Here is a 56609-nt window from a genome sequence, read left to right as displayed (position 1 = left end):
CGGGGCTGACGTGCTTGAACCGAACCAGTTGGACGGGTTCACCCGTGACTCGCGCCAGCTGTTGCAGGCAGACAGGGCCAGGGTAGCCACCAAGAGAACAGTAAACGATTTTTGCATGGTCCCAACGTCCAGAGCTGTAAGTCCAGCAATGGGTTATCGCAATTTCTGTTGATTGAAAAGCCGCGTAGGGGGGTGGACAGGCATAGATCAGAGGCATAGTTCACAATTGTGATTGCAACGAAAGGACCGCCGCGACATGGCAACGCCTGCCTTTGAAGAGATCGTCGAGGATTTCGAGTTTCTGGAGGACTGGGAAGACCGGTACCGCCACGTCATCGACCAGGGCAAAGCGATGGAGCCGCTGGAGGACGCACTAAAGGTGCCGGCCACCAAGGTCCATGGCTGCGCAAGCCAGGTCTGGTTGCACCCGATCATCGAAGATCGGGTTTTCCGGTTCGACGGGGACAGCGATGCGCTGATCGTACGCGGTCTGATCGCGGTATTGCGTTCCTTATATAACGGGTTGCCCGTCAGCGAAGTTCCCAAGGTGGACGCAGGCGGAGAGCTGGCGCGCTTGGGTCTGAATGATCACCTGTCTGCTCAGCGATCGAACGGGTTGCGGGCAATGATTGAACGCATCCGCGAAGTGGCCCAGGAAAACGCCTGACGCTATTCAGGCTTTCGGTGTGCGTTTTGCCCAATCGGTCAGGGTGGTTTCCAAATCGCCATAGCCGGTCAGGCGACGTTCGAATTCCAAACCCATCCGCTCGGCACATTCACGAGCGCGGGCCGTCAGGTCCGGATCGTCAATTTGCGCCTGATAGACCAGCTTGGTGTAGTTGCCGAAATACATGCTAAGCAACTCGGGGTGTCGGTCCAGCCCCAGCGGTTTCCACACAAAGGCATCGAACTGCCGGGCCAAAAAATCGGTCAGGTAAAAGGCGGTGGTTTCCTCATCACCATGTGCTTCAAACGCCTGATTTCCTTCGAAGAAGGAATAACAATGGGGGCCTTTGACCATCTCGACGCCCAGGTCTTCGCAGGCTTGCTGCAGCAGGCCACCCGTTCCGCAATCGGCATAGACCACAAAGATCTGGTCATAGTCGTCACGGTGTTTGGCGACGGCCTCTTGTACCGCCGGAATGATCTTGTCAGGCTGGATGTGAAAAATCGCGGGCAGGCAGGTCAGCGCCATGTGATCCCAGCCATTGCGTTGCTTCAGGTCCAGAATCTCACGCGCCAGCGCGCCACAGGCCAACAGCAGGATGCGCCCGTGCTCACCGGATTCGTAGCCCTTGGTCGTCAGGCTGGCATCGTCTGGCAAATTATCTTGCTGCATTGGTTGCTTCTCGGATTCTACGCGACTGTCAGTGTAACAAAAAAGGCCGCCCGAAACTCGGACGGCCCCAGAATAACCTGCGCGTCCGGTTAACCGGCCAGTTGGTTGTGCTTGCGCGAGACGAAATCCTTGGCGGTTTCAACCGCAACGGCTGCGTCACGGCAATAAGCATCCGCACCGATGGCTTTGCCGAATTCCTCGTTCAGCGGCGCGCCGCCAACCAGAACGATATAGTCTTCGCGCTTACCTTGTTCGACCAGCGTGTCGATCACAACCTTCATGTAAGGCATGGTCGTGGTCAGCAGGGCGGACATGCCCAGAATATCTGGCTCTTCGGTTTCAAGTGCTTCCAGATAGTTTTCAACCGGGTTGTTGATGCCGATATCGACCACCTCAAAGCCAGCGCCCTCCATCATCATCGACACAAGGTTCTTGCCGATGTCGTGGATGTCGCCTTTGACGGTGCCGATCACCATCTTACCCACGCGCGGTGCGCCGGTTTCGGCCAACAGCGGCTTGAGGATAAACATACCGCCCTTCATGGCGTTTGCAGCCAACAGAACCTCGGGCACGAAAAGAATACCGTCGCGGAAGTCGTGGCCCACGATAGTCATGCCACCGACCAGAGCCTTGGTCAGGATGTCGTAAGGCGTCCATCCGCGTTCAAGCAGGATGTTCACACCTTCTTCGATCTCTTCTTTCAGGCCGTCATAAAGATCGTCGAACATCTGCTCGACAAGTTCGTCGTCATTCAGTTCGGACAGGACGATGTCTTCTTCTTCAGACATGGGGCGTTTCCCTGAGCTGTGCGAGCCATAGGCCCGTGGTGGCATTTTTTCCGTTTTGGCCAAAACGTCGCAGTTTGACTGTGACGATTGCGACCTCAGTCGTTTCGGGACCGACCTATACGTCAAATTTTCGCGTCTCTCGACAGAATTTTCTGCAAGATGATCCTGCATCTGGTTCATTTTACTGGTGGATAACCACACGGTTGATACCTGCGCGGCCTCGAATGCTGTGCTTGCGGGTATTCGGGATTGCCGTTATACCCAATCAAAGGAACATAACGAGAACATACATGGTTGAAACGCATATTCGCGGCCGAGGAGCCGGCACAAATGCCGCTGGACGGTTCGAACAATTCGACACCATCCCTTGTGACGATGGCTGGAATATCGACGAGGACCTGCCGCCTTTGCGAACCGATGTTCGGGACGAGGTCGCGCGCAGCCTGATTACCTATAACCGTTCGCCGGATTTGCCGTTTGATCGCTCGATCAACCCGTATCGCGGGTGTGAGCATGGTTGTGTCTATTGCTTCGCCCGCCCGACCCATGCCTATCTTGGGCTATCGCCGGGGCTGGATTTCGAAACCCGCCTGATCGCGCGGTCAAACGCAGCGGATATCCTGCGCAAGGAGTTGTCGGCCAAAGGGTACAAGGTTGCGCCCATTGCCTTGGGTACCAACACGGACCCTTACCAACCGATTGAGAAAACCCGCGCGATTACAAGAGGCTGCCTGTCGGTTCTGCAAGAATTCAATCACCCCATCGCCATCGTCACCAAGGGGGCCTTGGTCGAACGGGACTTGGACATCCTGGCGCACATGGCTCAGCAAGGGTTGGTGCGGGTCGGGATATCCCTGACCACTCTGGATGCTAATCTGTCCCGTCGGATGGAGCCGCGCGCGCCCTCACCACAGCGCCGATTGGCCATGATACGCCGCTTGACCGAAGCTGGGGTGTCGGTGCGGGTCATGACGTCTCCCATAGTGCCTGGTCTGACGGATCATGAGTTGGAACACCTGCTTGAGGCGGGGCGTGAGGCGGGCGCGGATGCTGCCAGTTGGATCATGTTGCGCTTGCCGCGTGAAGTATCGACGTTGTGGCAGGAGTGGTTGCAGGATCACGAACCCGCGCGGGCGGAAAAGATCATGTCCAAGCTGCGCGAAATGCACGGGGGCAGGGACTATGACCCGCGCTGGGGCCACCGGATGCGGGGTGAGGGTGAATATGCTGGGTTGATTGCCAAACGGTTTGCCTTGGCGGTCAAGCGCCTAGGCCTTGTAACGCGGACACCGCCCCTGCGATGCGACCTGTTTGCCCGCCCGGCTCAGATCGGCGATCAGTTGAGCCTACTATGAAAGAAGCCCCGGACGCAGGTCCGGGGCTTAAGCATTTCATCGCTGCAATCAGCGGTTTTCGATATCCACGTAATCACGCATGGTTTCGCCCAAATACAGCTGGCGCGGACGACCGATCTTGTTCTGTGGATCGGCGATCATCTCTTTCCATTGGCTGACCCAGCCAACGGTGCGCGACAGGGCGAAGATCGGCGTGAACATCGAGGTTGGGAAACCCATCGCCTCGAGGATGATGCCCGAATAGAAGTCCACATTCGGGAACAGCTTTTTCTCGGCGAAATACGGATCTTCCAGCGCTTCTCGCTCAAGCTCTTTGGCGACCTGCAGTTTTGGATTGTCTTCGATGCCCAGCAGATCCAGCACTTCGTCAGCGGATTGCTTCATCACCTTGGCGCGCGGGTCAAAGTTCTTGTAGACGCGGTGGCCAAAGCCCATCAGGCGGAACGGATCATCCTTGTCCTTGGCGCGGGCAATGTATTCAGGGATGCGATCCACTGAACCAATCTCTTCCAGCATCTCCAGACACGCTTGGTTGGCGCCACCATGGGCCGGACCCCACAGACAGGCGATACCGGCCGCGATACAGGCAAACGGGTTCGCACCCGAGCTTGAAGCCAGACGCACGGTCGAGGTCGAAGCGTTCTGTTCATGATCCGCGTGCAGGGTAAAGATGCGGTCCATCGCGCGGCTGAGGATCGGGTTAACATCATACTCTTCGGCCGGAACGCTGAAGCACATGCGTAGGAAGTTCGACGCATAGTCCAGGTCGTTGCGCGGATACACGAAGGGCTGACCGGTGTGATACTTGTATGCCCAGGCTGCGATGGTCGGCATCTTGGCGATCAGACGGTGCGACGCAATCTCGCGCTGACGTGGGTCATGAATATCTGTCGAGTCATGATAGAAAGCCGACATTGCACCGACGACGCCAACCATGATTGCCATAGGATGCGCATCACGACGGAACCCGCGATAGAAATACTGCATCTGTTCGTGCATCATGGTGTGGCGAGTGATCGTGGTCTCGAACTTCTCCAGATCTTTTGCGACTGGCAGCTCTCCGTACAGCAACAGGTAGCACACTTCGAGAAAGTGCGATTTCTCGGCCAGTTGGTCGATCGGATAGCCGCGGTGCAACAGTTCACCCTTATCGCCGTCAATATAGGTGATGGTGCTGTCGCAGCTGGCTGTCGAGGTGAAGCCCGGATCATAGGTGAACACACCCGCATCACTGTACAGTTTGCGAATGTCGATCACATCCGGACCAACGGTTGGCGAGTGAACCGGCAACTCGTAATTTTCACCATGTACGGTAAGAGTGGCTGTTTTTTTGCTGTCGGTCATCGTTGTCCCTTCTTCGTTCATGAGCACGCCGGGTGAGCGGCCTGCGCGCGGTCAGCGGTCACACACCAAAGTGTTGACCGGTCGTAACGAAGCAGCGTTACCTGATTATTAAGCCAGGGTTATTTTGCTGCGTCGGAAAGCCGTGCCAAGGTTTCTTCACGCCCCAGCACAAGCATCATGTCAAACACCGAAGGAGTCACTGCCCGACCCGCCAAAGCCGCCCGCAAGGGCCCAGCCAGCTTGCCGAACTTGATGCCTTTCGCTTCTGCAAAGGCATTGAGGGTTTCCTCCAGTTCGTTCCGCCACCAGCTAGCATTTTGCACATGCGGCGTCAATTCACTTAGTATACCGTCGGATACTGTTTGCAGTGCTTTTGCCGCTTTCTCATCCGGCTCAATCGGGCGGGAAATCAGCGCAAAGTGTGCTTTTTCAAGCAATTCCGGGAAAGTTCGGGCGCGATCCTTCAGACAATACATTGCACGTTCAAGAACACTAGATTGTGTCTGAGTGAGAGCAGGAAGGCCCGCCGCATCCAGATAAGCTTCGATTTCACGCCGCAGCGCAGCATCATCAGACGTCGCGATATGCTGACCGCAGAGATTCTCAAGCTTTTTCAGATCAAAGCGGGCCGGGCTTTTGCCGATTCCGTCCAAATCAAACCACTCTTTGGCCTGCTCGTCGGTAAAAAACTCATCGTCGCCGTGGCTCCAGCCCAAACGCGCGAGATAGTTGCGCATGCCAGCGGCAGGATAGCCCATCGCCTGATATTCCTGTGCGCCCAAGGCACCGTGACGCTTCGACAGTTTCTTACCGTCTGGTCCGTGAATCAGCGGGATATGTGCCCATACCGGAACGTCCCAGCCCATCGCCTCGTAGATCATCATCTGGCGAGCGGCGTTGTTGAGGTGATCGTCGCCCCGGATCACATGCGTCACGCCCATGTCGTGATCATCCACCACCACAGCCAGCATATAAACCGGTGTTCCGTCCGAGCGCAGAAGGACCATGTCGTCCAGCTGATCGTTGCGAATGGTCACATCCCCCTGCACCTGATCGCGGATCACGGTGGCGCCGTCCTGTGGGGCCTTGATACGGATTACAAAAGGTGCATCTGGATGGGTGGCCGGATCAGCGTCACGCCAAGGGCTGCGAAACAGCGTGGACTTGCCGTCGGCCCGAGCCTGCTCACGAAAGGCTGCAATTTCATCCTGGGTTGAAAAACACTTATAGGCTTTACCTTCGGCCAGAAGCTGGTGAGCGACCTCGGCATGGCGTGTGGCACCCTCAAACTGGCTGATTACATCACCATCGTGATCTAGGCCAAGCCATTCCATGCCTTGCAGAATTGCGGCTGTCGCCTCAGGCGTCGAGCGTTCGCGATCTGTATCTTCGATCCGCAGCAGGAACTTACCGCCACGACCACGAGCATAGAGCCAGTTGAACAACGCAGTGCGGGCACCGCCGATATGCAAAAAACCGGTGGGCGAGGGGGCGAAACGGGTGACGACCTGATCGGACATTGTGTGGATTAACCTTTTGGTAACCGTGTCGGGCATAGTTTGGCGTCTGTCTAACGAGCCCGAAGGACGGGGGCAACCATGCGTGTTCTGACACGGGTCGACGCCGCTTTGCTGAACCAGACAGGGTATTTGTTCCAGTGGTCTCCGATTTGTCTGGCAGTTGGCATCGGCCTCTATTTCAGCCTTCGGTTTGAACCGGAATGGCAGGTCTATGCCTGTCTTCTGCTTGGCATCACGTTGCTGGTCTGGGTTGGCCGCACGCGCCGCACTGGCTGGGCTGCGTTGGCAACGGGGGGCGCGATGATCGCGTCCGGTTTTATACTGGCCGGCGCACGAGCCCATACGGTCGCAGAGCCGGTCCTGTCCTGGCGTTACTACGGCCCGATCGAGGGGCGGGTCGTAGCCATGGATCGCTCTGCGTCGGACGCGTTGCGGGTCACGCTGGATCGGGTGCGCATAGGGGATGTGCCCGCAGATCGCAGACCGCAGCGCGTCCGGCTTTCATTGCACGAAGGATCGGTTTCCCTGGCGCCTGGGCAAAGGATCATGACCACCGGGCATCTCTCACCACCGCAAGGGCCGGTTGAACCCGGTGGGTTTGATTTCCGCCGTCATGCCTGGTTTCAAGGGCTGGGCGCGGTTGGCTATACCCGGGTGCCGGTGATGACCATTGCCCCCGCAACTGACGCGACCGAAGGGGTCCGGGTAACTGCCTGGCGTATGGCCATCTCGGAAAGGGTACGTGCGATCCTGCCTGGTGAGATCGGCGGGTTCGCAGCCGCCGTCACAACCGGAGATCGCAGTGGCATGGGGCAAGAGACGTTAAAATCCCTGCGGGCCTCGAACCTAGCGCATTTGCTGGCGATTTCGGGCCTTCACATGGGGTTGCTGACGGGGTTCGTCTTTCTGGTGTTTCGGTTGGGCTTATCAGCCATTCCTTCAGTGGCCTTAAGGTTGCCCGTCCGCAAGTTGGCGGCAGTTTGTGCGTTGATCGCGGCCGTCATCTACCTGCTGTTGTCCGGGGGCAATGTTGCAACGGAACGCGCTTTCGTCATGGCCAGCGTAATGCTGGGGGCGATCCTGATCGACCGCCGTGCGATTTCTTTGCGCGCCGTGGCCGTGGCTGCCCTAATCGTGTTGATTCTACGGCCAGAAACACTGTTGAGCCCAGGCTTCCAGATGTCCTTTGCAGCCACTACGGCACTTGTCGCGGTGTTTGGGCGGTTGCGGGATTATGGCCCAATGCCCGGTCCAAAATGGCTGAAGCCGGTGACCGCCTTGCTGTTGTCCTCGGCGATTGCAGGGCTTGCAACCGCACCTATCGGGGCGGCGCATTTCAACACGATGTCACACTATGGGTTGCTAGCCAATATGCTCTCGGTCCCGGTAATGGGCACGATTGTGGTACCCGCCGCCTTTGTCGCGGCATTGCTGGCCCCTTTCGGGCTAGAGGCGGCCGCATTGAATGTCATGGGTCTGGGGTTGGAGTGGATTCTGATCGTTTCAGACAAGGTGTCAAACTTAGATGGCGCGCAAGGCTATGTCGTTAGTCCGCCACATTACGTGTTGCCCATGTTTGCGCTGGGGGCGTTGTGGCTGGCGTTGTGGCAGGGCCGCGCAAAATGGATTGGGGTTATCCCGGTTGCGTCCGCATTTTTGTCGTGGGGGCAGGGGCAAAGGCCCGAGGTTCTGATCGCGGATTCAGGCGGGTTGGTGGGTGTCATGACTGAACATGGCCGCGCGCTGAGCAAAGAAAAAGGCAGCGGTTTCATCGCTACGGTATGGTTGGAAAACGACGGTGACGGGGTAGATCAGAAGAAGGCGGCCAGCCGCTGGCCTGATGCAGAAAACGCTGTTCAGCGCTTTGATTGGCAGGGCAAGGAAGTGATTCACATCACCGGAAAACGTGCGGCCCAAGGGTTTGAAGAATGCCAATCAAACCAGATCGTGGTGTCTGCAGTTGAGTTGAACCTGAACGGGGATTGCGGTCTTTTCGATCCGAACCGCCTGAAAGAAACCGGAAGCCTGGCGTTTTCAAAAGGACGCATAACAACCAGCCGAGAGGCAATCGGCCATCGCCTGTGGTCCCCGGGCATCGCCGAGAACCGCAATTTAAAACGGGATCAGTAGCTGCGGATCAACCCGACCAGCCGTCCTTGCACCTTGACCTTGTCCTCGGGCAGAACGCGGGTTTCATAGGCGGGGTTCGCAGCCTCAAGCGCGATAGCATTGCCACGGCGGAAAAAGCGCTTCAGGGTCGCTTCCTGATCTTCGACCAGAGCCACGACGATATCGCCATTATCGGCAACCCGAGTTTCACGGATCACCACGACATCGCCGTCATTGATACCGGCATCGATCATCGAGTCGCCACGTACCTCAAGCGCGTAATGTTCGCCTTTGCCCGAAACCATGCTGCCCGGGACCGCCACACGATGCGATACGTGGCTGATCGCTTCAATCGGAACACCAGCGGCGATACGGCCCATGACCGGCAATTCCAAGGCATCTACAGTGACCGGTTCGAAATTCGCCGGGCGGGGACCTTCGGGCCTGTCGCCTTCAATCACGCGAGGTTTGAAAGCGGCTGTTGGTTCGCCGCCGAGACTCTCGGGCAGCTTCACGATCTCAATCGCGCGCGCCCGGTGGGCAAGGCGACGAATAAAGCCACGTTCTTCCAGCGCAGTGATCAGGCGATGAATCCCGGACTTCGACCGTAAATCCAGCGCGGCCTTCATTTCGTCGAAACTGGGCGGAACACCGTCCGCCTGAACGCGTTTGTGGATGAATTCCAACAAATCCAACTGTTTCTTGGTCAGCATTGCTCACACCTCGTCGGTCATGCGTTTTCTTTTGTTCTACGCATGTTCACGTTTTGTGTCAACGGATTTGACCGTTGCCTATATCGGCAAGTACAGAACCTCATCCCCCGCGGGGCGCGCCGGATCATTCGGCTCACGTACCAAAAGCGCGTTGGCCTGCGCCAGAACGCTGAGAAGCGAGCTGTCCTGATCGGCACAGGCGCAAATGCCATCCTCACCGAGGACAGCTCGCATATAATGTTCGCGTGGGCCGTTTTTGCCGATGGGCTCGGCCAGCTTGGCCCGGCGAAACGGGGTCAGGGCTTGTTCGATGCCCAACATGCGACGCAACATGGGGATCAGGAAGAGATAACCGCAAACCATTGCACTCACGGGATTTCCCGGCAGTCCAACCATCGCTGTGTCACCCAACTGACCCGCCATCAGGGGTTTCCCGGGGCGCATGCGGATTTTGTAGAACGACCGTTCCATCCCCAATTTCTGAGAAACGCCCCCGACCAGATCGTATTCTCCGACCGAGGCACCCCCGATTGTCACGACCAGATCAGCGCCGCTTGCCAGCCCAAACGCCGTTTCCAAGGACGCGACAGTATCGCGCGCGATCGGCAGAATTCGCACATGTGCACCGGCATCCTCTAGCATGGCTTTCAGGCCAAAAGTGTTCGAAGCGATGATTTGATCCGGGCCTGGGATCTCACCGGGCATAACCAGTTCATCTCCGGTTGAAATCAATGCGACCACGGGTCTGCGTCTGACCGGCACTGTTGCAATATTCATCGCTGCCAACAGCGCGACGTCTTCAGGGCGCAAAAGGCGCGGAGCGCTAATCTTGGTGCCGACGGTAAAGTCGACACCTGCAGGTCGGATATTTGTTTTCGGTCCGGGATCGTCGGTGATTGTAAGCAAATCCCCGCGCCGTTCCGTATCTTCTTGAATAACCACGAAATCAGCACCTTCCGGCACCGGAGCGCCGGTAAAGATACGAACGGCCTGACCGGGGCCCACGGTGCCTTCAAAACGACGCCCGGCAGCGGATTCGCCAACTACTTTGAACATGGCGTGTTGTTCGACTTCGGTCGACTTCAGCGCATAACCATCCATGGAAGAGGCCGAAAATGGCGGTTGATCGCGCGTGGCGCTGAGGTCTTCTGCCAGCACGCGGCCAGCAGATTCGGCAAGCGGAACTGTTTCGGCGTTTAGAGGGGAAACAAGATCAAACAGTAGCGACCTGGCTTCTTCGACCGTAATCATCTCGCCTCGTAACGGCCTGATTTGCCGCCATCTTTCAGCAGGACCCGGATACCGCCGATCTCCATCGCCTTATCGACTGCCTTGGTCATGTCATACACAGTCAGCGCCGCGGTTGAGACCGCAGTCAACGCCTCCATCTCAACCCCGGTCTGGCCTGCGGTCTTGACGGTGGCTTCAATCTGTACGCCCGGCAAATCAGGGTTCAGGGTCAACTCAACCGCAACCTTTGTGACTGGCAAGGGGTGGCATAGCGGGATTAGGTCGGGTGTTTTCTTCGCTCCCATGATGCCTGCCAGCCGCGCAATACCCAACACGTCGCCCTTCTTGGCGCGTCCTTCTGAAATTAAATCAAAGGTTTCCTTTGCCATCTTGATGTGGCCAGCCGCCACTGCGACGCGGTCAGTAACAGCCTTGTCCGAGACGTCGACCATATGGGCCTGTCCCTGTGCATCGAAATGGGTCAGAGGCATCACATCACTCCGGGGATCAGCGGGTTTGCCAGCAATTGCCGGGTGGCGGCGGTGACATCATCCTGACGCATCAGGCTTTCCCCAATCAGGAAACACCGCGCGCCATAACGGGCGATATCGGCCAGGTCTTCGGGTGTACTCAGCCCGCTTTCACAGACAATCGTCCGACCGCCAGGAACCAGTTTCGACAGGCGGCGTGTAGTATCAAGTGTGGTCTCGAAGGTCTTGAGATTACGATTGTTTATCCCGATCAATGGGCTTTTAAGTTGGGTCGCACGTTCCAGTTCAGCCTCGTCGTGAACTTCGATAAGAACGTCCATCCCCCAGTCAAAGGCCGTTTGTTCCAGCTCGGCCGCCTGACCATCTTCGACCGAGGCCATGATGATTAGAATGCAATCGGCACCCAAAGCGCGCGCTTCGACCACCTGATAAGGGTCGTACATGAAATCCTTACGCAGGGCTGGCAGCGACGTTGCTGCGCGTGCCGCGGTTAAGTATTCCTTAGCGCCTTGGAAGCTGGGCGTGTCGGTCAGTACAGACAGACAGGCTGCACCGCCTTCTTCATACGCCTTGGCCAATGCAGGCGGGTCGAAATCGGCTCGGATCAACCCCTTGGAGGGGCTGGCCTTTTTGACCTCGGCGATCAGGCCATACCCCTTGCGGGTCGCTTTCCGCAAGCTTTCGGCAAAGCCGCGCACTTCGGATGCGAAACGTGCCTCACTTTCCAGTGTTTCCAAGGACTTCTCAGCCTTGTCTGCAGCTATTTCTTCCAGCTTATAGGCTTTGATCTTGTCCAGTACCGTCTCGGTCATGCGGCCTCCTGAGTCATGCGGGCCAGTACCGCGATTTTTTCTTTGGCTTTTCCGCTGTCAATGCTTTCGACGGCTTTTTCAACACCATCCCGCAAATCTGTTGCGGCGTCTGCAACCACCAGCGCAGCGGCAGAGTTCAACAGAACCGCATCGCGATAGGCCGAGGGCTGCCCGTCCAGCAGCGCGCGGAAGGCGACAGCATTTTCTTCGGGTGTTCCGCCGATGATATCCTCGAACGGATGAACCGGTAGGCCCGCGTCTTCGGGGTGAAGTTCCACCTCCTTAACGCCACCATCCTCTAGTGCGGCGACCCAACTGATGCCAGTGATGGTCAGCTCATCGGTCCCATCTGATCCGTGTACCAGCCAGGCACGGTCAGACCCCAGCAGACCAAGCGTTTCGGCCATTGGGCGTATCAGGTCGCGGCTGAAGGCTCCAGTCAATTGGCGTTTGACGCCCGCAGGGTTCGTCAAAGGGCCGAGAATGTTGAAGATCGTCCGGGTCCCAAGCTCTTGCCGCGAGGGCATGACATGTGCAATGGCTGGGTGATGCATCGGGGCCATCATAAAGCCGATACCGACCTCTTTCAAAGCATTCTCAACAGTTTCCGGGCCAACCATGACGTTGATCCCCAACTGACCCAAGGCATCCGCTGCCCCGGATTTTGAGCTGAGGTTGCGGTTGCCATGCTTGGCCACGGTGACACCAGCACCAGCGACAACAAATGCCGTGGCGGTTGAGATATTGAGCGTGCCTTTGCCGTCGCCTCCGGTTCCGACGATATCCATTGCACCGTCGGGCGCGGTTACGGCATTGCACTTGGCGCGCATCACGGCGGCGGCGGCGGCGTATTCCTCGACCGTTTCGCCACGGGTGCGCATGGCCATCAGCAGGCCACCGATCTGGCTGGGCGTGGCTTCACCGTCAAACAAGATACCAAAGGCCTGTTCGGCTTCGGCACGGGTCAGAGGCCGGTCGGCGGCGGCTCCGATCAGCGGTTTCAGAGCGTCGCTCATGCGGGAACTTTCATCTCAGACAGGAAATTCTTGAGCAGGGCATGACCATGCTCGGAGGCGATGGATTCCGGGTGAAACTGAACGCCGTGAATCGGCAATTCTTTGTGCTGCAGACCCATAATGGTACCGTCTTCCAGCTCTGCCGTGACCTCAAGACAGTCGGGCAGGGTGTTGGGGTCGACCACCAAAGAATGATAGCGGGTTGCCTCAAATGGCGAGGGCAGCCCGGCAAACACACCTTTTCCGGTGTGGTGCATCGTTCCCATTTTGCCATGTACGATTTCGTGGCAGCGAATGACGTTGCCGCCAAAGGCCTGTCCGATAGTCTGATGGCCAAGACAGACTCCCATCAGCGGCGTTTTCGTTTCAGCCGCTGCTTCGGTCAAGGCCAAGCAGATACCGGCCTGATCCGGATCACAGGGGCCGGGGCTGAGCAGGATGCCGGATGGGTTCATGGCCATGGCTTCCTGAACGTCCAAGGCGTCATTCCGCCGAATGACCATCTCGGCGCCAAGTTCGCCTAAATAATGTACCAGGTTGTAGGTAAACGAGTCGTAGTTGTCGATCAGCAGCAGCATTTGGGCACTTGTCTCGGCTTGGGCATTTCGGGCTGGCGATGCAGCCCCGAGCCACGGTATAATGTCGGGACATACATGCTCAGGCTTGCGCGGCAGCGTCAAGGGGACATCCCGTTCTTGGCGCTGCGGCAAGCAAATGCCGCAGCAGACGGCGAACATGTGATCGATGCAGGGCCAAGACGAGAGGCAATTGTTATGGGCGGATTTGTCGGCGGAATGATCGTGGGAACGGTCGCTGTTCTTGTGCTGGGGGCGGTGCTGTCTTTGAACATGCCTTTGACCAGCAAACCGAACGTGGCGGTTTCTGCGCCTGAACCCTCTCTGGCTGATGTCCCGGTATCAGTGGCGGACGCCACTGATACCGGGGGTGACCCCGATGTGCTGGACTTGCCACCAACCACACCTGAATCTGTCGGCGAACAGACGGACACGCTGGCTGAATTGTCAGATGTCGAGGTTGAGCCCGATGCCCAGCCCAAAGTCAACCTAGACCCGGCGCAAGTCGATGCGCCCAGCGTTACTCAATCAGCTCCTGTAATTGCAACCACTGTGACCCCGGTCGCTCCACAGGCCCCGCCGTTGTCGCAGGTATCCCCAAATGCCGAAGCCTTGCCTGAGGTGTCGCTGGAGGTGCCTGATCCTCAGCCTGAACCGGCCGTCGAACGAGAGCCCGAGGTTGTGGAGGCCGAGCCGAAACCAGAACCCGAGGTTGCCGAGGGGGAACAGAAATCGGACCCTGTTGTTGCCGACAGTGCAGCACAACCGGAACCCGAGGTCGCCGCAGCCGCCGATCCGGAAACCGAGGACAACCCATTTGTCGACAGCCCAATCGCCGTAGAAGGTGATGAGGATACAGCACCGCGCAATCTGCCCCGGATCGCGTCGGTTCCGCAAATTGGGGGGGCAAGCGAAGCGACCACAGTCTCGACAGTCGGAACGCGCGTGGTTCCATTGACGGAACGTGATGATGTTATTGAGGTAAGCACATCCAACGTGGAGGTCGCTATTCCCGGCAAGCCGATCGAGGCTTATGCGGCGGAATTCGAAAACCCCGAATCCAAGCCGTTGATGTCAATCATTCTGATCGACGATGAAGGTGCCTATGGGGCTGAAGCACTGCATGATTTTCCTTATCCGCTGAGTTTTGCCGTCAGCCCGTCTGATCCGGACGCTGTTGAAAAGATGGCGCGTCACCGCGAAGCCGGGTTCGAAGTTCTGGCTCTTGCTGATCTACACGAAGCCGCCAGCGCGCAGGATGCCGAAGTATCGCTGGCCGTATGGCTCGACACGTTACCGGAAACGGTGGGAATTCTCGAAGGAGTGGATTCGGGCATTCAAGGCAACCGCAAGCTGGCCGACCAGGTGGCCGCGATTGCTGCCGGTACAGGGCGTGGTCTGATCACACAGGACAATGGTCTGAACACTGTCCAAAAACTGGCTGCGCGCAACGGTATTCCATCGGGTGTGATTTTCCGCGATATCGACGGTGCGCGCCAGGACCCCAAGATCATGCGTCGTTTTCTGGACCAAGCGGCATTTCGTGCCGGGCAGGAGGGGACGGTTGTAATGCTGGGCCGTCTGCGCCCTGACACGATCTCGGCTTTGTTGCTGTGGGGGCTTGAAGATCGGGGCAGCCGTGTGGCGATGGCCCCAATCTCTGCAGTGATGATGAAAGAGGTTCAGTAACCTCGAAACAACAAAAACGGCTGGCCCTGAAAGTCCGCAGTTTTTTTTATGTGTTGCCCGATCCTGTGAACCGGGACGCATCGGCAGCAGCGCGGCGAATGGCATTTGATTTATGGACGGTTTCCATAAACTCTGCCTCGGGGTCGCTATCAAAAACAACGCCGCCGCCCGCCTGAATATAAAGCTTGTGATCCTTCACGATGGCCGTTCGCAGAGCAATGCACATGTCCATGTCGCCGCCGGCACTGAAATAACCAACGCCGCCGCCATAGATACCGCGCTTTTCAGGCTCCAACTCGTCGATGATCTCCATCGCACGCACTTTTGGCGCGCCCGAGACGGTGCCAGCAGGCATCCCGGCAAAGAACGCGTCCAATGCGTCTTTGTCTTCGGCCAGCTCTCCGACCACGTTCGACACGATGTGCATCACATGGCTGTAGCGTTCGATGATGAACTCTTCGGTTGGCCGCACCGTTCCGATCTTGGCCACGCGGCCGGTATCGTTGCGGCCCAGGTCCAGCAACATCAAGTGTTCGGCCAGCTCTTTCTTGTCGGCCAGCAGATCGACCTCGTTGGCCTTATCCTCTTCGGGGGTTGCGCCACGGGGTCGGGTACCTGCGATGGGGCGGATTGTCACTTCGTCGCCAAAGACACGCACCAGAATTTCTGGGCTGGCACCGACCACCTGAAAGCCGCCAAAGTTGAAATAGAACATGAACGGAGAGGGGTTAGTGCGCCGCAATGACCGATAGAGCGTAAAGGGCGGCAGCGGGAAATCCTGTGTCCAACGCTGAGCTGGTACCACCTGAAAGATGTCACCAGCGCGGATGTATTCCTTGGCCTTTTCAACCGCTTCCATATAGCCGGATTTGGTGAAATTCGACACCGGAGGCGCGACTTCAGAGGCGTCGCCCAGATCGCGAGTCTCGGCGGGCATGGCGCGTTCTAAATCGCGCACTGCGTCCATCACACGCTCAGCGGCTTGCGCATAGGCAGCCTTGGCGGATTGCCCCTCGGCGACCCAGGCAGGGGAGACGACCGTGACCTCTCCTTTTACACCGTCCAGAACGGCGATGACCGATGGGCGCAGCATAATCGCATCGGGTAGGCCCAGCGGGTCTGGGTTCACATCCGGCAGATACTCTACCAGACGCACCATGTCATACCCAAGATAACCGAACAGCCCTGCGGCGGCTTGAGGCAAATCGTCAGGCAGCTCAATCCGGCTTTCGGCCAGCAGAGCGCGCAGATTGTCCATCGGATTGCCATCCTGAGGCGAAAACGCGTCGGCATCGAACCTGGCCGAGCGGTTCAATTCGGACGTCTCACCCCGGCAGCGCCAGATCAGGTCCGGTTTCATCCCGATGATTGAATAGCGGCCACGCACCTCGCCTCCGGTCACGGATTCCAGCATAAAGGCGTCTTTCTGCGCACCGGTCAGCTTGTGCATCAGGGACACGGGCGTATCCAGATCGGCCGCCAAGCGGGTGTAGACGACCTGATTTTCGCCAGCCTCATAGGCGCGGGCGAAGCTGTCAAACTCGGGGGTCAGGGCCATGTTTGGTCTCTTTTAATAGCTCGACTGCACGGCGTTCAGCGCGCGTTGGTCAATCACGGGACGGGCGCGGGTCTGCGCGTCGCGCACATAAGCGTCAAAGATGTTCTGGGCCAGCGCCTGATTTAACTGTGCTTCCAGCGCGGTCTGTACCTGGCGCAGTTCATCAGTTTCGGCGGGCGGTAGCAATTCTTCAAGACGCACGACATACGCCGTGCCATCGCCAGGAATGACGCGCAGCTCACCAGGTTCCATCTCGAACACCTGACCCATGAAATCTGCCGGCACATCCTCAAGGAAAGCGGTGCGGGTCAGCGCATTTTCAACCCGGAACGGCAAACCGGTGGCGGTGAAATCGCCGTCAGCATTCAGTTGTTCCAGAACGGAATTTGCATTTTCAGCCAACGCCTTGCCGGTTTCCACCTGCGTCCATGCGGTGGCCACACGATCACGTGCGCTTTCCAGAGGCTCGGGGCGTTGGGGTAGCACCTCGTTCAAACGCAAAGCAAAGATCGAACCGTCTTCGAGGAACGCAACCTCGGGGAAATCGCCTTCGTTTACGGCTTCGGCAGCGGCGCGGAAACCGTCATAGGCGGCGACGCCTTCACCGCTTTCGCGGGTCCAGTCGATCTGGCCCAGTTCCATCTCGGTCTCGCCGGTCAGCTCTTCCAGTGTCGCACCACCGGCAAGCAGGTCGTCAATGTCTTCGGCCTGTGCTTCGATTTGACGGCGCGCGCGGTCGGCGGCCAGTTCTTCGCGCAGGGCAGGGGCGGCATCTTCGAACGGCGTGTTGTTTTCGGCCAGCGATCCGTTGATGCGGAACAGCGCGGGGCCGAAGGTCGAGGGCAGCGGGCCAACAACCGCGTCCAGATCGGCGGCAAAGACGGCATCAGCTGCTTCGCCCAGATCTTCGCGGGTGACATCGCCAAGGTCGATATCGCTCAGCTCTAGCTGACGATCTCTTACGAGGTTTTCGAACGTGGTGCCACCAACCTCAAGCTGCGCCATCGCATGCTGTGCGTCTTCTTCGTTCGGATAAGTCAGACGTTCGACCAGACGACGCTCGGGCTGATAGAATTCCGAGGCACGCTGATCATAGAGGCGACGCACCGCATCCTCATCAATCTCGACACTGTCCAACAGCATGTCGGGCGACAGAATCGCATAAGTCAGTTGCTTGGTGCGGGGCAGGGTGAACTGATCCTGATTCTCATCATAATAAGTCTGGATCTGCTCATCCGTGGGTGCAGGAACAGGCGATGTCAGGGCGTCGGGTCCGACCGTCGCAACGGTAAAACTGCGGCGTGCGCCGACATAGTCCGTCAGCACTTGCGTCAGAAGCGAAGGCATCTCAACCCCGCTGATCACCGCGTTTTGCACGATGGTGCGCGAGGACTCCTTGCGCAGATCCGATTCGAATTCTGTATCCGTCATGCCAGCCTGTTCCAGCTGGAACTGATAGGCCTCACGGTCAAACGTGCCGTTGACGCCCTGAAAGGCCGGGATGGCGACGATTTCTTCTTGCAGGTTCTCATCCCCGATCGAAATGCCCAGCTCACCGACTTCGTTGTCCAGCGCGGCCAAAGCGGTCAGGCGCGACAGGGCCAACTGATCCAGACCGAACTCATGCGCCTGAGACATTTGCAAGGGCTGGCCGGTCTGGCTTTCGACCGCGCGGATTTCGCGCTGCAATTCGCGAACGTATTGGTTGATCGAAACTTCTTCGTTCCCAACTTGCGCGACGGTGCGCACGGTGCCGGTCAGGCTTGTTGCGCCAAAGCCCGCAAGGCCCAGCATCAATAGGCCCATGAGAATCCAGACAAAGGTCTTCGATAGGTTTTTCATGCCTGCGGCCATGGTGCCCTCTTAATCTTGTGGCAAGGAACTGCCCTGTCGGTTGCGGCCCTGAATACGACGCGCACCGCCGGGGGGCAAGCTCAGAAGGACAGGGCTTGCAACCGTTCGAACAATTGCTGAATACCGGCGCGGTCGAGATTAGCGAATGCAATGCGCATCTGGCGTTTTCCGGCGGGATCATCTGGCGGCATAAACATCGTTCCGGGCAGCAGAAGGATGCCGGCCTCCACCACCAGACGGCGGGCCAGTTCGTCCGAGGGGATATCGAACGGATGTTCGAAATAGGCGAAATAGGCGCCCAAGCCTAACAGACGCCAACCCTTGTTAGTCAGGTTTGGCAACTGCTCTTGGATAGCCGCGCGGCGATCGAGGATTTCGTCACGCTCTCCGGCGACCCATTGCGACAGGTTCCGCATGCCCCAAAGGGCCGCGAATTGGCCGATCTGACCGGGGCAGATCGCCACCGTATCAAGGAATTTTTCTACCTCGGATAGCAGTTCAGCACCGGTTGCAATGGCACCAACCCGGTGGCCGGTCAGGCGATAGGCTTTGGAAAAGGAATAGAGGTGAACCAGCGTCTCGTCCCAGCCGGGCTGCGCGAACAGGTCATGCGGCGGGCCGCTGCGGCTGTCGAAATCGCGATAGGTCTCATCGACCAGCAAGCGCAGACCGTTTTCACGGGCCAGTTCGTAGAACGCGCGCACCAGATCGGCCGGGTATTCCACACCACCCGGGTTGTTCGGCGTCACCAGAGCGATGGCGCGGGTTTTGTCGGTGATCAAAGCGCGGGCGGCATCAGGATTAGGTAACAGATCATCACCGGTCTTCAGGTCAACGGCATGTACCCCGGCCATGTCCAACCACATTTTGTGATTGAAATACCATGGGGTTGGCAGGATGACCTCATCCCCTTCGTCAGTGATGGCCGAGATTGTGGCGGCAAATGCCTGATTGCAGCCGGAGGTGATTGCGACCTGATCCGGTGCGACCTCGACGTCATAGTGCTGACCAATTTGCACCGCCAGTTCGGTGCGCAGATCCGGATTGCCCAGCACGGGCCCATACAGATGGGCCCGATCCTCGGTCACCGCAAATTCGGCCATGGCCTGACGTAAGGCCAAAGGGGGCGGATCGACCGGCGCGGCCTGACTGACATTGATCAAAGGCTGGTCGTCAGGGAAATTCGCGCCTTCCAGCCAGCGCCGCGCCTCCATCACCGGAGGGGCGAAGGTGGCGGCGGTGCGTGTCCGGGTCATGCGAGATCCTAGATGTTCAAGAAAAGATCAGTCGGTGCCGCGGTAGGGCTCGACATATTGCAGGGCCATATCCCACGGGAAGAAGATCCATGTATCTTGGCTGACTTCGGTGATGAACGTATCCACCATCGGGCGGCCTTTGGGTTTGGCGTAGACAGTGGCAAAATGCGCCTTGGGGTACATCGCACGCACCAGTTCCAGTGTTTTGCCGCTGTCGACCAGATCGTCGATGATCAAAACGCCTTCACCATCACCCATCAGCTCGGCATCAGGGGCTTTCAGCACCTCGGCTTCGCCTTGTTCCTGATGGTGATAGGACCGCACGCTGATCGTGTCGACGGTGCGAATGTCCAGCTCACGGCTGGCGATCATGGCTGGGGCCATACCACCGCGTGTGATCGCAACAACCGCGCGCCAGGCACCGTCGTCCGGTCCTTGACCATCCAGCCGCCATGCCAGAGCACGGGAATCGCGATGGATTTGGTCCCAACTGATGTGAAAGCCTTTTTCGTGGGGCAGACGGTCCTTGGCGCTCATTGCGTTAACCCTTTTCAACGTCCGGGGCGTCGACGGCTTTCATACCGACGATGTGATACCCCGAATCTACGTGCAGATTTTCGCCCGTGACACCACTGCTGAGATCGGACAGCAGATACAGCGCCGATTTACCGACATCGTCGATGGTCACGTTGCGGCGCAGGGGCGAATTATACTCGTTCCACTTCATGATATAGCGGAAGTCACCAATACCGCTGGCTGCCAGCGTCTTGATCGGACCGGCCGAGATCGAGTTCACCCGGATACCGTCTTTGCCCAGATCCTCGGCCAGATATTTGACCGATGCTTCCAGCGCGGCCTTGGCGACACCCATGACGTTATAGTGCGGCATAACCTGCTCGGCACCGTAATAAGTCAGAGTGATTGCACTGCCGCCTTCGGACATCATCTTTTCCGCACGCTGCATGACGGCGGTGAAAGAGTAGACCGAAACATCCATGGTCAGCTTGAAATTCGCCCGGCTGGTGTCGACGTACCGACCGCGCAGCTCGTTCTTGTCGGAAAAACCAATCGCGTGAACCACGAAGTCCAGCTTGCCCCATTTCTGTTCCAATTCCGAGAACAGAGCATCAATCGAGTTCTCGTCACCCACATCACAGGGAAGAACAATTTCACTGCCCAGCTGCGCCGCCAGCGGATCGACCCGCTTTTTCAGGGCATCGCCCTGATAGGAAAAGGCCAATTCGGCCCCGGCATCGGATAAAGCGCGGGCAATGCCCCATGCGATCGATTTATCATTGGCCAGTCCCATGATGAGGCCGCGTTTGCCGGCCATCAACTGATTTGACATGTTTGGTTCTCCGCCTGTCTTCGCGATTTGTTGCGTTGGTTTATGCCATTGGATGCGCTGCATCAAGGCCGCGCACTCTTGCCCGCAGCGGGTTCTCGCCCTAGGGTGGCCAATAATAGTTTCCGGGGGATGGAAATGACCGAGCGTGACGGCATCTTCGCCGGCTCCGATCCGTTTGAAATAGCGGGGCGGTGGCTGGGTGAGGCCAAAGACAGCGAACCGAACGATCCCAATGCAATAGCGTTGGCAACCGTCGATTCTGACGGCATGCCGAACGTGCGTATGGTGCTGTTGAAAGAAATCGAATCCGGCGCTTTCGTGTTTTACACCAATTACGAAAGTGCCAAGGCGGCCGAATTGGATTCGGCGGGCAAAGCAGCTTTTGTAATGCATTGGAAATCATTGAGGCGGCAAATCCGCGTTCGTGGTACAATAACCCGCGAAAGCGGGGCGCAAGCCGATGAATATTATGCGTCGCGCTCGCTAAAAAGCCGTCTTGGGGCTTGGGCTTCGAAACAGTCTCAGCCTCTTAGCAGCCGGGCTGCTTTGATGGCAGAAGTTGCAAAGGTGACCGCGAAATTGGGGCCGAACCCACCGCGACCACCGTTCTGGGGCGGGTACAGGTTAGTGCCGAGCGAGATCGAGTTTTGGGCCGATGGTGCATTCCGGTTGCACGACAGGTTTCAGTGGCGCCGGGATCAGGAAGACTCGGCATGGGATGTACAAAGGTTGAATCCATGACATTCGCGTATCGTGAAATGCAACACAAAGAAATCAAAGGATTTTTTCAGCTTGAATTTGCGAGCCAATCCCATACACATCGGACCCTTAACGAACTATTAATTTTCGCGATAGGAATGCTGTGCCGGAAGACCTGAACAATATGTACCGCGTTCGAGGACACGTGAAATGGTTTGACCCCGCTAAGGGGTACGGGTTCGTTGTGTCCGACGAAGGTGGCCCGGATATTCTGTTGCATGTGAACGTGTTACGTAACTTTGGTCAAAGCTCGGTCGCCGATGGCGCCGGGATCGAGATCATGACGCATCGCACTGACCGCGGCGTTCAGGCGGTTGAGGTTGTCAGCGTAGACCCACCGGCGCGCACCGACTCAATGATGTTGGCGGATTTCGCGGAACTTGATCCGGTTGTGATCGCCGAGGCTCCTTTGGAAGCGGCGCGGGTGAAATGGTTCGACAAGGGCAAGGGTTTTGGCTTTGCCAATGTTTTTGGTCGGGACGAAGACGTTTTCCTGCATATCGAGGTGCTGCGCCGATCTGGTCTGGCTGATCTGCAACCAGGCGAAGCGTTGGCGATGCGCGTCATTAATGGCAAACGCGGGCGTATGGCGGCTCAGGTCCTGGCCTGGGAAGCTGCACTGGACGAATAATACCAGATGATCAGACTGTTAACGGTTCTTGCAAGTGTGACAATGCTGTGGGCCGGTAACGTGCTGGCTGCGTGCCAGGTGGATCGTGTCGGGCTGCGGAACGACAAAACTCAGGTCAGTTTCAACGTCGAGCTTGCAATCAGTCCACAGGATAGGGCGCGTGGATTGATGTTTCGCGAGTCGCTGCCGCAGCGGTCTGGAATGCTGTTCGTGTTCGATCCGCCGCAGCCAGTCGCCTTTTGGATGAGAAACACGCTGATTCCCTTGGATATCATTTTTCTGGATCGCACAGGCGCTGTTGTTCATGTGCATGAGAACGCGATTCCCGGGGATGAATCACTGATTGAAGGCGGAGATTCGGTTTATGCAGTCCTGGAAATCAACGCTGGATTGGCGGCGCGTTACCTGATCACCCCAGGAACACAGATGCAGCACGAAATTTTTTCGCAAGGTCCTGCAATTTGGCCCTGTTAGGGCTTTTCAAATCAGAATGGCAACGTTAGGAAGGCGCACGGTCCGGGGCGTGGCGCAGTCTGGTAGCGCACCTGTTTTGGGTACAGGGGGTCGTAGGTTCGAATCCTGCCGCCCCGACCACTTCTTCCTCTTATGTTGGTGAACCACCCATCTTCTGGAACAGCGCGCCCAACGCTTGATCCAGTGCTTTGCTCTCTACGGGAACCTTGACGGCCGGGCCCTGTTTTTGCGGCACATTGAAGAACAATTCGGCGTCCACGCGATACCCGGTAGTGTTCTTGGTCGACGTCATGCGCATGACGCTTTTGGGCAGGTCCTGCGGGTAGCCATCATAATTGAGAATCAGAAACGCGGTGGTGTCCGGAGGAAGAAACTCCTGGCACTCAAACACCCGATTCCCCACTTTTTCGAACTTTTCTCCTGGCCCAGCGCACTGAGTTTCAAAGGTGTCAAACAACCGTTCGGGATATGTTTCAAACTGCGCGCTGCGGGTCGGAGGGGGCATATCTTGTGGTGCACAGGCCACGATAAGGGCCATTGCGGGCAGAAATCGAAACGCGGTCATCCACTCTGACACTCTCGATTTTCTATTCTGCACGTTATGCCTCCTGTCTGGCCGCGCGACCGGTGGTGTTGTGATTCTCATTCAGCCTATCCACCTTACAGCGGGATTATCAAATGCCGGTAACTCTGCTGATAAAAACAGTTAATCCTGTTGCGCGATTTTCAAGTGCAGTGCTTTATCCCGTGGATGAACCTGTGGAGGAATCGGAATCCAACGCCCGCGGACCCTTTGGAACCGTTTGGTCAACAAAAAAGATTTCAAAAATGAATGAAAATGGCGTTGACGATCTATGGCCGAATACGCCAAGTTGTATGGGCCGAAAGACATGCCACTAAATCTGGTAGCATAACCAGGGTAAGGCATAGGGCGAGGGTCGGAAAGCACATCTATTAAACGTGCAACCGTATAAGCGGTTTCGCGCTGTTAAAGACAGCGACCGGTCATTTGCGCCCAATTTTCAGGCATGGCGTGCGGATCGCTGAAATGCATCTGACGCGAACGGACAAGTTGATTGAATCTAGGGCTGCGGACATGAAGATTGACAGGAAATTCACCAAATCGGGGCAAGATGCATACGCAGAACTGGATTTTGTCTCTGCGACATCTGAGATACGGAACCCGGACGGCACCATTGTTTTCCGACTGGATGAAATCGAGATCCCCGCAAAGTGGAGCCAGGTCGCCAGTGATGTCATCGCTCAGAAGTACTTTCGTAAGGCTGGCGTTCCGTCGGCTCTGAAAAAGGTCAAGGAAAAGGACGTTCCCGAATTTCTGTGGCGCTCAGTTCCTGCAGAAGGTGCTGAATTCGGTGGCGAAACCTCGTCCAAGCAGGTGTTCGACCGCTTGGCGGGCGCTTGGGCGTATTGGGGTTGGAAGGGCGGCTATTTCTCGACCGAGGAGGATGCGCGCGCTTACTTTGACGAGATGCGTTATATGCTGGCGACTCAGCGCGCCGCACCGAATAGCCCGCAGTGGTTCAACACAGGTCTGCACTGGGCCTACGGAATCGATGGCCCCGCGCAGGGTCACCACTATGTCGATTACAAGACCGGCAAGCTGACCAAATCGAAATCCGCATACGAGCATCCGCAGCCGCACGCGTGCTTCATCCAGTCCGTCGATGATGATCTGGTGAACGAAGGCGGCATCATGGATCTTTGGGTGCGCGAGGCGCGCCTGTTCAAATACGGCTCGGGTACCGGGACCAACTTCAGCCATCTGCGCGCCGAAGGCGAGGCGCTGTCGGGTGGCGGTAAGTCCTCGGGCCTCATGGGCTTTCTCAAGATCGGCGACCGCGCCGCTGGCGCGATCAAATCAGGCGGAACAACCCGTCGAGCAGCAAAGATGGTAATCGTCGATGCTGATCACCCTGACATCGAAAAATTCATCGAATGGAAGGTGATCGAAGAGCAAAAGGTGGCCTCGATCGTTGCCGGATCGAAGATGCACGAGAAGATGCTGAACGGCATTTTCGAGGCCATCCGCAGCTGGGACGGCGCACAGGACGATGCGTATGATCCCAACAAGAATGACAGCCTGAAGAAAGCGGTTCGCGAAGCCAAAAAGGTTGCGATCCCAGAAACTTACATCAAGCGTGTGCTGGACTACGCCAAGCAGGGCCATGACAGTATTGAGTTCCCGACCTATGATACGGATTGGGATTCGGAAGCCTATAGCTCGGTGTCGGGCCAGAACTCGAACAACTCGATCCGTGTGACCAATGCGTTCCTGACAGCCGTCGAGAAAGACGCGGATTGGGAATTGATCAACCGCACCGATGGCAAAGTCTCGAAGACCGTCAAGGCGCGGGATCTGTGGGAAAAGGTTGGCCACGCCGCATGGGCTTGCGCCGATCCCGGCATTCAGTTCCACGACACGGTCAACGAATGGCACACGTGCCCAGAAGATGGTGCGATCCGCGGTTCGAATCCGTGCTCGGAATACATGTTCCTCGATGACACGGCTTGTAACCTAGCGTCGATGAACCTGTTGACCTTCCTGAAGGATGGTGAGTTCCAGGCGGCGGACTACATGCACGCTTCGCGCCTTTGGACACTGACGCTGGAAATCTCGGTGACAATGGCGCAGTTCCCATCCAAGGAAATCGCGCAACTGTCTTATGATTTCCGTACTTTGGGTCTGGGATACGCCAACATTGGCGGCCTGCTGATGAACATGGGCTACAGCTATGACTCGGACGAGGGGCGTTCGATCTGTGGCGCGCTGACCGCGATCATGACCGGTGTCGCCTATGCGACCTCGGCCGAGATTGCAGGTGAGCTAGGACCATTCAAAGGGTATGAGCGTAACGCAGACCACATGCTGCGCGTCATCCGGAATCACCGCCGCGCGTCGCAGGGCGTGACGGATGGTTATGAGAAACTGGCCGTAAAGCCGGTGCCTCTGGATCACGGTAACTGTCCAGATAAGCGTTTGGTCGACCTGGCCATGTCAGCCTGGGATGAGGCGCTGAGCCTCGGTGAGAAGAACGGTTACCGGAACGCGCAGGCCACCGTGATTGCGCCGACAGGCACCATCGGTCTGGTGATGGATTGCGATACCACCGGGATCGAGCCCGACTTTGCACTGGTGAAATTCAAAAAGCTGGCTGGTGGCGGTTACTTCAAGATCATCAACCGTTCGGTGCCTTCCGCGCTGGAAAAGCTGGGCTATTCCTCGTCGCAGATCGAAGAAATCGTGGGTTATGCGGTTGGTCACGGCACTATCGGCAACGCGCCGGGGATTAACCACACGTCGCTGACCGGTCACGGTTTTGGCCCGAATGAGCTGGCCAAGGTAGACGCCGCGCTGGAAAGCGCCTTTGATATCCGGTTCGTGTTCAATCAGTGGACACTGGGCGAGGATTTCTGCACCGGCGTTCTGGGCATCCCGGCAACCAAACTGAACGATCCCACCTTCGACCTACTTCGCCATCTGGGCTTCACCCGCGCGGATATCGAAGCAGCCAATGACCATGTTTGCGGAACCATGACGCTGGAAGGCGCGCCGCATCTGAAGGAAGAACACTATTCGATCTTTGACTGCGCCAACCCGTGCGGCAAGAAAGGCAAGCGTTTCCTTGGGGTTGATAGCCACATCACCATGATGGCGGCGGCACAGAGCTTTATCTCGGGTGCGATCTCGAAGACGATCAATATGCCGAATGACGCGACCATCGAGGATTGCCAAAAGGCTTATGAGCTTTCGTGGTCGCTGGGTGTGAAGGCCAACGCGCTTTATCGCGATGGTTCGAAACTGTCGCAACCGCTGGCAGCGGCGCTGGTCGAGGATGATGACGAGGCGGCCGAAGTGCTGGAAAGCGGCTCGGCGCAGGAAAAGGCCGTCGTTCTGGCTGAAAAGGTGATCGAGAAGGTTGTGGTCAAGGAAATCATCCGCAGCCACCGCGAGAAACTGCCGCATCGCCGCAAGGGTTATACTCAGAAAGCGATCGTGGGCGGCCACAAGGTCTATCTGCGAACCGGTGAATTCGAAGACGGCAAGTTGGGCGAGATCTTCATCGATATGCACAAGGAAGGCGCTGGCTTCCGGGCGATGATGAACAACTTTGCCATCGCTGTCTCGGTTGGCCTGCAATATGGCGTGCCGCTGGAAGAGTTCGTCGATGCGTTCACCTTCACCAAGTTCGAACCGGCGGGGATGGTGCAGGGCAACGACTCGATCAAGAATGCGACCTCGATCCTGGATTACATCTTCCGCGAATTGGCCGTGTCTTATCTGGACCGTACCGATCTGGCCCATGTGAAACCCGAAGGTGCAACCTTCGATGATCTGGGTCGGGGCGAAGAAGAGGGTGTCTCAAACGTCTCTGAAATCAGTGAAAGTGCAGCGACTAAATCTTTGGAAGTGCTTAAACAAATCAGCTCAACCGGGTATCTTCGCAAGCGTTTGCCGCAGGATCTTGTCGTCTTTAACGGCGGTCAGGCCGAGGTGAACGGCATGGCGGAAACCGCCGCATCGTTCGAGGCTCCGGTCGCGGAAACAGCGGTTGCCACAGGCATGGATGCTCGCACCAAAGCCAAGATGCAGGGCTACGAAGGAGACCCGTGCGGCGAATGTGGAAACTACACGCTGGTGCGCAACGGCACCTGCATGAAATGCAACACCTGCGGCGGGACCAGCGGGTGTAGCTAAGACAAACGCCCCGCCAGGCGGGGTGTAGGGACCTGAATTTCCCCTCGGATATTCGGTCCCGACGAATACGGGGCAAGGCATAGCCTGAGACTTACCACTAGGCGTCTTGCTCCACTCGGTCGACATGCCCGTGTCGGCCGGGAACAGGGTGGGGCGGAATATTTGCTCTTTCCCACTCTTTCACGGGGCGGGTGCGCTCGTCCCATGCGCAGTCCAGGCCGCAGGCAAAAAAACACCGGGCGGTCAACGAAATGAGCCTGGAAGGCGAAACTGACAGGGGGCTTCGGCCCCCTTTCTTTTTTCAACCGTGATTGGGAAATTAGGCAGGGTTCTGCCGGATTGTGCATTCCTCATCGGGCAAGACCCGCCGAGACGTGATGGGGGAATTTTGCCCAGCGGCTCGCCGCAGACGCGACTCGGAAAAACACGCAAAGATTGGCGCGAAAGTGGCTTAGTCCCGCAATGCGGGTGACAGCAGCCCGGCGTGCGGTGTTTGTAGGGCTTGTCCGGACGCAAACATGCAAAAAACTCAATCAGGAGGCATCACAATGAAACCGCAAACTCTGGCCGCTATTTCCGCCCTTGCCCTGGGACTGCCGACGCTGGCCGTCGCACAATCCTCGGCAGATACAAATGGAGACGGCGTTTTGACCATCGAAGAAGTGCAGGCGGTTCTGCCTGAAGTGGACACGGATGGTTTCTCGGCAATGGATGCCAACGGCGACGGCGCGCTGGATGAGGCCGAGATTGCCGTGGCACAGGAAGCAGGATTGCTGCCGCCAACCGACGGCTAACACATAAAGAAAGCGGCCAGAGGATTTCTGGCCGCTTTTCAGTATCTTATTGGGGAAGGTGAATATTGAATCTGGTCCGAAGTTCAGCATCCAGAAGTGGATCAAAACGCGCCGGGGACGGCATCGACAAGATCTCTTCCTTCCGCTTGATCGCCTTTTCGATCAGATCGGGTTTGCCAAGCTCGGCCCATTCCTTGGGTGAGGTGCGGTCACCGAAAACGGGATATACATAGTCCGCCTGCATCCGGCTTAGCGTGGCATCGGTGCCCAGATAGTGACCCGGCCCGCCAATGCAGACCTCGGCGATTTGGTCCAAGGCCAAGGTTTCGTCAGTCACTTCGATCCCGCGTACGCAGCGCTGTGCCTGACCGATCAGGTCGTCACTGAGAATCAGGCTCTCATGGCAAAAGCCCAGCAACGAGGCATGCATGCCCGCCGCTTCGTATACCATGTTCAAACCTGACAGGCCCGCCATGACGTTGGAACACATCTGCTCCCACCCGGCCTGCATATCGGGCAGCTTCGAGTCCGATGCTCCAGCCGCAGCACCACCCGGCAGGTCATAAAACCGATGCATTTGCGCGCAGCCGGCCGTTAACAGGGCCTGTTCGCCCGAACCGATGGACATCGCACCTGTGCGCAGGTCCAAACCAAATGGCCAAGTGCCAAAAACTGCCGGTGCGCCGGGGCTTACGGCATTTACGTAAACCAGTCCGGCCAGACATTCCGCAGTGGCCTGCGTGATTGCTCCGGCGATGGTTGAAGGCGCGGTCGCGCCTGCCATGCCAGCAGACAATAGCAGAACCGGCATCCCGGCCTTGATGCACTCTTCCATCACTTCGCAACTTTCGGTCGCGAATTTCATCGGGGGCACGACAAAACAGTTCGAATTCGACACGAAGGGCCGCTCACGAAACTTGTCCTCGCCGCCGGCGATCATGTGGAGCATTTCCACCGCAGGGGCAACGTGGCTGGGTTCGGTAAAGGACGTACCGATATGTTTGAAGCTGCCTGAACAGGCGGCGTAGATCGTGTTCAGGTCCATTTCCAGATTGTCCGAGATGTCGCGGCAAACCATGGGGCGCTGAACAAAATGGATGTTTTCTAGCTGTTCGCAAATGCGCGCAGCATCGTGCAGGTCCTGAACGGTCGAGTCGCGGTATTCCCGCCCGTGTACATCCACCATGCTGACGGCAGCACCGGCGGTGCCGTAGTGAACCTTAGTGCCCGACAACTCTAGGTCGGTCTTTCCATCGCGGCTGTACAGAGTGACCGAGCGGTTGGCCTTGGCAATCGTGTCTTCCACCAACGCGCGCGGGAACCGGATGCGGCCATCGTCACCCAGGATGCATCCGGCGCCGACCAGGTAGTCGATGCCGCTTGGCGGGGCATCCGCCAGACCAATGGTTTCCAATGCGGTCAAGGCGGCTTCGTGGATGCGCTCGATTTGGGCTTGGGTCAGCACATTGAGAGTGCCGCCTTCCATACCTGCACGGACAGGGCGCAAATGTTCGGGCAGGGCAGTTGCACGGGCAGCACGACGCGCGGCGCGACCGCCGGTGCGGGATGAGGTGCGGGTTTGATCGTTCATGGTTCGGATTCCGATGGGTAATTGGCTGTCAGAAGGGTTGATCTAAGCCTCTGACGGCCGCCCACGTGCCGCACGACCACGATCCGCACCAATGGTGCGGCTGACCAGTCGAATCTTCCAAACGTCGTTTTGCATGCAGGTCCTCACCTATTGACCTGAAGTTTCCCGATGTACCTGATCACAATCTGTTCTGTTTGCGACCTGAGCGCCTAAAAGCGAAGTATTCATGAAGATGTCACACTCTTCTTTTGTCTGCTCAAGTTTTTTTCTTTGGCACCTGAAAATCTGTTATAGTTCCTTCACTTATTTAAGAGTGGTTCGTGATCTCAATTGAAATTTAATGATCATGTACCAAGTTTTTGAGTTAACATGACTTAACCGAACGTCTCTGCGGCGAAAGGTTTTTAGGAGAGATTAATGAAAGCCCTTAAGGCCCTCAGTCTCACAACATTGGTGTCCCTCGCGACCCCGGTATTGGCTGAGGATTGGACCGGGGCTTATGCAGGTTTTAGCTTTGGATATGCAGATGCCGAAGGCCCGAATGGCTCCAGCGGCGATGATCTGACCTTCGCGCCACATATTGGCTATGACCGCGACTTCGGGAATTTTGTTTTGGGCGGCGAGCTTGAATACAATAGCCTGTCTTTGGACTTGGGGCAGGGCGAGGGTTCCCTGGACAGCATGACCCGCCTGAAGCTGCGCGGCGGCTATGATTTTGGCCCGGCTTTGGGCTATGTCGTGATCGGTGCGTCCCGGGTCGATAGCTCAGTCGATAACGATACCGCTGCTGTGTATGGAATTGGCGTGGCCTATCCCATCGGCGACCGCTTTGTCATCAGCGGCGAGGCGTTGCGGCAGGAGTTCGACGATGTCACCCGATCAGATGGCACCCTGGATTCGAATGTCTTTAACCTGCGAACCTCATTCCGGTTCTGACACCCGTTAACTGGCCGCGGCGTGACGACCGGCTATTTCCGTCGCAAATTCGCAAATCGTCGACAAAGCGGACCCGAACCGTTCGTCATCAATGGTCATGGCCACGCGGATATGGCCGGCGGCGGCGGACCCAAAACTCTCACCCGGCATCACGGCAATGGCGTGCGTATCCAGCAGCGCGTTGGCGAATGCTTCTCCGCTGAGACCCGTGGCGCGGATATCCAGCATCAGGTACATGGCCCCCTGCGCTGGAACCAACCCGACAGTGTTCTGAGCGCTCAGAATACCCACGGCGAGTGCGCGCCGCCTGCGGAACGGCGCAGCGATTTGATCTTCCAGCAAGTTACCTGCGTTCAGGGCGAAACTAGCAGCGTCCTGAATAAACCCGGGAACCCCATAGGTCGTATGCGTGGCGAGGTTGATCAGATGCGCGATTACATCCTCTGGTCCAACAATCCATCCACAACGCGAACCCGTCATGGCATGCGACTTGGACATCGACCCAACCACCAGCGTACGTTCGGTCATACCAGTCAGATTGCGCGGCGAAATATGTGAGCCTTCCCAGACCTGTGTATCATAAACCTCATCCGAAATCAGCCAAAGATCCCGCTTGCGGCAGACCTTGGCGATCCCTTCAAGCGTTTGACGGGAATAGACGACCCCGGTGGGGTTGTTTGGTGTGTTGATAAGCAGGGACACAGCGCCATCCGCGACCGCGTCAATCTGCTCGGCACGCGGTTGAAATGCGTCTTCGGCGGTTGTCTGAATCGCCCGCGCTTCCGCTCCGACGCCGCGGATCGTACCGGGATAGGTGGCGTAATATGGATCCAGATACAGACCAACATCGCCTGGATCGCAGACCGCAACATGGGCAGCGAACAAGGCGGATTGCCCACCAGGCGTGATCAAAACATTGTTTCTGGTAGTGGGAACTCCGGTGCGCGCCTGCAGCCGGGCGGCCACGGTATCGCGCAGCAAATCCGTGCCGGGCACCATCGCGTATCCGGTGTGGCCTTGCCGTGCCGAAAGGTCCATGGCTTCCAGAATCGATGGGTCGGTTCGGACGTCATGTTCACCAATGGTCAATTCGACTACAGCATAGCCGTCGCTGACCATTCGACGGGCACGATAGAACACGTCCCAACCGTCACTGCCGCCGCCGGTCAGATGAGTAATACGCTGCGACAATTTCATGACCCGCCTCCGTCTGGTGTTCTGCGCCGAAAGGGCCAGAGCCGTTGCAGAATGTCAATTGGCGAAACAGATGAATGGAACTCAAGGCTTGGCGAAAGGCGGTCGCCGTGATACTGGGACATTATGAACCCGATGACCTGCATCATTATCTGCTGCATTACCTGCTGATACTTCAAGCGGGCCGGTTTCTTTCGTTTTCATCCCTGAGACAAGTTGCTAAGCCCGCGTTAACGCGACCAGCCATGCTGTCTTTAGGAGCCGACCGATGACGACGATCAAACTGCACAACACCCGGACGCGGACGAAAGAGGGTTTCGTGCCGATCAGTGCCGACAATGTGCGGATGTATGTCTGTGGGCCCACCGTCTACGACCGCGCCCATTTGGGCAACGCACGGCCTGTAGTGGTGTTCGATGTGCTCTACCGGTTGTTGCGACACACCTATGGTGCGGATCACGTGACTTATGTGCGCAATTTCACGGACGTGGATGACAAGATCAACGCGACCGCGCTGGCACGGCAACAGGCGGGGGCTGAAGGCACGTTGGAGCAGCTGGTTCAGGAACGCTCGAATGAGACCATCGGTTGGTATCTGCACGATATGGGCGCGCTTGGGGCGCTAGAGCCCAATGAGATGCCGCGCGCTACGCAGTACATTGCGCAGATGATCGCGATGATCGAAGACCTAATCGCCAAGGGCCACGCATACGCGGCAGAGGGGCACGTTCTGTTCGCCGTGGACAGTTGGAAAGAACATTACGGCGAATTGTCGGGCCGGTCCGTCGACGACATGATCGCGGGCGCTCGGGTTGAGGTTGCGCCTTACAAGAAAAACCCGATGGATTTCGTGCTGTGGAAGCCCTCGACCGAAGAATTGCCAGGGTGGGATTCCCCTTGGGGCAGGGGGCGTCCGGGCTGGCACATCGAATGCTCGGCCATGAGCTATGAGCTATTGGGCGAGAGTTTTGACATCCACGGCGGTGGCAATGACTTGATGTTCCCGCATCATGAGAATGAGATCGCGCAGAGCAAGTGCGCCCATCCGCATGGTGAGTTCGCAAAGGTATGGCTGCACAATGAGATGCTGCAGGTGGAAGGCAAGAAGATGTCCAAATCTCTGGGCAATTTCTTCACCGTCCATGATCTGCTGGAGCAGGGCGTCCCGGGTGAGGTGATCCGCTATGTCTTCCTGCAAACCCACTATCGTAAGCCGATGGATTGGACTGAGAAGAAGGCACGTGAAGCCGAGGCGACGCTGCGCAAGTGGCGGGCGCTGACGTCGGGCATCGAGCCCGCCGCCAGCGCGGCACCTGCAGTTATCGCAGCGCTTAGTGACGACCTGAACACTGCGGGCGCTTTGGCTGAACTCCACCGTCTGGCTGCGGATGGAGATGCCGTTAGTTTGTTGGCCAGCGCACAATTGCTTGGTCTCTTAACCCCCGAGATGGGGGCGTGGGCGGATACCACATCGACGGATTTGTCGGCACATGCGGACCGGTTGGCAGATGCGCGGGTCATTGCGATGCAAAGCAAGGACTTTTCGGAAGTGGACCGTCTCAAAGCCGCTTATCTGGCTGCTGGGCTTGAGGTTCGTATGAGCAAGGATGGTGTCGAACTGGTGCCCGGTGCTGGGTTCGACGCTGCCAAGCTGGAGGGGGTGTGATGACCAAAGACCGCCTCTACCTCTACGACACCACCCTGCGAGACGGGCAACAGACGCAGGGCGTGCAGTTTTCGACCTCTGAGAAGGTGCAGATCGCACAGGCGTTGGACGCGCTGGGTGTCGACTATATCGAAGGCGGTTGGCCGGGCGCGAACCCGACTGACAGCGCGTTCTTCGATGTTGCGCCCAAGACTTCGGCCCGTTTGACCGCATTTGGCATGACTAAGCGGTCGGGCCGGTCTGCTGAAAATGACGATGTTCTGGCCGCGGTGATGAATGCAAACACGCAGGCGGTGTGTCTGGTGGGCAAGTCGCATGATTACCACGTGACCCACGCGCTGGGAATTTCGCTGGAAGAAAATGTCGAGAACGTCCGCGCCTCCGTCGCGCATATCGTGGCACAGGGTCGTGAGGCACTGTTTGACGCCGAGCATTTCTTTGACGGGTACAAGGACAACCCCGGCTATGCGGTTCAGGTGTGTCAGGCGGCCTTGGACGCCGGTGCGCGCTGGGTTGTGCTGTGCGACACCAATGGCGGCGCACTGCCCGCCGAGGTGACGCGGATCGTAGCCGGGGTGATTGCCGCCGGATTGCCCGGTGACCGCTTGGGCATTCACACCCATAACGATACCGAAAACGCGGTGGCTTGCTCTCTGGCCGCTGTCGATGCGGGCGCGCGGCAGATACAAGGCACGCTGAACGGGTTGGGTGAGCGATGCGGTAATGCGAATCTGACCGCTCTGATCCCGACTTTGCTGTTGAAGGAGCCCTATGCGTCAGGTTTCGATATCGGTGTCAGCGGGCAGGCCTTGGCCGGTTTGACGCGGGTCAGTCGGATGCTGGACGATATCCTGAACCGGGTGCCCAGCAAGCAATCGGCCTATGTCGGCGCCTCGGCCTTTGCACATAAGGCAGGGCTGCACGCCAGCGCGATCCTCAAGGACCCATCGACTTATGAACATGTCGATCCGGCCTCTGTCGGGAATGCGCGGATCATTCCGATGTCGAACCAGGCGGGGCAGTCGAACCTGCGCAAACGCCTGACCGAGGCCGGTCTGTCCGTCGAAATGGACAACCCGGCGCTGGGGCGCATTCTGGACCGGATCAAGCAGCGCGAGGCTGAGGGGTACTCCTATGACACCGCGCAGGCCAGTTTTGAGCTGCTGGCACGTGATGAGTTGGGGCAGCTGCCCGAGTTCTTTGAGGTCAAGCGCTATAAGGTGACCGTTGAGCGGCGCAAGAACAAGTACAACAAGATGGTCAGCCTATCCGAAGCCGTCGTTGTTGTGAAAGTCGACGGGGAAAAGAAACTGTCGGTCAGCGAGTCTTTGGACGAGGACGGCAGTGACCGGGGGCCGGTGAACGCGCTGGCCAAAGCGCTGGCCAAGGATCTGGGGCAGTATTCGCAGATTTTGTCCGACATGCGTCTGGTCGACTTCAAGGTCCGCATCACGCAGGGCGGCACCGAGGCGGTGACCCGCGTGATAATCGACAGCGAAGACGGGCAGGGGCGGCGTTGGTCGACCGTGGGCGTAAGCGCGAACATAGTCGATGCCTCGTTCGAGGCGCTGTTGGACGCGATACAGTGGAAACTGGTGCGCGATTGCGGGTCACAGACGGCGGTGGCCGAGTGAGCGTAGATTTTGATGATGACGTTAAGGCCTGCGCAGCATTGGTGCATCGCGCCGATCCTGATCGGTTTATGGCGGTCATGGCGGCACCCGTTGCGGTACGGCCTAAACTGTTCCCGCTTTATGCGCTGAATGTCGAGGTTGCTCGGGCCCCTTGGGTCACGCAAGAGACAATGATCGCTGAGATGCGCCTGCAATGGTGGCGCGATGCGCTGCAAGAGATTGCTGAAGGTAAGGCGGTGCGTCGGCATGAGGTTGTGACGCCTCTGTCGCAGGTCCTGTCGCCCGATCTGGCGGCTACGTTGGATGAGTATGTGGCCGTAAGGCGTTGGGATATTTACCGTGATCCGTTTGAGGACGAAGCGCATTTCAACGCCTATATCAACCATAGCGCCGGATCCTTGATGGTCGCAGCCGCGCAGGTTCTGGGTGAAGCGGACGAAGCTGTGCTGCGCGATTTCGGCTATGGCGTAGGGGTGGCGAACTGGTTTCGGGCGATTCCTGATCTTGAGGCGCGTGGTCGTATTCCTTTGCTTGACGGCACGCCTGATGGTGTTCGATCACTGGCGCAAAAGGCCTTGGACAAACTTCAGCGCGCACGGTCAAACAGTGCAGGTGTTTCAGAAGATGCCCGCCCCGCGCTTTTTGCGGGATGGCAGGCAGAATGGGTTTTGCGGCGAGTCGTGACACGCCCAGAGCGCGTCGCCGTCGGGGACCTCGCACAGGGTGAAATTCGCCGCAGAGCGTCCTTGATGTGGTCCGTTGCCAGCGGGCGCTGGTAGGCGTCAGACCGTTTCCGGCTCAGAGGGTTTCAAAACCAACCATAGCAGCGCACCACCTGCCAGCGTCAACAGTGGGATCATGGCCAGGTTCACGGCGGTCCAGCCTTCGACTGGTGACCCGCCCGAACAGTTCATCAACCCGCCCGAAGCGAGCGACGCAAGTGTCACGCCCCCAAACACCAGCAGGTCGTTCAGCCCCTGCATCCGCCCACGTTCGTTCACGTCGTGCGACGCAGCCAGCATCGTCGTGGCGCCGATAAATCCAAAGTTCCAGCCAATGCCCAGCAGGATCAGCGCGATAAAGAAATTGCCCAACTCGACGCCTTGCAAAGCAACCACACCCGCGCCGGCCAGAATGGCGAGACCGAGGGCTACGATTTTTTCGACCCCGAACCGCGCGATCAACTGGCCTGTGAAAAAGCTGGGCACATACATCGCCAGAACATGGCTGGTCACGACATCAGCGGCATCGTTGGCGCTGTAACCGCAACCCACAACCGCAAGCGGGGTCGAGGTCATGACAAGATTCATCAAAGCGTAGGAAACCATCGCACAAATGATCGCCACGGCGATGCGTGGGGTTTTAAGCATTTCAAGCCGGGATCGTCCTTTGGGCGCGTCTTCCTTTGGCTTTTCGGGCGTCGGGATATCGAGGAAGAAAAACAGCACCGACCCAAAGACATTCATCGCGATGACAGCCAGATAGGTGCCAAAAAACGGAATTACATATGCGGTCGAGGTCAGTTTGACGATCTGCGGGCCGATGATCGCCGCTGCTAGACCGCCTGCCATGACATATGAAATCGCTTTGGGCCGGAACGCGTCCGACGCCGTATCAGCGGCTGCAAAGCGGTAAAATCCATGAGCGCTCATGTAAATGCCGGTCAGCAGGCTTCCCAGCAGGAAGACCGGGAACGAGCCCAGAAACAACCCGTACGCGCCGACCGCCCCGCCGCAAGCCCCCGCAGTAGCACCAACCAGAAACCCGGCGCGCCGTCCCCAGCGCTGCATGATCGCCGAGATCGGCGTGGCAGCCAGCATTGACCCCAGCACGATGAGCGAAATCGGCAGGGTGGCCAGACACGCGTTTGTAGCCAGTGAATCCCCAGCTAACCCGCCCACGATAAAGAGCATCGGCATCTGTGCGCCCAGTACAGCTTGTGCCGCCACCAAAACGGCGACATTGCGCTTGGCGCGACTAGTGTCGAGGGTTGTCGTCGTTAGTGTCATGCGCCAATGCGTATCTTTGAAAAGCCTGTCGTACAAGCGGGTTGCATCTGCGACAAAGCAACCTACCGTGAGCGCGATATCATTTTCCCGGAGGGCCCATGTCTGTCGGACGCATCATTGAATCACCTGACTGTGTCGCAGAGGGCGCCGAATGGCTGGCCGCGGAATGCCCGCGGATGGCCTGGGCGATGGATCTGACTGGGCCTTTGCCCCTGCGTCGCCGTCCGGATGGGTTTGCCCAACTTCTCAGCGCTATTGTCAGCCAGCAAGTCAGCGTGGCTTCGGCCAATGCGATCTGGAAACGGCTGCAGGATGCCAAGCTCACCGGACCACGCAAGATCATGTGGGCAACCGATGACGATTTGCGGGCTGTGGGGCTGAGCCGTCAAAAGATACGCTACGCACGCGCGTTGGCTGAGGCGCGTATTGATTACAAAACATTACGCGACGCTTCTAATGCGGATGTCATCGCGACTTTGACCGAGGTGCCGGGGATCGGTGTCTGGACAGCTGAAATATACGCGATGTTCTCTTTGGGGCGCGCCGATGTGATCGCTCCGGGCGATCTGGCGCTGCAAGAGGCAGCGCGCATCCTCTATGACTTGCCCAAACGTCCCACGGACAAAGAACTGCGCCGAATGGCCGAAGCTTGGTCGCCCTGGCGATCGGTTGCGGCGCGTGTGTTGTGGGCCTATTACCGGGTGGCCAAAGAACGAGAAGGGATCAGATGACACGGGTTTTGAATGCGCTCCGAAAAGAGCCGGTTTCGGGCGACACACGCTCGGTCGTTGTGTTCGTGCACGGCTATGGGGCCAACGGGGCCGACCTGCTGGGCTTGGCCGATCCTTTGGGCGAACACTTGCCCGACACGCTTTTTGTCGCCCCTGATGCGCCCGAGCAGATCCCCGGGATGCCAAATGGGTTTCAGTGGTTTCCGATCCCATGGATTGACGGGTCGTCCGAAGAAGAAGCCCGACGAGGAATGGAAATGGCGGTTGAGGATTTCAACGCCTTCCTCGATGCGCTGATGGTGGACGAGGATGTTTTGCCGGAACAGGTTGTATTGTTCGGGTTTTCCCAGGGCACGATGATGAGCCTGCACGTCGCACCGCGTCGCGAGGATCCGGTTGCCGGCATCGTTGCCTTTTCGGGACGGTTGCTAGAACCCGATCTGCTGCCCGACGAGACGGTCAGCCGGATGCCGATTCTGCTGGTTCATGGTGACGTCGATGATGTGGTGCCGCCACAGTCGCTGCCCGCCGCCGCCGAAGCGCTGCAAGAGGCCGGGTTCAAAGAGGTTTACGCTCATGTGATGAAGGGTACCGGTCACGGTATTGCGCCGGACGGCCTGAGTGTCGCGCTGGCCTTCATGCGCGACAAACTGAGCCTGTAGGGATGATCGCGGTCCGCCCCATGATGCCAGAGGATGTGGCCACAGCCTGCCGCATCCTCAATGAGATCATCGAAATCGGGGGCAGCACCGCGTTTGAAATTCCGTTCTCTGACGCGTTGTTCGTTCAAAGCTACCTGGAGGGCGCTGACAAAATCTGCACCCACGTCGCCTTGGACGATCAAGGAGAGGTGGCTGGCTTTCAGTGGCTGGGAATGCACGACGCGTTGCCACAGGATTGCGCCGATATCGCGACCTTCACCAGACGTCATCCTGCGCTTAAAGGGGCAGGCCGGGCCTTGTTCGCGGAAACTTCGAAATTCGCGGCGGCAATGGGGTTTACAGCGATTAATGCAACCATCCGCGCCGATAATGGGATGGGTCTTAGCTACTACGACAAGATGGGGTTTCAAGACTACTCGGTCGCTTATGGCGTGCCACTGCAGGATGGCACGCCGGTTGATAGAATATTTAAAAGGTTTGATCTGTCGGCGGGCGCGGCACTCTGAGGGGTCAGCCCCACAAATGCCTTTCGGCAAATTCAACCGAATTGCCTGACGGATCGCGCACGTAAAGAGAGCGTGCGCCGTTTGGCCAGTCAAACTCGGCATCTAAGGGGATATTCCAATCCAGCAGATGTTTGCGCATCGTGTCGATCTCCGCGCGGGTCAGGATCAGACAAACGTGGCCAGGCCCGTGCGCGCCATGGGGGGGAACGGGCAAGTCGGGATTGCCCGGCGGTTTCTCGGTTTCTTCCGCGTTGAACAACAACAAGACCGAACTGCCGATCCGGAAGAATACGTGTCGATCCGTCACGCGCTGGATTTTCTCCAACGCCAGGATCTCTCCATAAAACCGTTCGGCAGCATCCAAGTCGTCGACATAGAGAGCGGCCTCAAGAATGCCGGTTGGTACTGGAATGTCGGGTGTGACTTTCATGCTGTAAGCCTATCACAACATGCAGTTTTTGTCACCGGCGTGGACGACGGTCGCGTTTGCGTTGCGGGGCAGAGTTCAATGTTGGCGTCGGTAGGCTGTCCCATTGGCCCGGCTCAAGCCCCTCTATCGACCAGTCGCCGATCCGGGTGCGGATCAGGCGCAGGGTCGGGTGACCGACGGCAGCTGTCATCCGCCGCACCTGCCGATTGCGGCCCTCGCGGATGGTCAATTCGATCCAGCAATCGGGCACCGTTTGGCGCACTCTGATCGGCGGATTGCGGGGCCACAGCCCTGGCGGTTCATCCATCAACCGGGCTTTGGCAGGGCGGGTCAGGCCGTCTTTCAGTTCAACCCCGTCTCGCAGGGCTTTCAAGGCAGCGTCATCCGGCAGACCTTCGACATGAACCCAATAGGTTTTGGCCATCTTGTGTTTTGGGTCCGATATTTGCGCTTGCAGTCGCCCATTGTCGGTCAGCAGCATCAAGCCTTCGCTGTCCCGATCCAGCCGCCCGGCCGGGTAAACGCCTGGCAGATCGATATAGTCTGACAGAGTGCGGCGGGGCGAATCTGCGTTGGCGCGGTCGGTAAACTGCGGTAGCACATCGAAAGGTTTGTTGAAGCGAATGAACCAGGACATGACAAACGCCATAGCCCGCAGGTCAGTGAGGCGCAACCTGTGGATAACTGTTACGCAGGTGTTACAGATTCGGATTAACCAATCCCCGAGATATTGTGGAAACTCAGGGCTTGTCAGAGATTTAACACGATATATAGTTAAGTTAAGGCCGGGGCGGGTGTTCCCCGCTCTGATGTCAAAAACGGGCAGAGCAGAGCGAGGAGCGATTCTGAGATGGATGGAGACTTCAGGACCGAATTTGTCAGGGAACCCGGTGCGCTCAGGCATCATCCGGCATTGGTTTTGAACGCCGATTATCGCCCCTTGTCCTATTACCCGTTATCCCTGTGGCCGTGGCAAGAGGCGATCAAGGCTGCTTGGCTGGACAGGGTGGACATAGTGGCTGAATACGACGAAGTCGTCCGAAGCCCCAGTACCGAGATACGAATACCTTCGGTCGTTGTCCTGAAAGATTATGTAAAACCTAGAAAGCGCGTGGCCTTCACGCGCTTTAATTTATTTTTGAGGGACGAATTCCGCTGTCAGTATTGTGGGAGCCGGGGTGATCTGACGTTTGACCATGTGGTACCGCGTGCGGCAGGGGGCGTCACAAGCTGGCAGAATGTCGTGGCGGCCTGCAGCCCGTGCAACCTAAAAAAAGGGTCTAAGTCACTGCGACAGGCGGGGATGACGTTGCGCAAGCCTCCGCGCCAACCGGAATCAGAGGCGTTGCGCAATATTGGGCGCAAGTTCCCGCCGAACCACCTGCATGACAGCTGGATCGACTTTCTCTATTGGGATGCGGAACTGGACGAACTTTAACGAGCGCGCCAGGCTGCGATCCAGACCAGCACCAACACGCCGGACAGGACAGCGTTCCAACCTGCCATTGACAAGCCCAACATCTGCCAGGGGATATCATCGCAACGCACCAGCGGGGCGGACATGATCTGTTCCATCAGATCTTCTGTCGACAGGCCGCCGATGTCACCGGACGTGCAGCTAGACGGGCCTTCCCACCATTTCTGCTCGACCCCCGCGTGAAACAAGCCGATTGCAGCCGTGGTTAGGGCTGCAAGCGCGCCCAACAATGGCAACAGCGTTGCCCGTGGCAGGGCCAAAGCCATTGCTCCGATTAGAACGGCGGCGGCATGCGGATAACGTTGCCAGATACACATTTTGCAAGGCGCCAAGCCGCCGAGGTACTGAAACCCCCACGCCCCAAGCAGAAGTGCCGCAGACCCCGCCGTAGCGATCAGGATCAGAGTGTTTTTGCGAGTCATAGGTATTTCACCACGAAAAATCCGCCGAACAGCAGGATGACGAACAGAGTGAACATAAGGCCCAGCCGCTTCTCGATGAAGGCCCGGATCGGTTCTCCAAAGCCCCAAAGCAGACCGGCAACCATGAAGAACCGCAAGGCACGGGCTAGGATAGAGGTGGCGATGAAAGTGCCCAGCGGCATACCAGTCCAACCGGACATGATGGTAATGACCTTGTAAGGGAAGGGGGTAACCCCAGCCGCAAGCACGGCCCAAAAGCCGAAATCGTTGAAGCGGGTGTTGAACTCTTCCATGGCGTGGGCTTTGCCCATCGACTCGAGAATCGGTTGGCCGAGACTTTCATAAAAGAACGCGCCAATGGCATAGCCCAGCAAGCCCCCCAACACCGAAAAGACCAGTGCGACCGATGCAATCAGCCAAGCCCGCGACGGGCGGGCCAGAATCATGGGAATCATCAAAACATCAGGTGGGATCGGAAAGACCGAACTTTCGATAAAAGCCACGAAGGCCAACGCCCACAATGCATGCGGATGTTCTGCCAGACGAATGGTCCAGTCATAAAGCGATCGCAACATAAGATGCTAAAATCCTGTTCTAACGTAGCGCAAGCCAAACCACGCGCCCGGCAAGGCGTCAAGCATCACCGCGAATACAAACTGGATTTTGGTTGCTTTTTGCCTCTGGACCTTCCCGGTTATGGGCGCTAATCCAATGGTCGTGGCCCAAGTGGCGGAATGGTAGACGCAGGGGATTCAAAATCCCCCGGTAGTGATACCGTGCCGGTTCGAGTCCGGCCTTGGGTACCAAAGTAAAAACAGAGGGTTAGGGAAACCTGCTCTCTGTTTTTTCTTTTTCGGCATTGCGTTTGCACATACTGCCAAATCACATCTTTTCGTTTTGGTGACGTTTTGCCTGAGTCTCAGAGTTGGCAGGTTTGGATGCCTTGGGAAAGCCTGTGAAGATCAACCAGATCAGGAATCCGATATATGCGAAAACGACAACATTCAGCATGGTATCAACAAACTGTCCGCTCATGTCCGGTCCTCTCGCGATAGGCTTTTGAACAGGCAGATCACGAGGATCGGTACGATAAAGACGAACGCCATGGCCGAAAGTGCGATGATTGATCTGACCACGGAAATGTCGCCTACCAGAATCATCGCCAGCCCCAATGCCCCCAAAATAATGCCCCAGATTGTGCGGATGCGGGGCGACGGGTTCTCGTCGCCTCCGGTGCCGATCATTGCAAGTGTGAAACCTGCGCTTACGACGCTGGTTACAACGAACAGGAACGCGGCCAAAACAGTGGCGATTTGCGTCACACCGCCCAGTGGGAACTTTGCAAGCAGGGCAAAGGTCGTCGCGTCCAGATTCTCGGCGTTAACGGCGGACAGGGTACCGTCCTGACGCAGAGTGTCGTAGAAACCCAGCCCACCGAAAATACCGAACCACAAGATCGAGAACAGGGTGGGGGCAACGATGACACCAACCAAAAACTCTCGGATCGTGCGCCCGCGTGAGATTCGTGCGATGAAAATGCCCACAAAAGGCGACCAGGCCAACCACCAGATCATATAGTTCAGCGTCCAGCCGTGGAACCAGTCGACGATGATGTCGTCGAAGAATTCAGCTGTAGAGAATCCAGCCGGAAGAACGCCGAAGAGGTAGCGTCCGAAGCCTGACACGATGCCGTCCATCATGAACGACGTGGGGCCAAGGATCAGCAGATAGACCATCATCCCAACCGCAATCAGCATCGCGATATTGGACAGCAGAGACATCCCTTCGCCAAGGTCGCGGCGCAGCGGAATGATATAAGCTACGCAAAGCAAGGCAAAAACGGGCAGGGTTAGCACGCCAGGTGAAGCAATCCCGATCAGACCAGCCAGGCCGGTTTGAATCTGGAATACGCCCATCGCCAGCGAACCGGCCAAGCCCACGGCTATCGCAACAATCGAGAGCAGATCGAAAACCCATCCCAGAGATTTGGTCCAACGGGCCTCACCCAATGTATCGGTTACAGGGGCGCTCAGCAGTAGCGTGCGCCCTCGACGATAGGCAAAATAAGCGATGACCAGACCGACGATCGCGTAGATGGCCCAAGCGTGAAATCCCCAGTTCAGATAGGTGATGAACAAGGCATGACCGGCGGCCATGGGATCGGGGTTGTATTGGCGCAGAACCTCGAAATGGGTCAGGGGTTCGGCCGCGCCATAAAACAACAGACCAACGCCCATGCCAGCTGCGAAAAGCATGGCGATCCAGGCAGGCGTTGAAAACTCAGGCTCGGCCCCGTCGGGCCCAAGGCGAATGTCGCCAAATCGGGACAAGGCCAGATACAGCGTGACAAACAGCAGGCCGCTGACCTCAAGCATGATGAACCAGCCACGGCTGTTGAACTGCGTGGCCACCGCTGCGGATGCAAGCCGCCCCAGCCCTTGCGGGTCGACTATACCCCAGGCCGCAATCGCTGCGCTGATGGTCAGAGCGATGACAAGCAACGGGCTGGGGGACGCGGGCTTCATTTTAAATGGCCTTTCCTGACGGTTGCAGAACAAATTCGTTTCCAGCCCTGCGCTTACAGGTGTCTGTGAATGTCGGTTTGACACTAGAGATCACCGAACCGAGTTTCAAAAGAATTGTTCCTGACCACCCAAAAGACCTGTGAGATGGGCATTCTGGGGGGAAAGTTTTGAAAAAGCCCTCAGATATGCGGCGTGGGCGTGTCAGGCCGAGTACGGGGGTTGACAAGTTGAGTATCTGAATGAAACGTCGAAGGTGTTGGGAGATTTTGGAAATTCAGTCGCTTGTGCCTGTTGCAAGACAGGTACAGTTGGCGTACCGGCAGGTCCCGGATGGGACCGCTAACAGTCTCCCATCCACCAAAAGAATTGGGAGTTCACGAAAATGAAAAACAGCAGCAAGCTTAGCCTCGGCGCGGTCGTCACCGCGGCCCTTATGGCTCCGGCCGCGTATGCAGAGGAATTCATCACAATCGGCACCGGTGGTGTGACCGGTGTGTATTATCCGACAGGCGGCGCGATTTGTCGTCTGGTCAACAAAGGCCGCAAAGAGCACGGCGTGCGCTGCTCGGTCGAATCGACCGGTGGTTCGGTTTACAACATCAACACCATCCGCGAAGGCGAGCTGGAGTTTGGTGTGGCGCAGTCCGACTGGCAGTACCACGCCTTTAACGGCACCTCGAAATTCGAAGAGGCTGGTCCCTTCGAAGGTCTGCGCGCCGTCTTCTCGGTACACCCCGAGCCGTTCACCGTGGTTGCCCGTGCCGATTCCGGCATCACGAACTTTGAAGACATGAAGGGCAAGCGCGTCAACATCGGTAACCCCGGTTCCGGTCAGCGCGGCACCATGGAGGTCCTGCTGGGCGAAATGGGTTGGACCACCGACGATTTCGAACTGGCGACCGAACTGAAAGCAGCTGAACAGTCTGCTGCTCTGTGCGACAACCAGATCGACGCGATGGTTTACACCGTTGGCCACCCCTCGGGTTCGATCCAAGAAGCCACCACCGCGTGTGATTCCGTGCTGGTGAATGTCAGCGGCGACGCCGTGGACAAGCTGGTTGGCGACAACTCGTTCTACCGCACCGCAACCATCCCCGGTGGCATGTATCGCGGTTCCGACGGTGACACCGCAACCTTTGGTGTTGGCGCGACTTTCGTGACCTCGGCAGACGTGTCGGAAGACGCGGTGTATGCAGTTGTCAGCTCGGTCTTTGAAAACTTCGACGACTTCAAAAAGCTGCACCCGGCGTTTGCAAACCTCAAGCCCGAAGAGATGATCGCGGACGGCCTGTCGGCTCCGCTGCATCCGGGTGCCGAGAAGTACTACAAAGAAAAAGGCTGGATTCAGTAAACCAGACTTAAGGCAGGGTGCCCACGGGCGCCCTGCAACCCAAGCCCGTAAAATAACGGGTGGTTCAAAAGGCCAAAAAGGCCGCGACGGGGAGACATTTGCATGAGTTCCGACACACAATCCAATCGTCCGCTATCCGAAGAAGAGCTGCAGGAACTTGTAGCCTCGTCCGATGCGGGTGGGCGTAATCCGGTCGGCAATGTCGGGATTTTTCTGGCCGTTGTGGCGGCGATCTGGTCGATTTTTCAGGTGCTTTTAGCATCTCCTATCGCCAACTATGTGTTGCCGGGCAGCGTCGTGAATAATGCACGTCAGTTTCATCTGGCCTTTGCCATGTTTCTGGCCTTTGCGGCCTATCCAGCGCTGAAGTCCAGCCCGCGTGACTATATCCCGGTTCAGGACTGGATAATGGGGGTCGCTGGCGCGTTTCTTGCGCTATACGGGTACTTCTTCTACGAAAAGATCGTCGATGCGGGCGGTCTTGCGGATGACACCGACAAGTGGGTCGCATTGGCCGGCCTGCTGCTGTTGTTCGAGGCCGCGCGCCGTGCGCTTGGGCCTGCAATGGCCATTATCGCGACGATCTTTCTGGCATATGTGTTCTTTGGCTCATCTGAATGGGTGCCCGAGGTTATCCGCTGGAAAGGCGCAAGCCTGAAAAAGGCCATGAGCCACATGTGGATCACGTCCGAGGGCGTGTTCGGCATCGCCTTGGGTGTTTCCACCAAATTCGTGTTTCTGTTCGTGCTGTTCGGCGCGTTGCTCGATAAGGCCGGGGCGGGGAACTACTTTATCAAGATGGCCTTTGGTGCCCTCGGCCACCTGCGTGGTGGCCCGGCCAAGGCAGCGGTCGTGGGCTCGGCGGCGACCGGCCTGATCTCGGGTTCGTCCATTGCCAACGTGGTTACCACCGGAACCTTCACTATCCCGCTGATGAAGCGCGTCGGGTTCAGCAGTGAACAGGCTGGATCGGTCGAGGTTGCATCCTCAGTGAACGGCCAGATCATGCCGCCTGTGATGGGCGCTGCGGCCTTCCTGATGGTGGAATATGTGGGCATTTCCTATGTCGAGGTGATTACCCACGCGTTCCTGCCAGCGGCGATTTCCTACATCGCGCTCGTCTATATCGTTCATCTTGAAGCGGTGAAGCGGAACATGCCCACATTGGGTGATCGCGACGTCCATCTGGCGCGCACTGTCGTTGGAATGTTGATGTTCTTCCTTGTGTTTGCGGGGCTTTGCTATGGCTCGCAATACCCGGTCGATGCGGTCACCAGCTGGGTGCCCTCGGCGGCCGGATTGGTCCTGAGCCTGATTGTCTGCGCAGTCTATGTGGTGCTGCTGTATCTGGCGGCTCAGGTGCCGGATCTGGAACCTGATGATCCGAATGCCAAAGAAGTAACGCTGCCGGTTATCGCCGATATCTATAAGGCCGGGCTGCACTATCTGCTGCCGATCATCGTTCTGGTTTATTTCCTGATGATCGAACAGAAATCGCCGGGTTTGTCAGCGTTTTGGGCCACCGCATTACTGTTCGTGATCCTGCTGACTCAAAAGCCCCTCAAGGCGTTGTTCCGAGGGCAGAGTAACCTGAACGCCAGCTTTATCGATGGTGTCGCCGACCTTTGGCAGGGCCTGATTGACGGCGCGCGCAACATGATCGGTATCGCCCTTGCTACCGCGACTGCAGGTGTCATCGTTGGCACGGTTACCCTGACTGGTGTCGGGCAGGTGATGGCCGATCTGGTCGAGTTCCTGTCGGGCGGCAACCTGATCCTGATGCTGGTGATGGTTGGTATCCTAAGCCTGATCCTGGGCATGGGCCTGCCGACCACGGCGAACTACATCGTTGTCAGCTCGCTGATGGCTGGTGTGGTTGTCGAACTAGGCGCGCAGAGCGGCCTGATCGTGCCGCTGATCGCCGTGCACCTGTTCGTTTTCTACTTTGGGATCATGGCGGATGTGACGCCTCCGGTCGGGCTGGCAAGCTTTGCGGCGGCGGCTGTGTCAGGCGGCGATGCGATCAAAACCGGTTTCACCGCGTTCTTCTACAGCCTGCGCACCGTGGCACTTCCGTTTGTGTTCATCTTCAATACGGACCTGCTGTTGATCGACGTCACCTGGGTTGAAGGGATAACCGTCGCGATATTCGCAACCATAGCCATCCTTGTTTTTACTGCGGGGACGATGGGTTATTTCGTGACGCACAGCCGTATTTACGAAAGCGTCGCGCTGATCTTCGTTGCATTTGCGCTGTTCCGGCCCGACTTCTTCATGGATCGGCTTTCACCGCCCTATGCGTCGATTGAACCGTCGGCATTCGTTGAAACGATCGGGCAAACGCCGCCGGGAACAGAAGTCCGCCTTGTTGTTAGCGGCCCTGATTTTGACACTCTGGAGATGACGGACACTACGGTCGTAGTGCCGGTTGGCAGCGAAGAGGGTGGCGCCGCGCGTGTGGACGCCATGGGCCTGATGCTGATCGAAGAGGACGGTCTGGTCAAACTGGACGAGCCGCTGTTTGGCACCCCGGTCGCGGATGAGTTGGATAACTTCGACTATTACGCGGATGACGCGGTGCGTCTGACCTCGGTCAGCCTGCCATCCAGTCAGCCGCCGAAGCAATTGATTTATATCCCGGCGATGATTCTGCTGGGGCTGATCGCTTTCCTTCAACGCGGCCGCGCCGCCAGACAAGAGGTGCCCGCATGACAAACTCTGTTCTTTGTGCCGTTGATATCAGCAATGGCGATCTGGACGTACATGTGTTGAAGACCGCGGCGTCTTTGGCCGATCAGGATAGCGCGCAGCTGGACGTGGTGACTGTACTGCCAGATTTCGGAGAAAGCTGGGTGTCCGGCTTTTTCCAACCGGATTTCCACGAAAAGGCGCTGGATGAGGCGCATACCAAACTGACCGATATGTGTACGGCAACTTTGGGTGCAGAGCGGAACGAGAGAATCCGCCACGTCGTCGCCACCGGAACAGCCTATCAGGAGATCTTGAAGACCGCTGAAAGCGCGAACAGCGATCTGATCGTGATCGGCGCACACAAACCGGACCTCAAGGACTATCTTCTGGGTCCGAACGCGGCGCGGGTCGTGCGGCATTCGACGGTCTCGGTTTACGTGGTGCGCTAGTATCCGGTCATTTCAAGGTAGCCGCGCCCAGAGTGGCTGCCTGAGACCCTTACGGGGCCTTCCCAGTATTCGAACCGCGTCGCCATCCAGGCATCGGGTGTGATCGCCGATACGTCGACCTGCAAATCGCGATCAGGCAATGTCACGCGCCACTGGATAGGCACGTCCCGACCAGCGACTCGTGCCGTATCCAGCGGTGTGAACGAAACGGAGCCATCGGGCAGGGGCGTAGCGGTGCCATCTGCTGTGATCCATGTGGCCGCTGTGAAATCTCCGCGCCCGCCGCGCAGGCGAAAGGCCATAAGCTTGTTGCCGTCATCAAAACTGAGCGAGAACCAATCCCACCCGCTTTGATCTGCGGCAAGCGGCTGGCTGGACCACTCACGATCCAACCAGCCCTGACCGGTGACCGCGACATCGCCGTCGGGCAGTCGCAGTACACCTTCGGCGTCATAGAAGGGTTGAGAATAGTAATAGCTGGCCTGCCTATCGGCGGACTTGACCGAGTATCCGTCCTCTCCGTGAAACACCAGTGGACCTTGGGCTGTCAGGGTTAGGTCATAGGAAAATTCGGCACCGCTCGCGGACAAGGACAAGGCACTGGGATCAGGCCCGCGCATATGCCATTCGTCGATCCAGGCCTCGAATGGTTCGGCAGTCACCCCAGCCTGACCGATGCCGCCACGCGACAGGCGTTCGGAAAAATAGTGCGCTTCCTCAGTCGTCACAGCAGCATGTCCCAACCACAGTTGAGGGCTTTGCCAACCTTCGGCCTCGGTCGGTTTCAGGGCGGATCGGAACAAGGTCCATTGAATGCCGTAATCGCGCCCGTCTTCTCCGGTCAGGTTGGCAGTCAGATACCACCACTCGATCCGAAAGGATGGGTGCGGGCCGTGATCCCGCGGAAATTCGAACTGGTAACCTGGTTTGGGGATGTCGAACCCGTCGGCTGACCCGCCCAGCCCGGCATAGCCTTGCGCGTGCAAGGCAGAGGGCAGTAATAGGACCAGGGCAAACAGCCAAGCTTTAACGTTCATTGGCAAATACCTTCAGCAGGTCGGCGGGTGGCAAACGCATCAAGCGCAATGCGGGCAGGGCTGCGGCGGCAAAGGCGGCAAGCAGGGTCAGCACAAACAGATAGACCCAATCGGCAGGAAACAGAAACATCGGCAGTCGCCAGCCAAAAGCCTGTACGTTGATCACCGCCAACAGCGCCCAGGCCAGAACTAACCCAAGTGGCAAGGCCAGCACGGCCGTCAACGCCGCCAGCAGCACACTGCGCAACACCTCTAGCCGTGCCAGTTGCGCGCGTGTCAGCCCCAACGCCCAAACCGGGGCAACCTGCGGCAGCCTCTGCGTCCACAAGGTCAGCAAACTGGTCAGGATGGCAAATCCCGCCACCCCCAGTGTCAGTACGTTCAGTGCGGAAGTCACCACAAAGGTCTTGTCAAAGATCGCCAGCGATTGCGCTTTCATGGCGGCCTGTTGCACGACGGCCCGCCGAGGCAGGTCAAACTGGTCTCGCAACGCCTGCGTTACTTCGGTGGCGCGCTCGGGTGCAAGGCGGATACCGAACCGGCGGGTGTCAGCCCCCGGAGCAATTTGGTCAAGCTGCGGCATTGATACGATCGCCTGACCGGTCGGATTGCCGTAGTCCGAATAAACACCTGCCACGGTCAGCGCATGCCCTGCATTCAGGGTCAGCGAATCCCCAGGCCACAAACCCGCACGGCGGGCGAGCTGTTCGTTGATTAAAACGGCCTCACCCGTCAGGACGCGATCCCAGACATCATCTGACGAGGCGATCAGAGGCCAGTGATCGCGGTAAGTCTGGTGGTCCACAATTCCGTATAAGAACAACGGCCCGGTCTCGTGGGTCAGTTCAACGCTGCGGATTGGCAACACGGTGTCCACCTGCGGGCCTAGCCATTGGGCAATCTGTTGACCTTGTTGGTTGTCAGTGGCTGTCACGTAAATCTCGGACGTCAGGCGTTGATCCAGCCAGCCAACAAAGGTGAGGCGAAAGCTGGAAACCATGGTTCCGACACCAATATTCGCGGCCAAAGCCAGCAGCAGTGCCATCAAAGCCAAAGACAGACCCGGCAATTGCGCCTGCATATCGGCCCAGACCCATTGTGCGATCGGCCCTCGGGCGCGCTGATGAAAAACCGACAGGGCGAGGGACAGAAGATAGGGCAGAGTCAGTGCCGCTCCGGTGAGAATGCCGCCGACCATCACAAACCCGGCAACCAACCCGCTAAAGGCAAACCCTATGCCAAAACCACCCACGATCAGGGCCAGACCGATCAGGCCCGCGCTGCGTTGTCCCAAGGCTGAACCACGCCAAGCTTGAACCCCGGAACCAGTCAGCAAGGGCATACGCGCCAATCGATACAAGGCGTGGCCACTGGCAAACATTGTGCCCGCCAATGCCATCGCCAGCCCCGCCAGCGCCCATCGCGGTTGCAAGGACATTTGCCCGTCGACAGGTGCGCCGTAAAGCCCGCGCAAAGTGGCCGCGACGTCAGGCAGCAGCGCTCCGGCGAGAAAGAACCCAAGGATCAGGCCCAAGGTGCCGCCGATCAGGGCCAACGCGGTCAATTCAGCCATGATCACCCAGATCAAACGCCGCATTGAGACACCCAGAGCCCGTAGGGTGCGGATCATCGCCCTCCGTTGCGCAAAGGCCAGCCCGACGGTGCCATGAACAATAAAAAGACCGACGGCAAAGGACAGCAGTCCAAATGCGGTCAGGTTCAGATGAAAACTATCCGTCAGACTGGCCGCATCCAACTGCGCCGAAGCTGCGATCCGTTCAAGTTCAGGCGCGATCTCGGATAGCGGAGGCACGCCAAGCGGCTGATCGGGCAGCACTATCAGGCGCGAGATCTGCCCGGATTTGTCCAGAAGTGTCTCGGCAGCGCCGATATCGGTCAAGATCAGATCAGGCGGAACCGTGTCAGAGGTTAGAATCGGCGGCAGACCGCTTTGCCCGCGCAGCACCTGTGCAAGATCAGGCGCAGCCAGCAAGCGGCCCGGTGCGGTCAACATGTCGGCCGGGTCGGGGGGCGTTTCGCTTTGCTCTATCTGGGTCACGGCGGGCAGGACCGGGTAGGCGACCATGTCAACGCCCATCACCTGTACCGTGCGTCCCGAAATCCGCAGGGGGCCTTCCAAAACAGCTGCCACTTGCCAACCTGCACGGCGCAGCGCGACATAACGCTCAACCAGGATCGGGCCGGACGGGTCGCGCAGCTCATCAAACAGACCCAGCGCAAGCTGATCATTGGCCTGTTGATAGCTGGCGCGCGCCTCGGCATTGATGGCCTGCACCGCCGACCACAACCCGGTCGCCAACGCGATGCCAATCAACAGCGTTGCCAGTTGCAGCCAGTGACGTCGCCAATGCGACAGCAATGCCTGTATGATTGCCCCAGTCATGCGATATGGCCACCGGTCAGATGCGCCCGCCGATCCAGACGCGCCGCGATGTCTGGCGAGTGCGTAACTAACAGTAAGGCGGCACCTGTCTCGGCAACTAGCGAAAGCATCAAATCCAGCACGGTCGCGCTGGCGGTTTCGTCCAGATTGCCGGTTGGCTCGTCCGCCAGCAACAATTTAGGCCGGGGGGCCATAGCGCGACCGATGGCGACGCGCTGTTGTTGACCGCCTGACAGGTTTTCAGGATAGCGCGTCAGCAAGTCGTACAAACCGAGCCGTTCAGCCAGTTGCGCGGTCCAGTCGGTGTCTTCACGGTTCGCCAATCGGGCGTGAAATGAGAGGTTCTGAGCGACCGTCAGCGATGGTATCAGATTGAATTGCTGAAACACCAACGACACGCTCTCACGGCGCAATGCGGCCCGACCACGGTCATCCAGCGAAGAAAGGGCGGTGCCGTCCAGCGTAATCTCGCCGCCGTCAAAGCTGTCCAAAGCGGCAGCAAGGTTCAAAAGCGTGCTTTTGCCACTGCCGCTTTCACCGGTCAGAGCCAGCGTCTGACCTTGATCCAGCGTAAGCGACACATCCCGCAACACCGGCCGCCCGCCGGGATAGGATTTCTGGACCTTGTCGATATTCAGCAGCATGCAAACCCCTTGGACAGTGCCTGTCACAATGTGCAACGCCACCCCACAGAGTCCAGCGTCCGGACGCAATCTTTTGCGATTGTCACAGCCTTGTTCTTTTTTGGTTAAGTCGCCATTGTGTCAGAACTTCTCCGGGCCGGGATACGAGTTTATGACACTAGCGCAGCAGATTGTTTGGGGCAGTATCTATCTGGGGATTTGCTTCCTAATCGAAATCATCCTTTTGACGTGGTGTACGCAGGTCATCCGGCACGCGGTACCCCGGCTTGAGAACACGAAACGGTTTCTTGCCATCGCCGGTCCCATCTGTATCGCGCTAGCATTCATCGTTGCAATTCACACGTTTCAAGTCTGGTTGTGGGCGATCGTCTGGGTGTTGGGGGATGTTCTGCCTGACTGGAATTCGGCCTTGTATTTCTCGTTGGTGACTTTCACTACCCTGGGGTATGGCGACATTGTGTTGGGTGAACCGTTGCGCATATTCGGCGCGTTTGCTTCGGTCACAGGTTTGCTGGCGTTTGGCCTGTCGACGGCCTTTATGGTTGCCCTGATGACCCAGGTTTTCAAAGAAGAGCTGATGTCCTAGAGGATAGGCGCGAACAAGCGCGCAAGTGGTGAGCCGAACCGGATATAGCCGGGTTGTTCGGGCAGTTTGCGGGTCAATTCATAACTGTTTTCAAAATCGTCGCGCAGCATTTTGTCCACTGCCTCAGCCGCGCGTTGGTCGAAAAACAGTGCCATGGCTTCGAAATTCAGCCGGAATGATCGGTTGTCCAGATTGGTCGTTCCCACAGCAGCCAGCGTGTCATCGACCACGAATGCCTTTTGATGCATGAACCCTTCGGTATACCGAAACACCCGAGCACCGCAGTCGCGGATTTCGTCGAAATAAGCGAAGGCAGCCAGCCAGGGCAGGCGGTGGTCAATCACCTCAGGTACAAGGATGCGCACATCGACACCTCGAAGAGCAGCGTGCTGTAAGGCCGTCATGACGTCGATATCAGGCACAAAATAGGGTGAGGCGATCCATATCCTTTCCTTGGCTGCAGTGATGGCCGAGAAAAACATCATCGCACCAGTTTCCGTTTCGTCCCCCGGACCGGTGGCGACCAGCAGGGCATTCATGTCCTGTTCGGATTCTGATCCGGCCCAGTTGAGCTGATCAATCAGATCTTCTTCGTGGGCCCAGTGCCAATCCTCGACAAAGATCAACTGTAATTGACGGACGATATGGCCGGTCATTTTCAGATGTGTGTCGCGCCAATGGCCGAAATGTTTGCTCTGGCCCAGATACTCGACCCCTACGTTGTGACCACCAATAAAGCCCGTTTCACCATCAATGATTACGGTCTTGCGGTGGTTTCGATAGTTCAGCTGAAAGCGATATTGCGGTCCGCGCCGGTCGCGCGGGTTGGCAATCTCGATCCCAGCGGCGCGCAAGGTGTCAAGGTAGGCGGTCGGCAGACCATAACTGCCCACGGAATCGGTCATAAAGCGGACCGAGACACCACGCTCGGCTGCGGCAATCAGTTTGGACTGCAACTGTTTGCCCAGGTCGTCATCGCGGACAATGTAGAACTGGATCAGGATATAACTTTGCGCGGCTTCGATTGCCTCGAAAATGGCATCGAACGTGGCCTTGCCGTCGATCAGCAAATTGGCACCGTTTCCACGCGATACTGGCAGATGCGCCAAAACCTCGAATGGCCGTGCGTTGAACGGCATCGAGCCGGGCTCGGGCATTGAAAAATCTGCAAAGCTTTTGATGCCTTCAACGACGCGTTCGCTGTGTTTTCGCGCAATGCGATACCCGCGAAATCGGTGGTGGCCCAAAAACAAATACATGGGTGCGCCGAGCATCGGGGCTGAGATCAGAAACACCACCCAGCCAACCGCGCCCTGCGGTGTTCGGGCGGTCTGCGCCGCCCGTATGGCAAAGACCACAGCCGTCACGTACAGGACGAGGACGGCAGCGGAAACAAGTAATGTCCACATGAGGTTATCGTTCTCTGAGTGCCTTATTCCGACCCAGTGTAGATGCGATTCCAGTCTTGCGCCATATCCACGATGACCCAGCCCATATCGGGGCCTTTGTCCAACCCGTCGACCAGTTTTCCGATCGGGCTTTCACGGTCATACGCCCATTCTCTTTCAGCGTCGGTGTGATGGATCAGGACGCCCAAACGCGGTCCGTGCCCGGCGGTTGTCCACTCGAGCATGGCAAAGTCCCCGTCCGAATTTCCACCGGCCAGAATGGGGCGCCTGCCAAGGGTGCGTTCGATATTGATCGGCTTGCCTTCCTTGTCGTCTATAAAAGCAATGCCGGGGGCCTTGATGATCGTGGGTTTGCCTTCGGCCGTTTCATAAGTGGTGGCAGTATAGGTGCCCAGTACCTGCTCTGGCGGCACGCCATATGCGTCCTCGGCAAACACGCGCATGAAATGCAGTCCGCCGCCCGAAACGATGTAAGTGCGGAACCCTTCATCCCTGAGATAGCGTAGCAGTTCCACCATTGGCTGATAAGTCATCTGGTCATAGGGCAGCCCGGTATCGGGGTGACGCGCGGTGTCCAGCCATTTTGTGACCGAGGCCTGAAACTCTTCGACGCTGACCCCGGAATGCGAGGCATTCAGGACTTCGATCAAGGCCTCATGGCCGCCTTCCGCGATGGCCTCCATATCCCCCTTGGCCGCAGCTTCCAGCGTTGGGCTGGTCAGGATCGAAGGATCAGCCGCGGCCATTTCGGCAAGGCGGTCCATGGCGAAGGTCAGTTGGAAATACACCGGCTGTTCCGCCCAAAGCGTCCCGTCATTATCGAACACGGCGATCCGGTCTGCTGGTGTCACGTAATCAGGATTGCCCGGATCGGTGACGGCGTCAACAAAAGCAAGAATCTGATCTTTCGACGCAGAGGTTCCCCAACTGGGCAGCGGGTCGGCCAGGGCAATCGACGGGGCCATGAAAACGGCAGCAGCGAGAAGGGCGGTCTTCATGAGAAATTCCTTTTTCTTCAACGTGAAAAGGGCCGCCGTTGAACCGGCGACCCTAAGCTTGCGAGGGGCTTAGTTGTTGGTCGGCGTGACCAGTTTCTCCATCACCTGATCCAGATTAAAGCTTGCCGCTTTCTGGCGTGGCGGGAACTCCTGGAAGGTTTCCAAGAAAGACCCGACATATTGCTGTGCTGGCACCAGGAAATAAGCCCGGTCCAACAGCCAGTCATAGTAGGTGTTGGAGGTCCGATACGCGCGCTCATACGGATCACGACGCAGGTTCACGATCAGAGGAATACGCAGTTCGGTCCAGGGCTCGATCCAGGCGCGCAGGGTGGCCCATGCCTTCTGCTCTAGGAAGATCAGCTTCCAATCGTCAAAACGCAGCGCGGTCAGGTCACCGTCATCCGAGAAATAGAAAATTTCACGTCGGGGGCTTTCCGTGGCCTCACCAGTCAGCAAAGGCAGGATGTTGTAGCCGTCCAGATGCACCTTGTAATCTCGGCCCATGCCGGAGGAGCTATAGCCAGCCTTCAGCTTTTCCTTGATCTCTGGATCACCAGCGACGGCCAGATAGGTCGGCAGCCAGTCCATGTGATGCACGATCTCATTGGTGACCGAACCAGCTTCGATCTGGCCGGGCCAGCGCACCATCGATGGAACGCGCCATCCGCCTTCCCAGTTGGTGTTCTTTTCGCCCCAGAACGGTGTCATGGCAGCATCCGGCCATGTGTTCATGTGCGGTCCGTTGTCGGTGGAATAGTGGACGATCGTGTTGTCTGCGATTCCAAGCTCATCCAGCAGGTCCAGCAACTGCCCTACATGCATGTCATGTTCAATCATGCCCGCAGTGTATTCGTCTGCAACGCCACCAATGATATCGTTCGC

Annotated in this window: 53 protein-coding genes and 2 tRNA genes (2 of these 55 running past the window's edge); 23 read left to right on the top strand and 32 right to left on the bottom strand. The window is 57.8% G+C overall.

Going from position 1 to position 56609, the window contains the following annotated elements; translation table 11 throughout:
- Window positions 1–117 carry the start of a hypothetical protein gene (locus ACR0DL_RS05610; protein WP_170514415.1) on the bottom strand. Its footprint begins 411 nt before the window's first position, so 117 of the gene's 528 nt are visible here — the first part of the coding sequence; its start codon is at window positions 115–117; its stop codon lies beyond the left edge, outside the window.
- Between the two features lie 139 nt (window positions 118–256).
- Here ACR0DL_RS05610 and ACR0DL_RS05605 point away from each other — a divergent pair, with 139 nt between their 5' ends.
- The gene (locus ACR0DL_RS05605) at window positions 257–667 is read left to right on the top strand and encodes a SufE family protein (protein ID WP_170348835.1); all 411 of its coding nucleotides are present in this window, start codon (window positions 257–259) and stop codon (window positions 665–667) included.
- A 6-nt stretch (window positions 668–673) separates the two neighbouring features.
- Here the strand turns inward: ACR0DL_RS05605 and ACR0DL_RS05600 are convergent, their stop codons facing one another.
- Entirely contained in the window at window positions 674–1339 is a 666-nt protein-coding gene (locus ACR0DL_RS05600; protein WP_425080570.1) for a DUF1638 domain-containing protein, read from the bottom strand.
- Between the two features lie 89 nt (window positions 1340–1428).
- Window positions 1429–2127 carry a corrinoid protein gene (locus ACR0DL_RS05595; protein ID WP_170348833.1) on the bottom strand — a complete coding sequence of 233 codons (699 nt, stop codon included), beginning with the start codon at window positions 2125–2127 and terminating at the stop codon, window positions 1429–1431.
- Window positions 2128–2417: 290 nt separating this feature from the next.
- Here ACR0DL_RS05595 and ACR0DL_RS05590 point away from each other — a divergent pair, with 290 nt between their 5' ends.
- A complete protein-coding gene (locus ACR0DL_RS05590) occupies window positions 2418–3482 on the top strand; it encodes a PA0069 family radical SAM protein (RefSeq protein ID WP_480688003.1) in 1065 nt (354 codons plus the stop codon).
- Window positions 3483–3530: 48 nt separating this feature from the next.
- On the opposite strand, the gene gltA is transcribed toward ACR0DL_RS05590, so the two are convergent.
- Complete coding sequence (gene gltA / locus ACR0DL_RS05585; protein WP_170348831.1) at window positions 3531–4826, bottom strand: citrate synthase; 1296 nt, start codon at window positions 4824–4826, stop codon at window positions 3531–3533.
- Between the two features lie 119 nt (window positions 4827–4945).
- The gene (gene gltX / locus ACR0DL_RS05580; protein ID WP_480688474.1) at window positions 4946–6346 is read right to left on the bottom strand and encodes a glutamate--tRNA ligase; all 1401 of its coding nucleotides are present in this window, start codon (window positions 6344–6346) and stop codon (window positions 4946–4948) included.
- Window positions 6347–6424: 78 nt separating this feature from the next.
- On the opposite strand from gltX, the gene ACR0DL_RS05575 reads away from it, so the two are divergent.
- Window positions 6425–8476 (top strand): ComEC/Rec2 family competence protein, encoded by a 2052-nt coding sequence (locus tag ACR0DL_RS05575; RefSeq protein ID WP_480688001.1) that lies wholly within the window; start codon window positions 6425–6427, stop codon window positions 8474–8476.
- Here the strand turns inward: ACR0DL_RS05575 and lexA are convergent.
- From lexA to ACR0DL_RS05545, 6 genes are all read right to left on the bottom strand, one after another.
- The gene (lexA, locus tag ACR0DL_RS05570) at window positions 8470–9168 is read right to left on the bottom strand and encodes a transcriptional repressor LexA (RefSeq protein WP_170348829.1); all 699 of its coding nucleotides are present in this window, start codon (window positions 9166–9168) and stop codon (window positions 8470–8472) included. The two genes, ACR0DL_RS05575 and lexA, sit on opposite strands and share 7 nt — an antisense overlap.
- A gap of 78 nt (window positions 9169–9246) precedes the next feature.
- Window positions 9247–10419: a molybdopterin molybdotransferase MoeA gene (locus tag ACR0DL_RS05565; protein ID WP_170358641.1), complete on the bottom strand. Its 1173-nt coding sequence runs from the start codon at window positions 10417–10419 to the stop codon at window positions 9247–9249.
- Window positions 10416–10889, bottom strand: a complete 474-nt coding sequence (gene moaC / locus ACR0DL_RS05560; protein WP_170348827.1) for a cyclic pyranopterin monophosphate synthase MoaC — start codon at window positions 10887–10889, stop codon at window positions 10416–10418. Before moaC ends, ACR0DL_RS05565 begins: the two co-directional genes overlap by 4 nt.
- On the bottom strand, window positions 10889–11701 hold the full coding sequence (trpC, locus tag ACR0DL_RS05555; protein ID WP_170577712.1) for an indole-3-glycerol phosphate synthase TrpC: 813 nt from the start codon (window positions 11699–11701) through the stop codon (window positions 10889–10891). The genes moaC and trpC overlap by 1 nt, the downstream gene beginning before the upstream one ends.
- On the bottom strand, window positions 11698–12717 hold the full coding sequence (gene trpD / locus ACR0DL_RS05550; RefSeq protein WP_170375479.1) for an anthranilate phosphoribosyltransferase: 1020 nt from the start codon (window positions 12715–12717) through the stop codon (window positions 11698–11700). The genes trpC and trpD overlap by 4 nt, the downstream gene beginning before the upstream one ends.
- Window positions 12714–13295, bottom strand: coding sequence for an anthranilate synthase component II (locus ACR0DL_RS05545; protein WP_480687998.1), 582 nt, complete (start codon window positions 13293–13295; stop codon window positions 12714–12716). Before ACR0DL_RS05545 ends, trpD begins: the two co-directional genes overlap by 4 nt.
- Before the next feature lie 75 nt (window positions 13296–13370).
- Here ACR0DL_RS05545 and ACR0DL_RS05540 point away from each other — a divergent pair, with 75 nt between their 5' ends.
- Window positions 13371–14981, top strand: a complete 1611-nt coding sequence (locus tag ACR0DL_RS05540) for a divergent polysaccharide deacetylase family protein (protein ID WP_480687996.1) — start codon at window positions 13371–13373, stop codon at window positions 14979–14981.
- A 46-nt stretch (window positions 14982–15027) separates the two neighbouring features.
- Here the strand turns inward: ACR0DL_RS05540 and trpE are convergent, their stop codons facing one another.
- The 5 genes from trpE to fabI form a co-directional block, all read right to left on the bottom strand.
- The gene (trpE, locus tag ACR0DL_RS05535; protein ID WP_480687994.1) at window positions 15028–16539 is read right to left on the bottom strand and encodes an anthranilate synthase component I; all 1512 of its coding nucleotides are present in this window, start codon (window positions 16537–16539) and stop codon (window positions 15028–15030) included.
- A 12-nt stretch (window positions 16540–16551) separates the two neighbouring features.
- On the bottom strand, window positions 16552–18393 hold the full coding sequence (locus ACR0DL_RS05530; RefSeq protein ID WP_480687992.1) for a peptidyl-prolyl cis-trans isomerase: 1842 nt from the start codon (window positions 18391–18393) through the stop codon (window positions 16552–16554).
- A gap of 80 nt (window positions 18394–18473) precedes the next feature.
- Window positions 18474–19649, bottom strand: coding sequence for an aminotransferase (locus tag ACR0DL_RS05525; RefSeq protein ID WP_480687990.1), 1176 nt, complete (start codon window positions 19647–19649; stop codon window positions 18474–18476).
- 27 nt (window positions 19650–19676) lie between these two features.
- Window positions 19677–20186 (bottom strand): xanthine phosphoribosyltransferase, encoded by a 510-nt coding sequence (gpt, locus tag ACR0DL_RS05520; RefSeq protein WP_170505761.1) that lies wholly within the window; start codon window positions 20184–20186, stop codon window positions 19677–19679.
- 4 nt (window positions 20187–20190) lie between these two features.
- Complete coding sequence (fabI, locus tag ACR0DL_RS05515) at window positions 20191–20997, bottom strand: enoyl-ACP reductase FabI (RefSeq protein WP_480687988.1); 807 nt, start codon at window positions 20995–20997, stop codon at window positions 20191–20193.
- 135 nt (window positions 20998–21132) lie between these two features.
- On the opposite strand from fabI, the gene pdxH reads away from it, so the two are divergent.
- The 4 genes from pdxH to ACR0DL_RS05495 all read left to right on the top strand — a co-directional run bounded on the left by pdxH (window position 21133) and on the right by ACR0DL_RS05495 (window position 22981).
- Window positions 21133–21738: a pyridoxamine 5'-phosphate oxidase gene (gene pdxH, locus ACR0DL_RS05510; RefSeq protein ID WP_170358619.1), complete on the top strand. Its 606-nt coding sequence runs from the start codon at window positions 21133–21135 to the stop codon at window positions 21736–21738.
- A 142-nt stretch (window positions 21739–21880) separates the two neighbouring features.
- The gene (locus ACR0DL_RS05505) at window positions 21881–22387 is read left to right on the top strand and encodes a cold-shock protein (RefSeq protein WP_174818762.1); all 507 of its coding nucleotides are present in this window, start codon (window positions 21881–21883) and stop codon (window positions 22385–22387) included.
- 42 nt (window positions 22388–22429) lie between these two features.
- A complete protein-coding gene (locus ACR0DL_RS05500; RefSeq protein ID WP_254437329.1) occupies window positions 22430–22861 on the top strand; it encodes a DUF192 domain-containing protein in 432 nt (143 codons plus the stop codon).
- A 43-nt stretch (window positions 22862–22904) separates the two neighbouring features.
- A tRNA-Pro gene (locus ACR0DL_RS05495) sits at window positions 22905–22981 on the top strand.
- Between the two features lie 10 nt (window positions 22982–22991).
- Here ACR0DL_RS05495 and ACR0DL_RS05490 read toward each other — a convergent pair.
- Window positions 22992–23459 (bottom strand): hypothetical protein, encoded by a 468-nt coding sequence (locus tag ACR0DL_RS05490; protein ID WP_368039718.1) that lies wholly within the window; start codon window positions 23457–23459, stop codon window positions 22992–22994.
- Window positions 23460–23957: 498 nt separating this feature from the next.
- Between ACR0DL_RS05490 and ACR0DL_RS05485 the strand changes: the two genes are divergently transcribed.
- Window positions 23958–27578: a vitamin B12-dependent ribonucleotide reductase gene (locus ACR0DL_RS05485; protein ID WP_480687986.1), complete on the top strand. Its 3621-nt coding sequence runs from the start codon at window positions 23958–23960 to the stop codon at window positions 27576–27578.
- Window positions 27579–28126: 548 nt separating this feature from the next.
- Complete coding sequence (locus ACR0DL_RS05480; RefSeq protein ID WP_170358611.1) at window positions 28127–28372, top strand: EF-hand domain-containing protein; 246 nt, start codon at window positions 28127–28129, stop codon at window positions 28370–28372.
- A 46-nt stretch (window positions 28373–28418) separates the two neighbouring features.
- Here the strand turns inward: ACR0DL_RS05480 and ACR0DL_RS05475 are convergent, their stop codons facing one another.
- Entirely contained in the window at window positions 28419–29963 is a 1545-nt protein-coding gene (locus ACR0DL_RS05475) for a trimethylamine methyltransferase family protein (RefSeq protein ID WP_170514375.1), read from the bottom strand.
- A 417-nt stretch (window positions 29964–30380) separates the two neighbouring features.
- On the opposite strand from ACR0DL_RS05475, the gene ACR0DL_RS05470 reads away from it, so the two are divergent.
- Window positions 30381–30899: an outer membrane protein gene (locus ACR0DL_RS05470; RefSeq protein ID WP_170375467.1), complete on the top strand. Its 519-nt coding sequence runs from the start codon at window positions 30381–30383 to the stop codon at window positions 30897–30899.
- 6 nt (window positions 30900–30905) lie between these two features.
- On the opposite strand, the gene ACR0DL_RS05465 is transcribed toward ACR0DL_RS05470, so the two are convergent.
- Entirely contained in the window at window positions 30906–32096 is a 1191-nt protein-coding gene (locus ACR0DL_RS05465; RefSeq protein WP_480687984.1) for a pyridoxal phosphate-dependent aminotransferase, read from the bottom strand.
- 265 nt (window positions 32097–32361) lie between these two features.
- On the opposite strand from ACR0DL_RS05465, the gene cysS reads away from it, so the two are divergent.
- Genes cysS through ACR0DL_RS05450 form a run of 3 tightly spaced genes read left to right on the top strand, consistent with a single transcriptional unit; the run spans window position 32362 to window position 36172 of the window.
- Window positions 32362–33759, top strand: a complete 1398-nt coding sequence (cysS, locus tag ACR0DL_RS05460; protein WP_480687982.1) for a cysteine--tRNA ligase — start codon at window positions 32362–32364, stop codon at window positions 33757–33759.
- Complete coding sequence (gene cimA, locus ACR0DL_RS05455; RefSeq protein WP_480687980.1) at window positions 33759–35393, top strand: citramalate synthase; 1635 nt, start codon at window positions 33759–33761, stop codon at window positions 35391–35393. The genes cysS and cimA overlap by 1 nt, the downstream gene beginning before the upstream one ends.
- On the top strand, window positions 35390–36172 hold the full coding sequence (locus ACR0DL_RS05450) for a squalene/phytoene synthase family protein (RefSeq protein WP_480687978.1): 783 nt from the start codon (window positions 35390–35392) through the stop codon (window positions 36170–36172). Before cimA ends, ACR0DL_RS05450 begins: the two co-directional genes overlap by 4 nt.
- 3 nt (window positions 36173–36175) lie before the next feature.
- Here the strand turns inward: ACR0DL_RS05450 and ACR0DL_RS05445 are convergent, their stop codons facing one another.
- A complete protein-coding gene (locus ACR0DL_RS05445) occupies window positions 36176–37402 on the bottom strand; it encodes an MFS transporter (protein WP_480687976.1) in 1227 nt (408 codons plus the stop codon).
- 98 nt (window positions 37403–37500) lie between these two features.
- Between ACR0DL_RS05445 and ACR0DL_RS05440 the strand changes: the two genes are divergently transcribed.
- Genes ACR0DL_RS05440 through ACR0DL_RS05430 form a run of 3 tightly spaced genes read left to right on the top strand, consistent with a single transcriptional unit; the run spans window position 37501 to window position 39301 of the window.
- The gene (locus ACR0DL_RS05440; RefSeq protein ID WP_480687974.1) at window positions 37501–38133 is read left to right on the top strand and encodes a DNA-3-methyladenine glycosylase family protein; all 633 of its coding nucleotides are present in this window, start codon (window positions 37501–37503) and stop codon (window positions 38131–38133) included.
- Window positions 38130–38795 carry an alpha/beta hydrolase gene (locus ACR0DL_RS05435; RefSeq protein ID WP_170348805.1) on the top strand — a complete coding sequence of 222 codons (666 nt, stop codon included), beginning with the start codon at window positions 38130–38132 and terminating at the stop codon, window positions 38793–38795. Before ACR0DL_RS05440 ends, ACR0DL_RS05435 begins: the two co-directional genes overlap by 4 nt.
- Window positions 38796–38797: 2 nt before the next feature.
- On the top strand, window positions 38798–39301 hold the full coding sequence (locus ACR0DL_RS05430) for an N-acetyltransferase family protein (RefSeq protein ID WP_480687972.1): 504 nt from the start codon (window positions 38798–38800) through the stop codon (window positions 39299–39301).
- A 4-nt stretch (window positions 39302–39305) separates the two neighbouring features.
- On the opposite strand, the gene ACR0DL_RS05425 is transcribed toward ACR0DL_RS05430, so the two are convergent.
- Together ACR0DL_RS05425 and ACR0DL_RS05420 are read right to left on the bottom strand one after the other, a co-directional pair.
- Complete coding sequence (locus ACR0DL_RS05425; RefSeq protein ID WP_480687970.1) at window positions 39306–39731, bottom strand: VOC family protein; 426 nt, start codon at window positions 39729–39731, stop codon at window positions 39306–39308.
- 31 nt (window positions 39732–39762) lie between these two features.
- Complete coding sequence (locus ACR0DL_RS05420) at window positions 39763–40368, bottom strand: pseudouridine synthase (protein ID WP_480687968.1); 606 nt, start codon at window positions 40366–40368, stop codon at window positions 39763–39765.
- A gap of 213 nt (window positions 40369–40581) precedes the next feature.
- Here ACR0DL_RS05420 and ACR0DL_RS05415 point away from each other — a divergent pair, with 213 nt between their 5' ends.
- Window positions 40582–41169 (top strand): HNH endonuclease, encoded by a 588-nt coding sequence (locus ACR0DL_RS05415; protein ID WP_170348801.1) that lies wholly within the window; start codon window positions 40582–40584, stop codon window positions 41167–41169.
- Here ACR0DL_RS05415 and ACR0DL_RS05410 read toward each other — a convergent pair.
- Both ACR0DL_RS05410 and ACR0DL_RS05405 read right to left on the bottom strand, forming a co-directional pair.
- Window positions 41166–41630, bottom strand: a complete 465-nt coding sequence (locus ACR0DL_RS05410; protein WP_480687966.1) for a disulfide bond formation protein B — start codon at window positions 41628–41630, stop codon at window positions 41166–41168. The two genes, ACR0DL_RS05415 and ACR0DL_RS05410, sit on opposite strands and share 4 nt — an antisense overlap.
- Complete coding sequence (locus ACR0DL_RS05405; protein ID WP_170348799.1) at window positions 41627–42205, bottom strand: YqaA family protein; 579 nt, start codon at window positions 42203–42205, stop codon at window positions 41627–41629. Before ACR0DL_RS05405 ends, ACR0DL_RS05410 begins: the two co-directional genes overlap by 4 nt.
- A 145-nt stretch (window positions 42206–42350) precedes the next feature.
- On the opposite strand from ACR0DL_RS05405, the gene ACR0DL_RS05400 reads away from it, so the two are divergent.
- Window positions 42351–42436: transfer RNA gene (locus ACR0DL_RS05400), tRNA-Leu, on the top strand.
- 76 nt (window positions 42437–42512) lie between these two features.
- On the opposite strand, the gene ACR0DL_RS05395 is transcribed toward ACR0DL_RS05400, so the two are convergent.
- Together ACR0DL_RS05395 and ACR0DL_RS05390 are read right to left on the bottom strand one after the other, a co-directional pair.
- Window positions 42513–42665, bottom strand: coding sequence for a hypothetical protein (locus ACR0DL_RS05395; RefSeq protein ID WP_480687964.1), 153 nt, complete (start codon window positions 42663–42665; stop codon window positions 42513–42515).
- Window positions 42662–44155 carry a BCCT family transporter gene (locus tag ACR0DL_RS05390; RefSeq protein WP_480687962.1) on the bottom strand — a complete coding sequence of 498 codons (1494 nt, stop codon included), beginning with the start codon at window positions 44153–44155 and terminating at the stop codon, window positions 42662–42664. Before ACR0DL_RS05390 ends, ACR0DL_RS05395 begins: the two co-directional genes overlap by 4 nt.
- 382 nt (window positions 44156–44537) lie before the next feature.
- Here ACR0DL_RS05390 and ACR0DL_RS05385 point away from each other — a divergent pair, with 382 nt between their 5' ends.
- The 3 genes from ACR0DL_RS05385 to ACR0DL_RS05375 all read left to right on the top strand — a co-directional run bounded on the left by ACR0DL_RS05385 (window position 44538) and on the right by ACR0DL_RS05375 (window position 48646).
- Window positions 44538–45506, top strand: a complete 969-nt coding sequence (locus tag ACR0DL_RS05385; protein WP_170348796.1) for a TAXI family TRAP transporter solute-binding subunit — start codon at window positions 44538–44540, stop codon at window positions 45504–45506.
- A 102-nt stretch (window positions 45507–45608) separates the two neighbouring features.
- Entirely contained in the window at window positions 45609–48218 is a 2610-nt protein-coding gene (locus ACR0DL_RS05380; protein WP_480687960.1) for a TRAP transporter permease, read from the top strand.
- Entirely contained in the window at window positions 48215–48646 is a 432-nt protein-coding gene (locus ACR0DL_RS05375) for a universal stress protein (RefSeq protein WP_480687958.1), read from the top strand. The genes ACR0DL_RS05380 and ACR0DL_RS05375 overlap by 4 nt, the downstream gene beginning before the upstream one ends.
- Here the strand turns inward: ACR0DL_RS05375 and ACR0DL_RS05370 are convergent.
- From ACR0DL_RS05370 to ACR0DL_RS05360, 3 genes are read right to left on the bottom strand one after another with little or no spacing between them, the layout of a single operon-like run.
- Window positions 48643–49683, bottom strand: coding sequence for a lipocalin-like domain-containing protein (locus tag ACR0DL_RS05370; protein WP_480687956.1), 1041 nt, complete (start codon window positions 49681–49683; stop codon window positions 48643–48645). The genes ACR0DL_RS05375 and ACR0DL_RS05370 overlap by 4 nt on opposite strands.
- A complete protein-coding gene (locus ACR0DL_RS05365; RefSeq protein ID WP_170409972.1) occupies window positions 49673–52087 on the bottom strand; it encodes an ABC transporter permease in 2415 nt (804 codons plus the stop codon). The genes ACR0DL_RS05370 and ACR0DL_RS05365 overlap by 11 nt, the downstream gene beginning before the upstream one ends.
- Window positions 52084–52731: an ABC transporter ATP-binding protein gene (locus tag ACR0DL_RS05360; protein WP_480687953.1), complete on the bottom strand. Its 648-nt coding sequence runs from the start codon at window positions 52729–52731 to the stop codon at window positions 52084–52086. The genes ACR0DL_RS05365 and ACR0DL_RS05360 overlap by 4 nt, the downstream gene beginning before the upstream one ends.
- A 151-nt stretch (window positions 52732–52882) precedes the next feature.
- Here ACR0DL_RS05360 and ACR0DL_RS05355 point away from each other — a divergent pair, with 151 nt between their 5' ends.
- Entirely contained in the window at window positions 52883–53317 is a 435-nt protein-coding gene (locus ACR0DL_RS05355) for an ion channel (RefSeq protein ID WP_170348790.1), read from the top strand.
- On the opposite strand, the gene cls is transcribed toward ACR0DL_RS05355, so the two are convergent.
- From cls to ACR0DL_RS05340, 3 genes are all read right to left on the bottom strand, one after another.
- A complete protein-coding gene (cls, locus tag ACR0DL_RS05350; protein ID WP_480687951.1) occupies window positions 53314–54726 on the bottom strand; it encodes a cardiolipin synthase in 1413 nt (470 codons plus the stop codon). The genes ACR0DL_RS05355 and cls overlap by 4 nt on opposite strands.
- A gap of 23 nt (window positions 54727–54749) precedes the next feature.
- Complete coding sequence (locus ACR0DL_RS05345; RefSeq protein WP_480687949.1) at window positions 54750–55724, bottom strand: HAD family hydrolase; 975 nt, start codon at window positions 55722–55724, stop codon at window positions 54750–54752.
- 69 nt (window positions 55725–55793) lie between these two features.
- Window positions 55794–56609: the 3' portion of an arylsulfatase gene (locus ACR0DL_RS05340; RefSeq protein ID WP_174820415.1), read on the bottom strand. It continues 795 nt past the right edge of the window; only the last 816 of its 1611 coding nucleotides appear in the window; its start codon lies off the right edge, out of view — the gene reads right to left on this strand; it ends in the stop codon at window positions 55794–55796.

The sequence above is a fragment of the Ruegeria sp. BB5 genome, from assembly GCF_056539405.1.
The sequence above is the reverse complement of the archived record's forward strand: the minus strand, read 5'-3'. Positions and strand labels throughout refer to the sequence as shown.

Coding starts and splice junctions, on each gene's coding strand:
- ACR0DL_RS05480 (WP_170358611.1), top strand. CDS start 28,127: ATGAAACCGCAAACTCTGGCCGCTATTTCCGCCCTTGCCCTGGGACTG.
- ACR0DL_RS05380 (WP_480687960.1), top strand. CDS start 45,609: ATGAGTTCCGACACACAATCCAATCGTCCGCTATCCGAAGAAGAGCTG.
- trpC (WP_170577712.1), bottom strand. CDS start 11,701: ATGACCGAGACGGTACTGGACAAGATCAAAGCCTATAAGCTGGAAGAA.
- cls (WP_480687951.1), bottom strand. CDS start 54,726: ATGTGGACATTACTTGTTTCCGCTGCCGTCCTCGTCCTGTACGTGACG.
- pdxH (WP_170358619.1), top strand. CDS start 21,133: ATGACCGAGCGTGACGGCATCTTCGCCGGCTCCGATCCGTTTGAAATA.
- ACR0DL_RS05430 (WP_480687972.1), top strand. CDS start 38,798: ATGATCGCGGTCCGCCCCATGATGCCAGAGGATGTGGCCACAGCCTGC.
- ACR0DL_RS05420 (WP_480687968.1), bottom strand. CDS start 40,368: ATGTCCTGGTTCATTCGCTTCAACAAACCTTTCGATGTGCTACCGCAG.
- ACR0DL_RS05375 (WP_480687958.1), top strand. CDS start 48,215: ATGACAAACTCTGTTCTTTGTGCCGTTGATATCAGCAATGGCGATCTG.
- ACR0DL_RS05605 (WP_170348835.1), top strand. CDS start 257: ATGGCAACGCCTGCCTTTGAAGAGATCGTCGAGGATTTCGAGTTTCTG.
- ACR0DL_RS05415 (WP_170348801.1), top strand. CDS start 40,582: ATGGATGGAGACTTCAGGACCGAATTTGTCAGGGAACCCGGTGCGCTC.
- ACR0DL_RS05425 (WP_480687970.1), bottom strand. CDS start 39,731: ATGAAAGTCACACCCGACATTCCAGTACCAACCGGCATTCTTGAGGCC.
- ACR0DL_RS05595 (WP_170348833.1), bottom strand. CDS start 2,127: ATGTCTGAAGAAGAAGACATCGTCCTGTCCGAACTGAATGACGACGAA.
- ACR0DL_RS05390 (WP_480687962.1), bottom strand. CDS start 44,155: ATGAAGCCCGCGTCCCCCAGCCCGTTGCTTGTCATCGCTCTGACCATC.
- ACR0DL_RS05440 (WP_480687974.1), top strand. CDS start 37,501: ATGTCTGTCGGACGCATCATTGAATCACCTGACTGTGTCGCAGAGGGC.
- trpD (WP_170375479.1), bottom strand. CDS start 12,717: ATGAGCGACGCTCTGAAACCGCTGATCGGAGCCGCCGCCGACCGGCCT.
- lexA (WP_170348829.1), bottom strand. CDS start 9,168: ATGCTGACCAAGAAACAGTTGGATTTGTTGGAATTCATCCACAAACGC.
- ACR0DL_RS05500 (WP_254437329.1), top strand. CDS start 22,430: ATGCTGTGGGCCGGTAACGTGCTGGCTGCGTGCCAGGTGGATCGTGTC.
- ACR0DL_RS05575 (WP_480688001.1), top strand. CDS start 6,425: ATGCGTGTTCTGACACGGGTCGACGCCGCTTTGCTGAACCAGACAGGG.
- ACR0DL_RS05465 (WP_480687984.1), bottom strand. CDS start 32,096: ATGAAATTGTCGCAGCGTATTACTCATCTGACCGGCGGCGGCAGTGAC.
- ACR0DL_RS05485 (WP_480687986.1), top strand. CDS start 23,958: ATGAAGATTGACAGGAAATTCACCAAATCGGGGCAAGATGCATACGCA.
- ACR0DL_RS05345 (WP_480687949.1), bottom strand. CDS start 55,724: ATGAAGACCGCCCTTCTCGCTGCTGCCGTTTTCATGGCCCCGTCGATT.
- trpE (WP_480687994.1), bottom strand. CDS start 16,539: ATGGCCCTGACCCCCGAGTTTGACAGCTTCGCCCGCGCCTATGAGGCT.
- ACR0DL_RS05370 (WP_480687956.1), bottom strand. CDS start 49,683: ATGAACGTTAAAGCTTGGCTGTTTGCCCTGGTCCTATTACTGCCCTCT.
- ACR0DL_RS05355 (WP_170348790.1), top strand. CDS start 52,883: ATGACACTAGCGCAGCAGATTGTTTGGGGCAGTATCTATCTGGGGATT.
- ACR0DL_RS05385 (WP_170348796.1), top strand. CDS start 44,538: ATGAAAAACAGCAGCAAGCTTAGCCTCGGCGCGGTCGTCACCGCGGCC.
- moaC (WP_170348827.1), bottom strand. CDS start 10,889: ATGCCTCTGACCCATTTCGATGCACAGGGACAGGCCCATATGGTCGAC.
- ACR0DL_RS05525 (WP_480687990.1), bottom strand. CDS start 19,649: ATGACCCGGACACGCACCGCCGCCACCTTCGCCCCTCCGGTGATGGAG.
- ACR0DL_RS05360 (WP_480687953.1), bottom strand. CDS start 52,731: ATGCTGCTGAATATCGACAAGGTCCAGAAATCCTATCCCGGCGGGCGG.
- ACR0DL_RS05395 (WP_480687964.1), bottom strand. CDS start 42,665: ATGAGCGGACAGTTTGTTGATACCATGCTGAATGTTGTCGTTTTCGCA.
- ACR0DL_RS05600 (WP_425080570.1), bottom strand. CDS start 1,339: ATGCAGCAAGATAATTTGCCAGACGATGCCAGCCTGACGACCAAGGGC.
- fabI (WP_480687988.1), bottom strand. CDS start 20,997: ATGTCAAATCAGTTGATGGCCGGCAAACGCGGCCTCATCATGGGACTG.
- ACR0DL_RS05545 (WP_480687998.1), bottom strand. CDS start 13,295: ATGCTGCTGCTGATCGACAACTACGACTCGTTTACCTACAACCTGGTA.
- ACR0DL_RS05475 (WP_170514375.1), bottom strand. CDS start 29,963: ATGAACGATCAAACCCGCACCTCATCCCGCACCGGCGGTCGCGCCGCG.
- ACR0DL_RS05470 (WP_170375467.1), top strand. CDS start 30,381: ATGAAAGCCCTTAAGGCCCTCAGTCTCACAACATTGGTGTCCCTCGCG.
- ACR0DL_RS05530 (WP_480687992.1), bottom strand. CDS start 18,393: ATGGCCGCAGGCATGAAAAACCTATCGAAGACCTTTGTCTGGATTCTC.
- cysS (WP_480687982.1), top strand. CDS start 32,362: ATGACGACGATCAAACTGCACAACACCCGGACGCGGACGAAAGAGGGT.
- ACR0DL_RS05410 (WP_480687966.1), bottom strand. CDS start 41,630: ATGACTCGCAAAAACACTCTGATCCTGATCGCTACGGCGGGGTCTGCG.
- ACR0DL_RS05365 (WP_170409972.1), bottom strand. CDS start 52,087: ATGACTGGGGCAATCATACAGGCATTGCTGTCGCATTGGCGACGTCAC.
- ACR0DL_RS05540 (WP_480687996.1), top strand. CDS start 13,371: ATGCTCAGGCTTGCGCGGCAGCGTCAAGGGGACATCCCGTTCTTGGCG.
- gpt (WP_170505761.1), bottom strand. CDS start 20,186: ATGAGCGCCAAGGACCGTCTGCCCCACGAAAAAGGCTTTCACATCAGT.
- ACR0DL_RS05505 (WP_174818762.1), top strand. CDS start 21,881: ATGTACCGCGTTCGAGGACACGTGAAATGGTTTGACCCCGCTAAGGGG.
- cimA (WP_480687980.1), top strand. CDS start 33,759: ATGACCAAAGACCGCCTCTACCTCTACGACACCACCCTGCGAGACGGG.
- ACR0DL_RS05445 (WP_480687976.1), bottom strand. CDS start 37,402: ATGACACTAACGACGACAACCCTCGACACTAGTCGCGCCAAGCGCAAT.
- ACR0DL_RS05565 (WP_170358641.1), bottom strand. CDS start 10,419: ATGATTACGGTCGAAGAAGCCAGGTCGCTACTGTTTGATCTTGTTTCC.
- ACR0DL_RS05435 (WP_170348805.1), top strand. CDS start 38,130: ATGACACGGGTTTTGAATGCGCTCCGAAAAGAGCCGGTTTCGGGCGAC.
- ACR0DL_RS05590 (WP_480688003.1), top strand. CDS start 2,418: ATGGTTGAAACGCATATTCGCGGCCGAGGAGCCGGCACAAATGCCGCT.
- gltA (WP_170348831.1), bottom strand. CDS start 4,826: ATGACCGACAGCAAAAAAACAGCCACTCTTACCGTACATGGTGAAAAT.
- ACR0DL_RS05405 (WP_170348799.1), bottom strand. CDS start 42,205: ATGTTGCGATCGCTTTATGACTGGACCATTCGTCTGGCAGAACATCCG.
- gltX (WP_480688474.1), bottom strand. CDS start 6,346: ATGTCCGATCAGGTCGTCACCCGTTTCGCCCCCTCGCCCACCGGTTTT.